The organism is Aeribacillus sp. FSL K6-8394 (assembly GCF_038008865.1).
In the GTDB taxonomy this organism is placed as follows: Bacteria; Bacillota; Bacilli; order Bacillales; family Aeribacillaceae; genus Aeribacillus; species Aeribacillus composti.
In genome coordinates this window covers 1,730,146-1,787,816 of record NZ_JBBPAA010000001.1, presented here as the reverse complement: position 1 = coordinate 1,787,816, position 57,671 = coordinate 1,730,146, and the positions used below count along the sequence as shown (strand labels likewise).

At 39.4% G+C, this 57,671-nt stretch carries 56 protein-coding genes, 1 tRNA gene and 2 other annotated features (2 of these 59 only partly in view); of the genes, 51 read left to right on the top strand and 6 right to left on the bottom strand.

Going from position 1 to position 57,671, the window contains the following annotated elements; genetic code table 11:
* The 3 genes in view from infC to rplT are tightly spaced (at most 34 nt apart) and all read left to right on the top strand, a layout consistent with a single transcriptional unit that may run on beyond the window.
* Nucleotides 1-384, top strand: the 3' portion of a protein-coding gene (gene infC / locus NSR00_RS08475; RefSeq protein ID WP_222422773.1) for a translation initiation factor IF-3. Its footprint begins 138 nt before the window's first position; 384 of the gene's 522 nt are visible here — the last part of the coding sequence; the start codon falls outside the window, past its left edge; the stop codon is at nucleotides 382-384.
* Nucleotides 385-399: 15 nt separating this feature from the next.
* Nucleotides 400-600 carry a 50S ribosomal protein L35 gene (gene rpmI, locus NSR00_RS08470; RefSeq protein WP_063387419.1) on the top strand — a complete coding sequence of 67 codons (201 nt, stop codon included), beginning with the start codon at nucleotides 400-402 and terminating at the stop codon, nucleotides 598-600.
* 34 nt (nucleotides 601-634) lie between these two features.
* Nucleotides 635-994, top strand: a complete 360-nt coding sequence (gene rplT / locus NSR00_RS08465) for a 50S ribosomal protein L20 (RefSeq protein ID WP_063387420.1) — start codon at nucleotides 635-637, stop codon at nucleotides 992-994.
* A gap of 618 nt (nucleotides 995-1,612) precedes the next feature.
* Here the strand turns inward: rplT and NSR00_RS08460 are convergent.
* The gene (locus tag NSR00_RS08460) at nucleotides 1,613-2,023 is read right to left on the bottom strand and encodes a hypothetical protein (RefSeq protein ID WP_063387422.1); all 411 of its coding nucleotides are present in this window, start codon (nucleotides 2,021-2,023) and stop codon (nucleotides 1,613-1,615) included.
* Between the two features lie 122 nt (nucleotides 2,024-2,145).
* Here NSR00_RS08460 and NSR00_RS08455 point away from each other — a divergent pair, with 122 nt between their 5' ends.
* Both NSR00_RS08455 and NSR00_RS08450 read left to right on the top strand, forming a co-directional pair.
* Entirely contained in the window at nucleotides 2,146-2,634 is a 489-nt protein-coding gene (locus NSR00_RS08455) for a dUTP diphosphatase (RefSeq protein ID WP_063387423.1), read from the top strand.
* Nucleotides 2,635-2,683: 49 nt separating this feature from the next.
* Nucleotides 2,684-3,769, top strand: coding sequence for a M42 family metallopeptidase (locus NSR00_RS08450; protein ID WP_063387424.1), 1,086 nt, complete (start codon nucleotides 2,684-2,686; stop codon nucleotides 3,767-3,769).
* 14 nt (nucleotides 3,770-3,783) lie between these two features.
* On the opposite strand, the gene sspI is transcribed toward NSR00_RS08450, so the two are convergent.
* Entirely contained in the window at nucleotides 3,784-4,008 is a 225-nt protein-coding gene (gene sspI, locus NSR00_RS08445) for a small acid-soluble spore protein SspI (protein WP_063387425.1), read from the bottom strand.
* 97 nt (nucleotides 4,009-4,105) lie between these two features.
* Between sspI and NSR00_RS08440 the strand changes: the two genes are divergently transcribed.
* The 3 genes from NSR00_RS08440 (at nucleotide 4,106) to pheT (ending at nucleotide 8,645) form a co-directional block, all read left to right on the top strand.
* Nucleotides 4,106-4,858, top strand: a complete 753-nt coding sequence (locus NSR00_RS08440; RefSeq protein WP_340788105.1) for a TrmH family RNA methyltransferase — start codon at nucleotides 4,106-4,108, stop codon at nucleotides 4,856-4,858.
* A gap of 49 nt (nucleotides 4,859-4,907) precedes the next feature.
* Nucleotides 4,908-5,138, top strand: a binding site (T-box leader).
* Between the two features lie 46 nt (nucleotides 5,139-5,184).
* Entirely contained in the window at nucleotides 5,185-6,219 is a 1,035-nt protein-coding gene (pheS, locus tag NSR00_RS08435) for a phenylalanine--tRNA ligase subunit alpha (RefSeq protein ID WP_063387428.1), read from the top strand.
* A gap of 14 nt (nucleotides 6,220-6,233) precedes the next feature.
* Nucleotides 6,234-8,645, top strand: a complete 2,412-nt coding sequence (gene pheT / locus NSR00_RS08430) for a phenylalanine--tRNA ligase subunit beta (RefSeq protein ID WP_340788103.1) — start codon at nucleotides 6,234-6,236, stop codon at nucleotides 8,643-8,645.
* A gap of 127 nt (nucleotides 8,646-8,772) precedes the next feature.
* Here the strand turns inward: pheT and rnhC are convergent, their stop codons facing one another.
* A complete protein-coding gene (gene rnhC, locus NSR00_RS08425; protein ID WP_327856508.1) occupies nucleotides 8,773-9,681 on the bottom strand; it encodes a ribonuclease HIII in 909 nt (302 codons plus the stop codon).
* A gap of 151 nt (nucleotides 9,682-9,832) precedes the next feature.
* On the opposite strand from rnhC, the gene zapA reads away from it, so the two are divergent.
* The 11 genes from zapA (at nucleotide 9,833) to uvrC (ending at nucleotide 22,129) form a co-directional block, all read left to right on the top strand.
* A complete protein-coding gene (zapA, locus tag NSR00_RS08420; RefSeq protein ID WP_063387431.1) occupies nucleotides 9,833-10,090 on the top strand; it encodes a cell division protein ZapA in 258 nt (85 codons plus the stop codon).
* 8 nt (nucleotides 10,091-10,098) lie between these two features.
* On the top strand, nucleotides 10,099-10,647 hold the full coding sequence (locus NSR00_RS08415) for a CvpA family protein (RefSeq protein WP_063387432.1): 549 nt from the start codon (nucleotides 10,099-10,101) through the stop codon (nucleotides 10,645-10,647).
* A gap of 120 nt (nucleotides 10,648-10,767) precedes the next feature.
* Nucleotides 10,768-12,486 (top strand): DNA polymerase/3'-5' exonuclease PolX, encoded by a 1,719-nt coding sequence (polX, locus tag NSR00_RS08410; protein WP_340788100.1) that lies wholly within the window; start codon nucleotides 10,768-10,770, stop codon nucleotides 12,484-12,486.
* Nucleotides 12,487-12,515: 29 nt separating this feature from the next.
* Entirely contained in the window at nucleotides 12,516-14,876 is a 2,361-nt protein-coding gene (locus tag NSR00_RS08405; RefSeq protein WP_066247785.1) for an endonuclease MutS2, read from the top strand.
* Nucleotides 14,877-14,899: 23 nt separating this feature from the next.
* Nucleotides 14,900-15,310 carry a DUF350 domain-containing protein gene (locus tag NSR00_RS08400; protein WP_063387435.1) on the top strand — a complete coding sequence of 137 codons (411 nt, stop codon included), beginning with the start codon at nucleotides 14,900-14,902 and terminating at the stop codon, nucleotides 15,308-15,310.
* A gap of 221 nt (nucleotides 15,311-15,531) precedes the next feature.
* Complete coding sequence (locus tag NSR00_RS08395) at nucleotides 15,532-17,208, top strand: long-chain-fatty-acid--CoA ligase (protein WP_094246314.1); 1,677 nt, start codon at nucleotides 15,532-15,534, stop codon at nucleotides 17,206-17,208.
* 120 nt (nucleotides 17,209-17,328) lie between these two features.
* Nucleotides 17,329-17,919, top strand: coding sequence for a TetR/AcrR family transcriptional regulator (locus NSR00_RS08390; RefSeq protein WP_063387437.1), 591 nt, complete (start codon nucleotides 17,329-17,331; stop codon nucleotides 17,917-17,919).
* Between the two features lie 38 nt (nucleotides 17,920-17,957).
* Nucleotides 17,958-18,731, top strand: coding sequence for an electron transfer flavoprotein subunit beta/FixA family protein (locus tag NSR00_RS08385; protein WP_340788097.1), 774 nt, complete (start codon nucleotides 17,958-17,960; stop codon nucleotides 18,729-18,731).
* Nucleotides 18,732-18,761: 30 nt separating this feature from the next.
* Nucleotides 18,762-19,742 carry an electron transfer flavoprotein subunit alpha/FixB family protein gene (locus NSR00_RS08380; protein ID WP_340788095.1) on the top strand — a complete coding sequence of 327 codons (981 nt, stop codon included), beginning with the start codon at nucleotides 18,762-18,764 and terminating at the stop codon, nucleotides 19,740-19,742.
* A 182-nt stretch (nucleotides 19,743-19,924) separates the two neighbouring features.
* Nucleotides 19,925-20,239 (top strand): thioredoxin, encoded by a 315-nt coding sequence (gene trxA / locus NSR00_RS08375; protein WP_063387440.1) that lies wholly within the window; start codon nucleotides 19,925-19,927, stop codon nucleotides 20,237-20,239.
* A gap of 117 nt (nucleotides 20,240-20,356) precedes the next feature.
* Complete coding sequence (gene uvrC, locus NSR00_RS08370; RefSeq protein ID WP_094246311.1) at nucleotides 20,357-22,129, top strand: excinuclease ABC subunit UvrC; 1,773 nt, start codon at nucleotides 20,357-20,359, stop codon at nucleotides 22,127-22,129.
* A gap of 59 nt (nucleotides 22,130-22,188) precedes the next feature.
* On the opposite strand, the gene NSR00_RS08365 is transcribed toward uvrC, so the two are convergent.
* Nucleotides 22,189-22,638, bottom strand: coding sequence for a YslB family protein (locus NSR00_RS08365; protein WP_232515579.1), 450 nt, complete (start codon nucleotides 22,636-22,638; stop codon nucleotides 22,189-22,191).
* Nucleotides 22,639-22,938: 300 nt separating this feature from the next.
* Between NSR00_RS08365 and NSR00_RS08360 the strand changes: the two genes are divergently transcribed.
* From NSR00_RS08360 to NSR00_RS08295, 14 genes are all read left to right on the top strand, one after another.
* A complete protein-coding gene (locus tag NSR00_RS08360; protein WP_094246310.1) occupies nucleotides 22,939-23,547 on the top strand; it encodes a succinate dehydrogenase cytochrome b558 subunit in 609 nt (202 codons plus the stop codon).
* A gap of 36 nt (nucleotides 23,548-23,583) precedes the next feature.
* On the top strand, nucleotides 23,584-25,335 hold the full coding sequence (gene sdhA, locus NSR00_RS08355) for a succinate dehydrogenase flavoprotein subunit (protein WP_066247775.1): 1,752 nt from the start codon (nucleotides 23,584-23,586) through the stop codon (nucleotides 25,333-25,335).
* A 29-nt stretch (nucleotides 25,336-25,364) separates the two neighbouring features.
* The gene (gene sdhB / locus NSR00_RS08350; RefSeq protein ID WP_063387445.1) at nucleotides 25,365-26,129 is read left to right on the top strand and encodes a succinate dehydrogenase iron-sulfur subunit; all 765 of its coding nucleotides are present in this window, start codon (nucleotides 25,365-25,367) and stop codon (nucleotides 26,127-26,129) included.
* 187 nt (nucleotides 26,130-26,316) lie between these two features.
* Complete coding sequence (gene tnpA / locus NSR00_RS08345) at nucleotides 26,317-26,733, top strand: IS200/IS605 family transposase (protein WP_094246129.1); 417 nt, start codon at nucleotides 26,317-26,319, stop codon at nucleotides 26,731-26,733.
* Nucleotides 26,734-28,014 carry an RNA-guided endonuclease InsQ/TnpB family protein gene (locus tag NSR00_RS08340; protein WP_094246128.1) on the top strand — a complete coding sequence of 427 codons (1,281 nt, stop codon included), beginning with the start codon at nucleotides 26,734-26,736 and terminating at the stop codon, nucleotides 28,012-28,014. It begins immediately after the preceding gene.
* 231 nt (nucleotides 28,015-28,245) lie between these two features.
* The gene (locus NSR00_RS08335) at nucleotides 28,246-28,470 is read left to right on the top strand and encodes a helix-turn-helix domain-containing protein (RefSeq protein ID WP_063387446.1); all 225 of its coding nucleotides are present in this window, start codon (nucleotides 28,246-28,248) and stop codon (nucleotides 28,468-28,470) included.
* Between the two features lie 237 nt (nucleotides 28,471-28,707).
* Nucleotides 28,708-29,142 (top strand): MarR family winged helix-turn-helix transcriptional regulator, encoded by a 435-nt coding sequence (locus NSR00_RS08330; RefSeq protein WP_339193195.1) that lies wholly within the window; start codon nucleotides 28,708-28,710, stop codon nucleotides 29,140-29,142.
* Nucleotides 29,143-29,152: 10 nt separating this feature from the next.
* The gene (gene racE / locus NSR00_RS08325; protein ID WP_066252185.1) at nucleotides 29,153-29,971 is read left to right on the top strand and encodes a glutamate racemase; all 819 of its coding nucleotides are present in this window, start codon (nucleotides 29,153-29,155) and stop codon (nucleotides 29,969-29,971) included.
* A 101-nt stretch (nucleotides 29,972-30,072) separates the two neighbouring features.
* Complete coding sequence (locus NSR00_RS08320; protein WP_130156112.1) at nucleotides 30,073-31,155, top strand: GerMN domain-containing protein; 1,083 nt, start codon at nucleotides 30,073-30,075, stop codon at nucleotides 31,153-31,155.
* Between the two features lie 104 nt (nucleotides 31,156-31,259).
* Nucleotides 31,260-32,030 (top strand): ribonuclease PH, encoded by a 771-nt coding sequence (gene rph, locus NSR00_RS08315; protein WP_063387450.1) that lies wholly within the window; start codon nucleotides 31,260-31,262, stop codon nucleotides 32,028-32,030.
* Nucleotides 32,027-32,644: an XTP/dITP diphosphatase gene (locus NSR00_RS08310; RefSeq protein WP_066252188.1), complete on the top strand. Its 618-nt coding sequence runs from the start codon at nucleotides 32,027-32,029 to the stop codon at nucleotides 32,642-32,644. The genes rph and NSR00_RS08310 overlap by 4 nt, the downstream gene beginning before the upstream one ends.
* Nucleotides 32,622-33,134 carry a metallophosphoesterase family protein gene (locus NSR00_RS08305; protein ID WP_130156110.1) on the top strand — a complete coding sequence of 171 codons (513 nt, stop codon included), beginning with the start codon at nucleotides 32,622-32,624 and terminating at the stop codon, nucleotides 33,132-33,134. Before NSR00_RS08310 ends, NSR00_RS08305 begins: the two co-directional genes overlap by 23 nt.
* 125 nt (nucleotides 33,135-33,259) lie before the next feature.
* A tRNA-Arg gene (locus NSR00_RS08300) sits at nucleotides 33,260-33,333 on the top strand.
* A gap of 107 nt (nucleotides 33,334-33,440) precedes the next feature.
* Complete coding sequence (locus NSR00_RS08295) at nucleotides 33,441-33,953, top strand: DUF2283 domain-containing protein (protein ID WP_445659561.1); 513 nt, start codon at nucleotides 33,441-33,443, stop codon at nucleotides 33,951-33,953.
* A gap of 252 nt (nucleotides 33,954-34,205) precedes the next feature.
* Here the strand turns inward: NSR00_RS08295 and NSR00_RS08290 are convergent, their stop codons facing one another.
* Nucleotides 34,206-34,565 carry an MmcQ/YjbR family DNA-binding protein gene (locus NSR00_RS08290; protein WP_340789191.1) on the bottom strand — a complete coding sequence of 120 codons (360 nt, stop codon included), beginning with the start codon at nucleotides 34,563-34,565 and terminating at the stop codon, nucleotides 34,206-34,208.
* Between the two features lie 538 nt (nucleotides 34,566-35,103).
* Nucleotides 35,104-35,355: a binding site (T-box leader), on the top strand.
* Nucleotides 35,356-35,442: 87 nt separating this feature from the next.
* Here NSR00_RS08290 and ilvB point away from each other — a divergent pair.
* The 13 genes from ilvB to yihA all read left to right on the top strand — a co-directional run bounded on the left by ilvB (nucleotide 35,443) and on the right by yihA (nucleotide 52,586).
* Nucleotides 35,443-37,167 (top strand): acetolactate synthase large subunit, encoded by a 1,725-nt coding sequence (gene ilvB, locus NSR00_RS08285; protein WP_340788089.1) that lies wholly within the window; start codon nucleotides 35,443-35,445, stop codon nucleotides 37,165-37,167.
* On the top strand, nucleotides 37,164-37,682 hold the full coding sequence (ilvN, locus tag NSR00_RS08280; protein WP_063387454.1) for an acetolactate synthase small subunit: 519 nt from the start codon (nucleotides 37,164-37,166) through the stop codon (nucleotides 37,680-37,682). The genes ilvB and ilvN overlap by 4 nt, the downstream gene beginning before the upstream one ends.
* A 13-nt stretch (nucleotides 37,683-37,695) precedes the next feature.
* Nucleotides 37,696-38,754, top strand: coding sequence for a ketol-acid reductoisomerase (ilvC, locus tag NSR00_RS08275; RefSeq protein WP_261308771.1), 1,059 nt, complete (start codon nucleotides 37,696-37,698; stop codon nucleotides 38,752-38,754).
* A complete protein-coding gene (locus NSR00_RS08270; RefSeq protein ID WP_340788086.1) occupies nucleotides 38,741-40,285 on the top strand; it encodes a 2-isopropylmalate synthase in 1,545 nt (514 codons plus the stop codon). The genes ilvC and NSR00_RS08270 overlap by 14 nt, the downstream gene beginning before the upstream one ends.
* A 23-nt stretch (nucleotides 40,286-40,308) precedes the next feature.
* On the top strand, nucleotides 40,309-41,421 hold the full coding sequence (gene leuB, locus NSR00_RS08265; protein WP_063387457.1) for a 3-isopropylmalate dehydrogenase: 1,113 nt from the start codon (nucleotides 40,309-40,311) through the stop codon (nucleotides 41,419-41,421).
* Between the two features lie 84 nt (nucleotides 41,422-41,505).
* Nucleotides 41,506-42,921, top strand: coding sequence for a 3-isopropylmalate dehydratase large subunit (gene leuC / locus NSR00_RS08260; RefSeq protein ID WP_063387458.1), 1,416 nt, complete (start codon nucleotides 41,506-41,508; stop codon nucleotides 42,919-42,921).
* Nucleotides 42,922-42,937: 16 nt separating this feature from the next.
* Entirely contained in the window at nucleotides 42,938-43,531 is a 594-nt protein-coding gene (gene leuD / locus NSR00_RS08255; protein WP_063387459.1) for a 3-isopropylmalate dehydratase small subunit, read from the top strand.
* A gap of 90 nt (nucleotides 43,532-43,621) precedes the next feature.
* Nucleotides 43,622-44,602, top strand: coding sequence for a tetratricopeptide repeat protein (locus NSR00_RS08250; protein ID WP_066249775.1), 981 nt, complete (start codon nucleotides 43,622-43,624; stop codon nucleotides 44,600-44,602).
* Nucleotides 44,603-44,806: 204 nt separating this feature from the next.
* Nucleotides 44,807-46,093 (top strand): trigger factor, encoded by a 1,287-nt coding sequence (gene tig / locus NSR00_RS08245; protein ID WP_340788080.1) that lies wholly within the window; start codon nucleotides 44,807-44,809, stop codon nucleotides 46,091-46,093.
* A gap of 274 nt (nucleotides 46,094-46,367) precedes the next feature.
* On the top strand, nucleotides 46,368-47,633 hold the full coding sequence (clpX, locus tag NSR00_RS08240; RefSeq protein WP_340788078.1) for an ATP-dependent protease ATP-binding subunit ClpX: 1,266 nt from the start codon (nucleotides 46,368-46,370) through the stop codon (nucleotides 47,631-47,633).
* Nucleotides 47,634-47,834: 201 nt separating this feature from the next.
* On the top strand, nucleotides 47,835-49,493 hold the full coding sequence (lonB, locus tag NSR00_RS08235) for an ATP-dependent protease LonB (RefSeq protein ID WP_063387463.1): 1,659 nt from the start codon (nucleotides 47,835-47,837) through the stop codon (nucleotides 49,491-49,493).
* Nucleotides 49,494-49,680: 187 nt separating this feature from the next.
* Nucleotides 49,681-52,005: an endopeptidase La gene (lon, locus tag NSR00_RS08230; protein WP_066249767.1), complete on the top strand. Its 2,325-nt coding sequence runs from the start codon at nucleotides 49,681-49,683 to the stop codon at nucleotides 52,003-52,005.
* Nucleotides 52,002-52,586: a ribosome biogenesis GTP-binding protein YihA/YsxC gene (yihA, locus tag NSR00_RS08225; protein WP_063387465.1), complete on the top strand. Its 585-nt coding sequence runs from the start codon at nucleotides 52,002-52,004 to the stop codon at nucleotides 52,584-52,586. Before lon ends, yihA begins: the two co-directional genes overlap by 4 nt.
* A gap of 70 nt (nucleotides 52,587-52,656) precedes the next feature.
* On the opposite strand, the gene NSR00_RS08220 is transcribed toward yihA, so the two are convergent.
* The gene (locus NSR00_RS08220) at nucleotides 52,657-53,130 is read right to left on the bottom strand and encodes a hypothetical protein (RefSeq protein ID WP_063387466.1); all 474 of its coding nucleotides are present in this window, start codon (nucleotides 53,128-53,130) and stop codon (nucleotides 52,657-52,659) included.
* A gap of 195 nt (nucleotides 53,131-53,325) precedes the next feature.
* Here NSR00_RS08220 and hemA point away from each other — a divergent pair, with 195 nt between their 5' ends.
* The 5 genes in view from hemA to hemB are tightly spaced (at most 23 nt apart) and all read left to right on the top strand, a layout consistent with a single transcriptional unit that may run on beyond the window.
* Complete coding sequence (gene hemA, locus NSR00_RS08215) at nucleotides 53,326-54,663, top strand: glutamyl-tRNA reductase (protein WP_094246302.1); 1,338 nt, start codon at nucleotides 53,326-53,328, stop codon at nucleotides 54,661-54,663.
* 20 nt (nucleotides 54,664-54,683) lie between these two features.
* Nucleotides 54,684-55,505 carry a cytochrome c biogenesis protein gene (locus NSR00_RS08210; RefSeq protein WP_063387468.1) on the top strand — a complete coding sequence of 274 codons (822 nt, stop codon included), beginning with the start codon at nucleotides 54,684-54,686 and terminating at the stop codon, nucleotides 55,503-55,505.
* Between the two features lie 23 nt (nucleotides 55,506-55,528).
* A complete protein-coding gene (gene hemC, locus NSR00_RS08205; RefSeq protein ID WP_063387469.1) occupies nucleotides 55,529-56,470 on the top strand; it encodes a hydroxymethylbilane synthase in 942 nt (313 codons plus the stop codon).
* Complete coding sequence (locus tag NSR00_RS08200; RefSeq protein WP_340788073.1) at nucleotides 56,467-57,264, top strand: uroporphyrinogen-III synthase; 798 nt, start codon at nucleotides 56,467-56,469, stop codon at nucleotides 57,262-57,264. Before hemC ends, NSR00_RS08200 begins: the two co-directional genes overlap by 4 nt.
* A 3-nt stretch (nucleotides 57,265-57,267) precedes the next feature.
* Nucleotides 57,268-57,671: the 5' portion of a porphobilinogen synthase gene (gene hemB, locus NSR00_RS08195; protein WP_144597681.1), read on the top strand. Its footprint extends 580 nt past the window's final position; 404 of the gene's 984 nt are visible here — the first part of the coding sequence; it begins with the start codon at nucleotides 57,268-57,270; the stop codon falls past the right edge of the window.

Below are 57,671 nucleotides of genomic sequence, written 5' to 3'. Positions count from 1 at the left end.
GTTCTTGTTGCTCCGAATGCAAAACCGCCGGTTGCTCGCATCATGGATTACGGAAAATACCGCTTCGAGCAGCAAAAGAAAGAAAAAGAGGCGCGTAAAAAGCAGAAAGTTATTAATGTGAAGGAAGTCCGCCTAAGCCCAACAATTGAAGAGCATGACTTTAATACAAAGCTTCGCAATGCTCGGAAATTTTTGGAGAAGGGTGACAAGGTGAAAGCATCGATCCGCTTTAAAGGAAGAGCGATTACCCATAAAGAAATCGGCCAACGAGTTCTAGAAAGATTTTCTGAAGCATGCGCTGACATCAGTTCTGTTGAAACGAAGCCGAAAATGGATGGGCGCAGCATGTTTCTAGTGCTAGCACCGAAAAACGAAAAGAAATAGAAGGAGGATCCTTTTATGCCTAAAATGAAAACTCACCGCGGCTCTGCGAAAAGATTTAAAAAAACTGGGAACGGAAATTTGAAACGGTCTCATGCATTTACTAGTCATTTATTCGCTAACAAAACTCAAAAGCAAAAACGCAAACTTCGTAAACCAGCATTAGTAAGCAAAGGTGACTTTAAACGTATTCATCAAATGCTTGACAATATAAAATAATTTTTAACTTCGATTTTTTAGGAGGGAATGCATTATGGCACGTGTTAAAGGCGGTACAGTGACACGCAGACGCCGCAAAAAAATTATTAAGCTTGCAAAAGGTTATTACGGTTCGAAGCATCGTTTATATAAAGTTGCTAACCAGCAAGTAATGAAATCTTTAATGTATGCATACCGTGACCGTCGCCAAAGAAAACGCGATTTCCGTAAGCTTTGGATTACGAGAATCAATGCTGCTGCGCGCATTCACGGTCTTTCCTACAACCGGTTCATGCACGGTTTAAAGCTTGCTGGCATTGAAGTAAACAGAAAAATGCTTGCTGACTTAGCAGTAAATGATGAAAAAGGATTTGCACAACTCGCCGAAACAGCTAAAGCTGAATTAAATAAGTAATCGAAAAAGCAAGCCACCTATAAACGTACATTGCCCTTTGGGCTGGACATAATTGAACAGCACATTATTGATCCCCTTTAAGTAGACGTGTAAAAAATCTGCGCAATGACTCGCGGATGCTGCACTTCTATTTGGAGGGGATTTTTATATGGCTGAAAAGGTAAACGATTATGGCTTTACGTTTCTCAACAGTGAAAAAAGTCAAAAGTTCAAGGGTTTTTTTAGGCCGATGCAAAAAATTTAGGTTCTATACTAAATGTTGGGATCAAGAATATCACCAAAATGAAAAAAGCATTTACGAAGCACTCTGTTTTATAATGAAAGTGACCAAACCCAATTAAAAAGGAGACTTCGAAAAATTATAATCAATTACCGAGCTGTTTTACAAAATTTCATAGAGGAAGAGAAAAGGTAATGGGATAAAAATAGAAATGGAAGCTAACAGCAGCTCCCGCAATGGGAACTGCCTTCAGAATGCTTATTTTCTTTTTAAATCAGAAATGTTGCATAGATTGATCAAAAAAGCGACACCATGATCGTCCAGTCATGAACCGCATAGTCTTTTAACGCTGTCAATTTTGAACGGGAATGTCAAGCTGCTCTTTCTTTTTTGCCGTCTTAAGATAGTGTCGGGAATTCCGATTCGTTCCGATTCAAAAACTCTTTAATTGGACTTTTCCAGTCGATTTTGGCGTAAGGATATGCTTCTTTTATTTTCGATTCTATAAATTGAAAATCTTCTTTTGTAAACCCCCTTAACTTATTTGGAGTAGATGTCCAAATAAAAACGGAGATAACTTCAAAAGAAGTTTCAGTCGTGCCTAAATATTTTTCCCCTTCAAATAAAACTCCTTTATGCGTTAACAAAAAATTTTTGTGGACATTTTCTTTATCATCAAGAAAGAAAAATTTTTTTTGCTCATGAGCCAATTCTAACTTTCGCTTCGGGTTCAATAAATATTTAATGAATGAATAAATTAGGAAAATAATCGCAGCAATTATGAAAAGACGAAGAAGGATGACAATCATTTACTTTAAACCTCCCCGAAGGTCATATTCATACATATACATTACGAAAAAGGAATTGAAGGGGTTTCATTAATGATCACTTTTGCTATAATTTTTTTAGATATATTTTAGGGGTTGAGAAAATGGATTTTGAACAGTTATATAAAATGCAAAAAGAATTGGATGAAAAAATTGAAAAGAAACACGGTTTGGAGGAAGAAAGGCTGATCGAGAGAAAAGTTTTAGCCTTGCTTGTTGAAATTGGCGAATTGGCTAATGAAACGCGCTGCTTTAAATTTTGGAGCGTTAAGCCGCCTTCCGACAGAGAGGTTATTTTGGAAGAGTATGTAGACGGCCTTCATTTTTTATTGTCGATCGGCCATGAATTGTATATTGAAAAACTGCCGGAAATGAAAGCAAGAAAAATCGATAAAAGCCTGACCGATCTTTTTTTAAACGTTTATCAAAAAACGGCAAAATTCAGTGAATATTTGTCTGTCCAAGCGTATATCGATTTATTTAACGACTATGTTACACTCGGCTCTGCGCTGGGCTTTTCAGAGGAAGATATTATTTCAGCATACATGGCGAAAAATGAAGTCAATCATGCTAGACAAAATCAAGGATATTAACAATTCCGTTTGGAAAAAATGAAGAATATAAATTAAAGGAGGTTTCAGTGTGGAGAAATGGGATGAAACATTGAAAATGTTAAAAGATTTAACAGACGCGAAAGGCATCGCCGGCAATGAACGGGAAGTCAGAGAAGTAATGAGAGGGTACATAAAAGATTATGCGGATGATATCCAAACGGATGGACTCGGCAGTTTAATTGCCAAAAAAGAAGGAGAATCAGGCGGACCCAAAATTATGATCGCGGGCCATCTTGATGAGGTCGGCTTTATGGTTACGCAAATTGATGATAAAGGGTTCATTCGCTTTCAGCCTGTTGGTGGCTGGTGGAATCAAGTTATGCTCGCACAAAGAGTGACGATTGTCACCCAAAAAGGAGATGTGACCGGCATCATCGGTTCCAAGCCGCCGCATATTTTGCCGGCAGAAGCACGAAAAAAGCCTGTAGAGATCAAAGACATGTTTATTGATATTGGCGCCAGCAGCCGAGAAGAAGCGATGGAATTTGGTGTTCGTCCCGGCGACCAAATTGTGCCTTATTTTGAGTTCACCGTCATGAAAAATGATAAAATCCTTTTGGCGAAAGCTTGGGATAACCGCATCGGTTGTGCAATAGCGATCGAAGTTTTGAAAAAGCTGAAAGGGGTAAACCATCCGAACGTCGTTTACGGTGTAGGAACCGTTCAGGAGGAAGTGGGATTAAGAGGAGCCCGCACATCAGCCCATTATATTGAGCCTGATATTGCTTTCGGCGTAGACGTCGGAATAGCCGGCGACACTCCAGGCATTTCCGAAAAAGAAGCGATGGGAAAAATGGGGAAAGGTCCGCAAATTATTTTATATGATGCTTCTATGGTCTCCCATAAAGGGCTTCGCGATTTTGTCGTAGGGGTCGCTGAAGAATGCGGCATTCCATATCAGTATGATGCTATGCCGGGAGGCGGTACAGACTCCGGATCGATTCATTTAACAGGAAATGGTGTTCCAACGCTTTCCATTACGATTGCAACGCGCTACATTCATACACACGCTGCGATGATTCATCGCGAAGACTTTGAACATACGGTTCAATTATTGACAGAAGTCATTAAACGCCTCGACAAAAAAACGGTTGAAAACATTACATACAACTAAAAAGCAGGAGCTGGTTATTTCCCAGCTCCAGTCTCTTTTAATCCTTGTTCAAGTGTTTCAACCATTTCCTGTTGATCACGCTGACTTGAATGGTTCCAGATAATTTCAAATAACACGCCTAACCCTGGAAGCATTTTTTCTTCCTTGCTATTGATGGCATCAACGATCGTTTCTCTCAGCTCGTCTTTTGAATTTTGCGATATGTTGGCAATGACTGCATTGCGCAAATCAAAATTCATATCCTTCACCTCGTTTTTCTTCATTCTTCTTTATTTTTTCTTTTGTTTTCTATAATATGTATATGAAATGAACTATCAGTTGAAGGAGACACCATCATTGAAACGGATTGCGTCAACTAAAAATGAAAGAGTAAAAGAATGGAAAAAGCTGCAATCAAGAAAAAAACGGGAAGAGCGCGGGCTGTTTTTAATTGAAGGCTTGCATTTAATCGAGGAAGCTCTCAAATACAAATCAATTGTTCAAGAGTTAATTGTTTTAGAAGGAGCGAAGCTGCCAAATCATTTTTTCGAAGGTACAATTCCGACAACGATTGTTTCCAAAGAGGTGTTTTCGCTTCTGTCTGAAACGGATTCCCCGCAAGGTGTCATGGCTGTTTGTAAGCAGCTTAGGTGGGAAATCGATTTGAACGCCAAAAAATGGCTGTTAATAGATGCGGTTCAAGATCCAGGAAATCTCGGTACGATCATTCGTACTGCAGATGCGGCTGGAATGGATGTTGTGATTTTAGGTGAAGGGACGGTTGATTTGTACAATAGTAAAACGATCCGGGCGACTCAAGGATCAATTTTTCATTTGCCTGTGATCAATTCGTCATTAAAACAGATTATAAGTAAGTTGAAGGAAGAGAAAATTCCTGTATTTGGAACTTCAATAAAAAATGCTGTTTTCTATAAAGAGATCCCTCCTTCTGAAACATTTGCCCTCCTTGTAGGAAATGAGGGAAATGGGGTCTCAAAAGATCTGCTGGATATGACAGATCAAAATTTACACATTCCGATTTATGGAAAAGCGGAGTCATTAAATGTTGCCGTTGCTTCAGCTATTTTCATGTACCATCTTCGCAAATAGTGTTGCGCCTTTAATTTCTTTTTTTTATAATTAAAAGCAATTGAATAAAGGAATAACGATGACGGAGAAGAGTAGTTTGCAGGTCGCCATTTAGGGAGAAAATGCCGTAGACTGGAAGCATTTTTATGGTAGAGGCAAACGAATTCACCTCCAGAGTTGACGCCAGGACCATGCGGAAGCATGTAAAGGCGCTCCGGCTGTGCCGTTATGATAATGAAGTGAACAAAGATTCTTTCTTTGTTAATAAGGGTGGTACCGCGAAATTCAACTCGTCCCTTTTTTGGGATGGGTTTTTTTATTTATTTTAAAAAAAAGGAGGAATTTACATGCAGGAAGAATTAACAAAGCTTCGCGATGAAGCGTTGCAAAAGGTACGGGAAGCAACGGATTTAAAACAATTGCAAAATATTCGCGTTCAATATCTTGGAAAAAAAGGACCGATTACCGAAGTTCTTCGCGGAATGGGAAAGCTTTCGAAAGAAGAACGGCCGAAAATAGGTGCGTTAGCAAATGAAATTCGGGAAGTGATTGCCGGGGAAATAACAAGTAAGCAAGAACAACTCGAAAAAGCAGAAATCGAGAAAAAATTACAGCAAGAAACGATTGACGTTACCCTTCCAGGCAGACCGGTTCGAACAGGAAACCATCATCCTCTCCAAGCGGTCATTGAAGAAATTGAAGATTTGTTTATCGGCATGGGATACACAGTAGAGGAAGGTCCAGAAGTTGAAACAGATTATTACAATTTTGAAGCGCTCAATTTGCCGAAAGGCCATCCGGCAAGGGATATGCAAGATTCCTTTTACATAACTGATGAAATTTTGCTGCGCACACACACATCTCCAGTTCAGGCGAGAACGCTAGAAAAATATAAAGGGAAAGGTCCTGTAAAAATCATTTGTCCAGGGAAAGTATACAGACGTGATACAGATGATGCAACGCACTCCCATCAATTTACGCAAATTGAAGGGCTCGTTGTGGATGAAAACATTCGCATGAGCGATTTAAAAGGAACGCTCGAAGTGTTTGCGAAAAAACTGTTCGGTGAAGACAGGCAAATTCGTCTGCGTCCGAGCTTTTTCCCGTTTACTGAACCGTCGGTGGAAGTCGATGTATCCTGTTTTAAATGCTCCATGAAAGGCTGTCATGTATGCAAAGGAACAGGCTGGATTGAAATTTTAGGAGCAGGGATGGTTCATCCAAACGTTTTGGAAATGGCGGGATTCGATTCGAAAAAATACCGTGGTTTTGCATTTGGAATGGGACCGGAACGGATTGCCATGTTGAAATATGGAATTGATGATATTCGTCATTTTTATACAAACGATGTGCGTTTTTTGAAACAGTTTAAACAAGCTTAAAAGGAGGTTTTCTCATGTTCGTTTCATACAAATGGCTCTCTGAATATGTTGATCTAGACATTTCCCCTGAGGAGCTGGCTGAAAAAATAACGAAGAGCGGCATTGAAGTTGAAAATGTTCAAGCTGTTAATGAAGGAATAAAAGATGTTGTAGTTGGACAGGTGCTTGAAAAAGAACAGCATCCAAATGCAGAAAAATTAAGCAAATGTTTAGTTGACATCGGTGAAGGAGAACCAGTGCAAATTATATGCGGCGCCCAAAACGTTGAAAAAGGTCAAAAAGTGCCGGTAGCCAAAGTTGGTGCGGTTTTGCCGGGCAATTTCAAAATTAAACGGGCAAAGCTGCGCGGTGAAGAATCTAACGGTATGATTTGTTCTTTGCAAGAGCTGGGCATTGAAGGAAAGCTTGTCCCAAAAGAGTTTTCTGACGGCATTTTTGTTTTCCCTAGTGATGCTGAAGTTGGAAAAAATGCGATGGAACAGCTGTTTATGGACGATTATGTACTTGAATTAGGTCTTACACCAAACCGTTCTGACTGTTTAAGCATGATCGGTGTTGCCTATGAAGTTGCAGCAATTTTAAAGAAAGAGGTTCGAAAGCCGGAAGTTCATTATGAGGCTGCCGAAGAAAAAGCAACTGATTATATTACTGTGAATGTTGAAGCAAAAGAAGATAATCCATTCTATGTAGCCAAAATTATTAAAAATGTCAAAATTGCCCCTTCCCCTTTATGGATGCAAATGCGCTTAATAAAAGCCGGAATCAGACCGCATAACAACGTCGTCGATATTACAAACTATTGTTTATTAGAATACGGCCAGCCGCTTCATGCGTTTGACTATGACCGGTTCGGATCAAAGGAAATACTCGTTCGCCGCGCACATGACGGAGAGACGATCGTGACCCTTGATGATCAAGAACGAAAGCTTACAAGCGATCACCTTGTGATCACAAATGGCAAAGTACCTGTTGCATTAGCTGGTGTAATGGGAGGGGCCGATTCTGAAGTAAGAGACGATACGACGACCGTTTTGCTTGAAGCCGCCTATTTTAAAGGCAGTGTTGTCCGAAAAGCGTCGAAGGATTTCGGACTTAGAAGTGAAGCGAGCTTGAGATTTGAAAAGGGAGTTGACCCGAACAGGGTAAAAGCTGCAGCAGAGCGGGCAGCACAATTGATCGCAAAATACGCCTCCGGAACTGTTTTAGAAGGTGAAGCAGAATTTCATGATTTTTCAATCGAGAAAAAAGTGATCACCATTTCCGCTGAGAAAATTAATAACGTTTTAGGGACAAACATTGCAGTAGATGAAATAAAAGAAATTTTTGACCGCTTGCAATTTGAAACCGTTGAAGAAAACGGTCTTTTTACAGTAACCGTTCCGACAAGAAGAGGCGATATTGCGATTGAAGAAGATTTAATTGAAGAAGTAGCCCGCCTTTACGGATATGACTATATTCCGTCAACATTGCCTGAAGGATCTTCAACATCCGGAGCATTAACAGACTATCAATTGAAAAGAAGAAAAGTGCGAAGATTTTTGGAAGGCGCCGGGCTTTATCAAGCGATCACATATTCGTTAACGAGCAAAGAAAAGGCGGGACAATTTACGCTGGAGACGTCAAGCTTTACTCAATTAGCATTGCCGATGAGTGAAGAGCGGAGTGTTTTGCGTTTAAGCCTGCTTCCTCATTTGCTTGAGTCTGTAAAATATAACAAAGCGCGGCAAATCGATGATATTCATCTTTATGAAATTAGTTCTGTTTTCATTTCGGACGATGCTTTAGAAAAGCCTTTGGAAAAAGAACGTTTATCAGGCGTCATGACGGGTCACTACGTTTATCACCCATGGCAAGGGGAAAAAACAAAAGTTGATTTTTATGTTGTGAAAGGAATTTTAGACGGTTTATTTGATCTGCTTGGACTGTTGGATGAAATTGAGTATAAACAGGCAAAACGTGAAGGGCTGCATCCCGGCAGAACGGCAGATATTTATTTAAACGGATCATTCATCGGATTTGTCGGCGAATTAAATCCGGAAGTTGAAAAAGAGTATGATTTAGATGAAACATATGTTTTTGAGCTGAAGCTAGCCGATCTCATTCAATATGAAGCTAAGCCAGTCATATATACGCCGATTCCAAGGTTCCCATCCATTACAAGGGATATCGCCTTAGTCGTTGATCAGCATGTGCATGCTGGCGAGCTTCAAGAAACGATCCGGGAAGCGGGCGGAAAACTGTTAAAAGAGATTTCCATTTTTGATGTGTATGAAGGAGAACGTTTGGGAGCAGGGAAAAAATCGATCGCATTTTCACTCCGCTACTACGATCCTGAACGAACATTGACGGATGAGGAAGCAGCAAAAGCTCATGAAAAAGTAATTAAGGCGGTAGAGGAAAAATTTTCAGCAGTTCTTCGCAGCTAACGCAGGACGATAAATCCCTAAAATAATTCCAGCTAACAAATGAAGGTGCAGATAGCACCTTCATTTTTATTGAAATCATAAATTGGTCCTGCTAACCTCAGAAAATAAGATTTCCGGATTCGTCATTTCAATTCAATAGATTCAAAGCTTTTTCGGTGTTGGCAAAATGAAGCTTTGCCATTTTGCCAAGTGTGTTTTTCCCTTTTTCCTTTATTAATTTGGCAGCAGCTTCATCGACAGTATGGCTGGCTCCTTTTGGCAAATAAAATCCGGCTGCGTTGGATAAGCTGTTTAATTCTTTTAAAAAAGCATATCTTGCGATAATGGATGCTGCAGCGACAGATATGTGTATATGCTCCGCCTTCGGTTTAAAGATGGTTATGTCTTTAAACGGAACATCCCGGTCTTTAAGATATTGAAAGTAAACATCCGGCTCTGCAAACTGATCGATCAACACAGCTTCTGGTTTATCAGGAGAAATTTTCTTGAGTAAATGATGAATCGCTTGATTATGAAGGATAGCTTTCAATTTCCCTTGGTTCATTCCAGATTTCTGCAATTGATTGTATTTTTCATTGCGCAAAATTAAGAGGCTGTACGGAACTGTCTCTATTAAAGTGTTGGCGATTGAAAAAACTTGTTTGTCTGTCAAAGCCTTTGAATCTTTTACTCCAAGCTGCTGAACCAGTTTTCTTTTTTCTTTAGGGACAAATACTGCAGCAACCGTGATCGGTCCAAAATAATCCCCCGTTCCTGCTTCATCAGAGCCGATGACTGACATCTGTTGAAGCTGTTGAAGCTCATCCTCTGTTTGAGAAGGGGCTGTTTTTGCTGTTTTTTCCCATCTGTTTGCTTCCTGCTGAGCGGCAGATCCTTGAAAAAGCACTTTTCCCGACTTGTAAGCAGTGATCGTACAGTTTGTCAATTTGGCAGAAAAGACGGCACCTGGAGGGGTTCTGTCTATAATGAAAGGATTATAAAAATCTTTCAAAGTTTGAATTCCCCCATGATCAACTTTTATGACGATATTGGACAATAAAAAACGCCTCGCTTTCCTAAAATGGATGCTATATTATTGTACCCTTTCTTTTGTTCTTCTTTCCATCTTTTCGACAAACATGTTATGATTATGATTAGGATTTTGAATCATTTTGCGATATTTTTTCATAGAGGATGGAGGATTCGCTTTGTCTGATCAACCTAAAAATAAAGCGACTGTTTATATATATGGACAGCAGTATTCGATTGTTGGAAATGAGAGCGTAAATCATATGAAGCTTGTCGCTTCAATTGTTGACGAAAAAATGCGGGAAATCAGTCAAAAAAACCCATCTCTAGATTTAAACAAGCTGGCAGTACTAACTGCGGTTAATGCTGTTCATGATTATCTCAAATTAAAGGAGAAATTTGAAGAACTAGAAAAGCAACTTCAAGAAAAGGATTGAAATTTAAAATGCTTGACTTGATCATTTTATTTTTCTTAGTATTCGGATTGCTCACTGGCCTTAAAAGGGGATTTATTCTCCAAGTAGTTTATTTATCAAGTGTTATAGTGTCTTTCATAATTGCCAGAACATATTTTGACGATCTTGCTCCTAAACTGGAATTATGGGTACCGTATCCAAATATAGGAGATTCAAATGCTGCTCTATCTATATTGACAGGGGGCCATTTGGAGGAAGCTTACTATCGCGGAGTTGCATTCGTGCTTTTGTTTATCGGATCAAAAATAGCGCTTCACATCATCGGATCTATGTTTGATTTTGTTGCGATGCTTCCAATACTTAAGCAAATCAACCGCTTGCTGGGTGCGGTTTTAGGTTTTGCGGAAACTTACCTCATTTTATTCATTCTGCTTTTTTTGGCAGCGCTCATTCCAGCCGAGCAAATTCAAAATCTTATCGATAAATCGCTGCTGGCTGATTTAATTGTCAATCATACCCCTGTCTTATCTGATAAAATTCACGATCTTTGGATCGGCTATTTCGGTAAAGGAAGTTAGACGTAAAGGGACGATGGAAACATCTTTATTTAGACCCCCATCGTCCTTCTCTGTTTCTATTAAATAGTTCAATAGCAGGTGATTTTTATATTGTTTAAGATTCAAGAGGTGACGTAAAACATGACGGTTCACAAAAAGGATGTTGTCAGCCTGTTAAAGAAAATTGCGGTATATATGGAGTTAAAAGGCGAAAACCCTTTTAAAATCTCCGCGTTTTATAAAGCTGCCAATGCCCTTGAAAGGGATGCGAGAAGCCTATCAGACATCCACGATTTTACTTTAATCAGTGGGATTGGGAAAGGAACGAGTGCAGTCATCGAAGAATTCATAAAAACCGGCGAGTCAAAAACGCTGCAAACCTTGCAAAAGGAAGTTCCTGAAGGGTTAATCCCTCTTCTTCAATTGCCAGGGCTGGGCGGAAAGAAGATTGCAAAATTGTACAAGGATTTAGGTGTTGTGGACATCGATTCTTTAAAAAAAGCTTGTGAAGAACATAAAGTGCAAAGTTTACAAGGTTTTGGAAAAGTAACGGAAGAAAAAATATTGGCTGCGATCGATGAAATGAATAAAAAACCGGGCCGACTGCCTCTTGCTTATATGCTGCCGATTGCAGAAAAAATAGAGAAATTTTTAGAAAAAGGACAGAAAAACGGAATAGTTCGCTTTTCTCGCGCAGGAAGCTTAAGAAGAATGAAAGAAACGATAAAAGACCTTGACTTTATTATTGCGGCGGAAAATAAAGAAGCTGTGCGAGATTACATTTTAACAATGCCGAATATAACTGAAATCATTGCGAAAGGCGATACGAAAATATCGATTGAACTCAAGTTTGATGTCAAGGTTCAGGTCGATTTTCGCATCGTGCACCCAAAGGAATTCATTTCGGCTTTGCACCATTTTACAGGCTCAAAAGAGCATAATGTAAAAATGCGCCAGCTAGCGAAGGAAAGAGGAGAAAAAATAAGCGAATACGGCGTAGAAATAATAGAAACCGGAGAAGTGCTCACATTTGAGTCAGAAAAAGAGCTGTATGCACACTTTCAGCTTCCCTACATTCCGCCAGAGGTTCGGGAAGATGGGGAGGAAGTGGAAAAATACAAAGGAAATCTTATTTCGCTCGAGGAAATAAAGGGAGATCTCCATATGCATTCAACATGGAGCGACGGCGCTCATTCAATCAAGGAAATGGCTGAGGCTGCTAAAAGAAAAGGCTACAAGTACATCGCGATTACAGATCACTCGCAATTTTTAAAAGTAGCCAACGGCTTGACTCCTGAGCAGCTGAAAGAACAAAAAGAAGAAATTGACATGTTGAATGAACAATATTCTGATTTTACGATTTTCAGAGGAATCGAGATGGATATTTTGCCGGACGGTACACTTGATTATGACGACGATAGTCTAAAAGAGCTAGATATAGTTATTGCATCGATCCATTCGAACTTTTCCCAGCCGCAGAGTGTAATGATGAAAAGGCTGAAAGCAGCCCTATATAATTACCATGTTGATATTATCGCTCATCCGACTGGAAGGTTAATTGGGCGAAGAGAAGGATACGATGTTGATATAGAAATGCTTTTAGAACTTGCAAAGGAAACAGATACTATTTTAGAATTGAACGCAAATCCGAACAGGCTTGACTTATGTGTAGAACATTTGAAGAAAGCGAAGGAATACGGTGTAAAGGTTGTGATTAATACAGATGCCCACAGCATAAACATGCTAGAACATATGGAGATAGGGGTTGCGTATGCGCGAAAAGCTTTCATTCAGCCGGATGACGTTGTGAATACGTGGGATGTTGAACAATTAAAGCAATTTTTAAAAAGGAAAGACTGACCATTCAACTGTCAGGAGGTTTTGAGAAGTTGCAGGAACGAGTGTTACATGTTTTGGAATTTAATAAAATAAGGGAACAGCTGAAAGAGCATGCTTCTTCTTCTTTAGGAAAAGAGAAAGCGTTAAAGCTTATGCCGTCAGGAGACATCAACGAAGTACTGAAGAGGCAGGAGCAGACAGATGAAGCACTAACAGTGCTCCGATTGAAAGGCTCTGCCCCTTTCGGAGGATTAAGCGACATACGGCCGAGTGTAAAGCGTGCGCAAATAGGCGGAACTTTAGGTCCGCAAGAGCTTGTGGCTGTTTCTGCCGTGTTATATGCTTCAAGACAAATGAAGCAATTTATTGAAAAGTTGACTCAAGAAGAGGAGGTTTCACTTCCTCATTTAGAACAATTGGTCAGCGAAATCGGAATTTATTTAAAAGAAGAAAAAGAAATTCAACGTTGCATACGCGATGACGGGGAAATTGTTGATGATGCGAGCGATAAATTAAAAGCGATAAGAGGTCAAATCCGTACACTGGAGGCTCGTATTCGCGAAAAGCTGGAATCGATCATTCGCTCCCCATCTGCACAAAAAAATCTTTCGGATGCCATTATTACGATTCGAAATGACCGCTATTGCATTCCTGTCAAACAAGAATATAGAGGAGTTTACGGAGGAATCGTCCATGATCAATCTTCCTCAGGAGCAACTCTGTTTATTGAGCCGCAGGCTATCGTAGAAGCGAACAACTCTTTAAATGAAGCGCGGATTAAGGAAAGGCGCGAAATTGAACGGATCTTAACGGAATTGTCGAAAATGGTTGCTGACATAAGCAAGGGAATCATTCATAATATCACTGTAATGGGTGAAATCGATTTTATGTTTGCCAAGGCATTGTATGCTAAAAAATTAAAGGCTACAAAACCAAATATAAATGATCGTGGCATTATGAAGCTGTATAAAGCCCGCCATCCTCTTATTGACCCTGAAACCGTTGTGCCAAATACAATTGAACTTGGGGAAGATTTTCAATCGATTGTCATTACCGGTCCAAACACCGGCGGTAAGACGGTGACGCTGAAGACAATTGGACTGCTCGCACTAATGGCGCAATCAGGTCTGCAAATCCCTGCTGAAGAAGGATCTACAATGCCGGTATTTGAGGCAGTTTACGCAGATATTGGGGATGAACAGTCAATTGAACAAAATTTGAGTACATTTTCTTCTCATATGGTGAACATCGTCAAAATTTTACAGGAACTTAATGATCGCTCACTCGTACTATTTGATGAACTTGGGGCAGGTACAGATCCTGGAGAAGGTGCTGCTCTAGCCATTGCAATTTTGGATGAAGCTTTAAACAGAGGAGCGCAAGTTGTTGCAACCACCCACTATCCCGAATTGAAAGCATACGGATTTAACCGTAAGGGCGTGATCAATGCAAGCGTTGAGTTTGATGTCGACACATTATCGCCGACGTATAAATTGTTGATCGGTGTACCTGGCCGAAGCAATGCGTTTGAAATATCAAAAAGGCTTGGATTGAGTAAAGAAATTATTGAGCGCGCCAAATCGTTCATGAGCGCTGACAGATCCAAAACGGATGCAATGATTGCCTCCCTTGAGGAAAGCAAAAAACGTGCTGAAGAGGATTGGATGGAAGCTGAAAAAACGCTGAAAGAAGCAGAAAAACTTCATAAAGAACTACAAGAACAAATCATTGAATTTAATAAGCAGAAAGACCGCCTATATCAAGAAGCTGAGGAAATGGTGAAAAAAAGGCTGGAAGAAGCGCAAAAAGAAGCAGATCAGATTATTCAAAAATTGAAAAACATGCAAAAAGAGCACAGTTCAGCTATTAAAGAGCATGAATTAATAGAAGCAAAAAAGCGGCTTGAATATGCAGCGCCTGAATTTATAAATACTGAACAAAAATCTGAAAAACAAAAAAGCAAAAAGCAGCTGCGCCCCGGCGATGAGGTAAAAGTGATCAACTTAAATCAAAAAGGACATCTGCTTGAAAAAGCAAATGAAAGTGAATGGCTTGTACAAATTGGAATATTGAAAATGAAAGTAAAAGAAGAAGATCTTGAATATATTGGCAGCCCGAAACAAGAGGGAGAAAAAACGCTCGCAACAGTAAAAGGGAAGGATTTTCATGTTTCATTAGAACTTGATTTGCGGGGAGAGCGATATGAAGATGCGCTCATCCGTCTTGAAAAATATATTGACGATTGTCTTCTCGCAGGATATCCGCGGGCGCACATTATTCATGGCAAAGGGACGGGCGCTTTAAGAAAAGGGGTGCGGGAATTTTTGCAAAACCACCGCGCTGTTAAAAACGTCCGTTTCGGTGAAGCAAATGAAGGCGGAACAGGTGTTACGATTGTGGAGTTCAAATAAACTTTTCTTTAAGGAGAGTAAACATGAATCTGTTTTGGGAAAACGTATATGTTCAAACTGCTGCTAATTATAGTGTTGTCATATTGTGCGGGGTTTTATTTTTAGTCATTTTTGAATTGGTGACGAAATATAAAAACTGGGAAGAAATCCAAAAAGGCAATGTGGCTGTTGCAATGGCAACAGGCGGCAAAATTTTCGGGATTTCAAACGTTTTCCGCTTCTCAATTGAACAGCATGACGGTCTTTTTGAAATGATTGGCTGGGGCTTTTACGGATTTGCCTTGCTCTTAATCGGATATTTTATTTTTGAATTTCTGACTCCTAAATTTAATATTGATGATGAAATTCAAAAGGATAACCGTGCAGTTGGCTTTATCTCAATGGTCATATCCATAGGCTTGTCCTTTGTAATCGGAGCAGGAATTACAAATTAGGAGAGGGGAACATGGAAACGCTGGCTAAAATTTTATTTGGTTTGTGCGGTCTGTTTATTGCGATCGGTATTATTTATATGGTGTTTTTTGCTTGAAAAAGCGGAGAAAAGAAAAGGTCTCCGCTTTTTCCTGTTTAAAATTCTAAAAATAATTATATTTCTGAATTTTATTTTGATATAATGAAATAAAATCATCATTATTTTTCAAAGGAGAGGAGATAAATGGAATGTCAAAAACCTTGGCTCAATTTTTATCCCTCGGAAATTCCGCATAATATCTCTTGGGAGAATAAGCCGCTTTCCAAATATTTTCAAGATACGGCTAATCAGTTTCCGAATCATACAGCCGTTTCATTTCTTGGAAAGAACATTACGTACCGCAAGCTATACGAACAGATGCTTCAATTGGCTAATTATTTGGAGCAAACAGGGTTTGAAAAAGGGGATCGGGCAGCGATTATGCTTCCAAACTGTCCACAGGCAGTTATTGCTTATTATGCAGTTCTGGAGGCAGGCGGAATAGTCGTTCAATTGAACCCTCTTTATACAGAATCAGAGCTGGAGTACCAGTTGAATGACAGCAGTGCTACACATCTCATTACATTAGATCTTTTCTATCCAAAAGCCTCGAAATTGAAATCTCTCACAAATATCAAACATATCATAATAACAAAGATCCAAGAGTATTTGCCTTTCCCAAAAAATCTTCTATACCCGCTCATTCAAAAGAAGGAGCAAAATCTTTTAATAAAGGTAAACGCAGCAAATGGTGTTCATGTATGGACAGAGATCTTAAAAACATCGCCTGCTAAAGAATTGACAGTAAATATTGATCCGAAAGAAGATATTGCCCTTTTGCAATATACAGGAGGGACGACAGGGACGCCTAAAGGGGTGATGTTGACGCATGAAAACTTAATTTCCAATACGAAAATGTGTGCTGCCTGGATGTATAAATGCAGGAAAGGAGAAGAGTCCATACTAGGAGTTTTGCCTTTTTTTCACGTATATGGCATGACGACTGTAATGAATTTATCGATCATGGAAGGTTTTAAAATGATTTTAATCCCTAAATTTGATTCAACCGAAATTTTGAAAGCGATTGAAAAAGAAAAGCCAACGCTTTTTCCAGGAGTGCCAACGATTTATGTTGCTCTTTTAAATCATAAAGATTTGCGAAAATACGACTTGTCCTCGGTTAAATATTGTATCAGCGGTTCGGCTCCTCTTCCGGTAGAAATTCAGGAGCGCTTTGAAAAAGAAACAGGCGGGAAGCTTGTTGAAGGATATGGGCTCTCGGAAGCTTCTCCCGTTACGCATGCAAACTTATTTTATTCAGATGTCAAGAAAAAGGGAAGCATTGGCATCCCTTGGCCCAATACGCATGCAGCCATTTATTCGGCTGAAAAAGAAGGATTTGCAGATGTCAACGAATTCGGTGAGCTTATTGTAAAAGGACCGCAGGTGATGAAAGGCTACTGGAACAACCGAGAGGAAACGGAAGCGGTTTTCAAAGACGGATGGCTTTTTACAGGAGATATCGGCTATATGGATGAAGACGGATTCTTTTATATTGTCGATCGTAAAAAAGATATGATTATTGCTGGCGGGTACAATATTTATCCCCGCGAGATAGAAGAAGTGTTGTATGCTAATGAAAAGGTTAAAGAGGTTGTCGTTGCAGGTGTTCCGGATCCTTACAGAGGCGAGACCGTGAAAGCTTATGTTGTACCAAAGGGAGGAGCACAGCTTACGGAGCAAGAGCTTGACCAATTCGCCCGAAAACATCTTGCCCCGTACAAAGTGCCGAAAAAATACGAATTTCGCGACGAGCTTCCGAAAACAGCAGTAGGAAAAATTTTAAGAAGAAAACTAGTAGAGGAAGAAAGAAAAATATAAAACGGACATCTATCGGTTTTGAACGAGAATAAAAACTTCCCTCAATGCTTGACAAAAAGGCTTAATCTAAATATCATATAAATGAATGACCATTCATTCATTTTGAAGGGAAGATACACGTTGAAAGAAAAAAAGGCAAAATATAAACAAATCATTGATGCAGCTATTGTCGTCATTGCGGAGAACGGCTATCATTCCGCTCAGGTTTCGAAAATTGCCAAACAGGCGGGCGTAGCAGATGGAACGATTTATTTGTATTTTAAAAACAAGGAGGATATTTTAATCTCCCTTTTTCGAGAAAGATTGATGAATCATATCGCTGAAGTGAAAAAAAGCATTGATGCAAAGCAGACTGCTGCAGAAAAATTGTTTGCGCTGATCGAAAAGCATTTTCAAATGCTAGTTCATGATCGGAATTTGGCAGTGGTTCTTCAATTGGAATTGCGGCAAGTAAACAAAGAATTGCGCCGGCGCATAAATGAAATTTTTAAAGAATATTTGAAAGTAATAGACGAAGTGATCGAATTCGGAAAAAAAACGGGAGAGTTTCGACAAGATTTGGATTTAAGGCTGGCAAGACAAATGATTTTTGGGACGATGGACGAAACGGCGACAACGTGGGTAATGAAAGATCAAAAATACGATCTCCTCGCAATTGCAGAAAAAATTCCTGAGCTGTTAATCAACGGATTTAAAAGCAATCATTCATAAAAAGAGAATGATCAATTTTTAAAAAGGGGATGGGTAAGGTGAATATTTTTGTCCTTATAAAAAGAACTTTTGACACAGAAGAAAAAATTTTAATTGAAAACGGATCAATCTCCGAGGATGATGCAGAATTCATCATAAACCCTTATGATGAATATGCCATTGAAGAAGCGCTGCAGCTTAAGGAGGCTCATGGCGGAGAAGTAACTGTTGTTACAGTAGGATCAGAAGAAAGCGAAAAAGAGCTGAGAACGGCTCTTGCGATGGGATGCGATAAAGCTGTCTTAATAAATATTGAGGAAGATTTGGAAGATGGAGATCAGTTTACAACAGCAAAAATTCTATATGAATTTTTGAAGGATAAAGAAGCGGACATTATATTAGCTGGAAACGTTGCCATTGACGGAGGATCTGGCCAAGTAGGCCCCCGTTTGGCGGAGCTTCTTGACATTCCGTATGTCACAACGATCACAAATATTGAAATAGATGGAAAAAACGTGAAAATTGTGAGAGATGTTGAAGGGGATTCGGAAATCATTGAAACAACACTCCCTCTTTTAGTAACTGCCCAACAAGGTTTAAACGAACCGAGATACCCGTCTTTGCCGGGAATTATGAAGGCAAAGAAAAAACCGCTTGAAGAGTTGGAGCTCGATGATTTAGATCTTGAAGAAGAAGATGTCATACCGAAAACAAAAACGTTAGAAATTTATTTGCCGCCTAAAAAAGAAGCAGGAAAAATATTGCAAGGGGAACTGCAGGATCAAGTGAAGGAACTTGTTTCTTTATTGAGATCAGAAGCAAAAGTTATTTAGTGGAGACGAATATAGCAGGGGGATGAAAAAATGGCTCGAAAAGTGTTCGTATTGGGAGAAATAAGGGATCAATTTTTAAGGAACGTATCATTTGAAGCGCTTGCAGCCGGCAAGATAATATCCGAAGGCGGAGAGGTGGTCGCCGGATTAATTGGAGAGAACGTTGGAACGCTTGCAAATGACATGATTTATTATGGAGCGGATAGGGTTGTCATCGTGGAAGATGAAAAATTGAAATATTATAGTCCGGACGGGTATTCACAAGCTGTCATGGCGATCATTGACAGTGAAAAGCCTGACGCTATTATTTTCGGACATACGGCATTAGGCAAAGATTTATCTCCAAAAATAGCGGCTAAATTAAACGCAGGTCTTATTTCTGATGCTACCGCTGTAGAAATAGTGGGCGGTAACGTTGTTTTCACAAGACCGATCTATTCAGGAAAAGCTTTTGAGAAAAAAATCATTACGGATGGGATTATTTTTGCGACCGTTCGTCCGAACAATATTCCACCTCTCGAAAAAAATGAATCAAGGAGCGGAGAAGTTGCTTCCATATCGGTAGAAATAAAAGATCTGCGCACGATCGTGCGTGAGGTTGTCCAAAATGCAGCGGAAGGCGTTGACTTATCTGAAGCAAAGGTGATCGTTGCCGGAGGGAGAGGGGTAAAAAGTGCAGAAGGGTTTGAACCGCTAAAAGAATTGGCATCTGTGCTCGGAGGAGCAGTAGGGGCGTCACGCGGTGCCTGTGATGCAAACTATTGTGACTACTCGCTGCAAATCGGACAAACGGGAAAAGTCGTTACACCGGATTTATATATTGCCTGCGGAATTTCTGGAGCCATTCAGCATTTAGCGGGAATGTCGAATTCTAAAGTAATTGTTGCAATCAATAAAGATCCGGAAGCGAACATTTTCAACGTCGCAGACTACGGTATTGTCGGAGATTTATTTGAAGTTGTGCCAATGCTTACGGAAGAATTTAAAAAATTAAAAATCCATTCCTCTTAACGTGTCCTGAATGGACACGTATTTTTTTGAACAAATCCATTCCTCCTAGTATAAGTGGAGACGGGTCACGACGTACATAAAATACAAAAAATATGAAAAAATAGTTGCAGATCAAAACATTCGCTTCAAGCGAAAGAACATGGTATACTTCACATAGAAAAAGTGAATTAGGAGGAATTAAGATGGCAATTGTAAACGTTACTGACCAGAATTTTTCCCAAGAAACAAGCGAGGGTGTAGTATTGGCAGATTTCTGGGCGCCTTGGTGCGGTCCATGTAAAATGATTGCCCCAGTCCTTGAAGAATTGGATCAAGAACTTGGTGACAAAGTAAAAATTGTTAAGCTTAACGTGGATGAAAATCAAGAAACTGCCGGTCAATACGGAGTCATGAGCATTCCGACGTTAATCGTCTTTAAAAATGGTGAAGCAGTGGATAAAGCGATCGGTTACCAGCCGAAAGAAGCTTTAGCGCAATTGCTTAACAAACATTTGTAATATAAAATATAAAAAGAGGCGCTCACGAAAGTTACCTTTTGGAGCGCCTTCTTGCTTTTAAATGAAAACGGCTGAATAAATCCAGCACAGATTAGAATAAGTTGGAGTGTTTTACCGATGTATGAGCATTTAAAAGAAAAACTTTCGCTTCTTCCGAATAAGCCTGGCTGTTATTTAATGAAGGACAAAAACGGAACCGTCATTTATGTTGGAAAGGCAAAAGTATTGAAAAACCGGGTTCGTTCCTACTTTACTGGATCACATGACGGAAAAACGTTAAGACTCGTTCAAGAAATTGCCGATTTTGAATATATCGTAACATCCTCGAATATTGAGGCGCTTCTATTAGAAATGAATTTAATTAAAAAACATGAACCGAAATACAATGTCAATCTAAAAGATGATAAAAGCTATCCGTATATTAAAATTACTTCCGAGCGCCATCCGCGGCTGATCGTCACACGAAAAGTAAAAAAAGATAAGGGAAAATACTTTGGACCGTATGCAAACGTCCAAGCTGCGAGAGAGACAAAAAAGCTGCTTGACCGCATGTATCCTTTGAGAAAATGCAATTCGCTTCCAGACCGGGTTTGCATCTATTATCATATGGGCCAGTGTCTTGCGCCTTGTGTTCACGAAGTTTCCGAAGAAACGAACAAACAAATGGTGGAAAGCATCATCCGTTTTTTAAATGGTGGATATAAGGAGATCAAAAAAGAATTAACAGAAAAAATGCTGAAATGTGCAGAAAATCTTGAATTTGAAAGGGCAAAAGAATATCGGGACCAAATCGCGCATATCGAAGCAACAATGGAAAAGCAAAAAATGGTTCTCAATGATTTTATTGATCGCGATGTATTTGCTTATTATTACGATAAAGGATGGATGTGCGTCCAAGTATTTTTTATCAGGCAAGGAAAACTGATAGAACGGGATGTGTCCATTTTCCCTCTGTACCAAGAGCCAGAGGAGGAATTTTTAACATTTATTGGTCAATTTTACGCAAAGAACGACCATTTTCTTCCGAAAGAAATAGTCATTCCGGAAGATGTCAATGAGGAAATGGTTCGAGCTTTAGTACAAGTACAGGTCAGCAAACCAAAGAAAGGAAAAAAGAAAGATCTCGTACAGCTAGCTTATCAAAATGCAAAAATTTCGTTAAAAGAGAAGTTTTCACTCATTGAACGAGATGAAGAAAGGACGATCAAAGCAATTGAAAATTTAGGAAAGCAGTTGAATATTCCTACACCACATCGGATTGAAGCTTTTGACAATTCCAATATTCAAGGCGCGGACGCTGTTTCGGCTATGGTTGTTTTCATAGATGGAAAACCTGCGAGAAAAGAGTATCGAAAGTTTAAAATAAAAACAGTCAGCGGGCCTGATGATTATGAATCGATGAGGGAAGTAATTCGCAGGCGATATACTAGAGTGCTGAAGGAGGAGCTGCCGTTGCCGGACCTTATTATTGTTGATGGAGGAAAAGGACAGGTACAAGCAGCTATGGATGTATTAGAAAACGAACTGGGACTTGACGTTCCTGTTGCCGGGCTTGTGAAAGATGACAAGCACAAAACGAGCGATTTGCTTCTCGGCAACCGGGAAGCTGCTGTTCAATTGTCAAGAAGCAGCCAAGAATTTTATTTGCTTCAGCGCATTCAAGATGAAGTGCACCGCTTTGCCATTACGTTTCATCGACAAGTCCGCCAAAAGAATACGTTTAAGTCTGTATTAGATGAAATCCCCGGCATAGGGCCTAAGCGTAAAAAACAACTGTTAAAATCGTTCGGTTCCGTTGAAAATATTAAAAAGGCATCGCTTGAAGAGCTAAAACAGGCAGGAATGCCTGAAAAAACAGCACAAAACATTTTACAATATTTCAGCGAATAGCGATGTAATAAAACAAATAGGAGGAAGCTTTTAAATCCTCCTACTGCCCTTTCATTCTGTTAAATTTTATCTTTTTCATCCCATTTTACAATGAAAATAACTTTGTTTAAGCGTTTGTTTATCTGTTCATACGCTTCTGTGACGACACCGTTCATACATTCGATTTGCTGCGCGATAAATCCTGCTTCTAGTTGGAAGGATAAATCTTTGAAAAGCTTCATCCTTTTTTCGATCAATTGGCCTGTTAATTCAAATTCCATTTCGTTTTTTTTCTGGCGAATAATATGAAGATCGCCCCATCCGGCTGATGAAAAAAAAGATATAAGTTCTTCTAACGTAGATAATTGAATTTTTCGAGCTAGCTGTTTGCCTGCCCAATACAAAATGGAATGATGCTCTTTTCCTAGAAGTTCAGGAAGTAAATAGTCGCGAAGCAGCAAAACGCTAAAAGGATGTAAGGTTATTTCTTCTAATTCTTTTAATTGATCGTGATATGACAGTTCTTTCAATCGTTTCCCCTCTTTCTAGCGAACAATTATATTATATCAGCTTTCACATAAGATGAAAGAGTTTATAAAATCAATTTCGGATACGGGAAATATTCTATTTTCCGATCAGAAAAAATGATATTACTGAATAATACTTTGTAGACGTTTTCTTGACGGTACTACTTTATGGGAGTACAATGAATTTGTCCTATTATTTTAAGATTTCGTCATATTTTGTCGGCGGATTTTTACATGCCAAGCAGGGGGAGCAGGAGATTTTAAGAAATCTTTCAATTTATTAAGATTAGGGGGTAAACGCATATGTCTGGAAACAGAGAATTTGCAAACCGCAGACTACATTCACTTTTAGGTGTTGTACCGATTGGCGTATTTTTAATTCAACACCTGACTGTCAACCATTTCGCCACAAGGGGCGAAGAAGCATTTAACAACGCAGCACATTTTATGGAAAATTTACCATTCCGCTATTTTCTGGAAATTTTCGTTATTTTCCTTCCTCTGTTATACCACGCCATTTATGGGATTTATATTGCTTTCACAGCAAAAAACAATGTGGGCCGCTTTGGCTATTTCCGCAATTGGATGTTCCTGCTTCAACGTGTAACTGGTATTATTACCCTTGTTTTTATTGCATGGCATGTATGGGAAACTCGTATTGCCGCGATGTTTGGGGCTGAAGTTAATTTTGATATGATGGAATCCATTTTAAGCAATCCTGTTAGTTTAGTGTTTTACATAGTAGGCGTTCTTTCAGCGATTTTCCATTTTTCCAACGGTCTATGGTCTTTTGCAGTCAGCTGGGGAATTACGGTTACTCCAAAATCTCAGCTAGTCTCAACTTATGTGACAATAGGTATTTTTGTGTTGCTTTCAATCGTAGGTCTTCGTGCCATTTTTGCGTTTGTCTAATCTAACTAAATTGCGTTCAAGGGAGTGGGCGAAAAAATGAGTAAAGGAAAATTAATTGTTGTCGGCGGAGGCTTGGCTGGCTTAATGGCAACTATAAAGGCTGCGGAAGCCGGGGTGTCTGTTGACTTATTCTCGTTAGTACCTGTAAAACGTTCCCATTCAGTATGTGCTCAAGGAGGGATCAACGGGGCGGTAAATACGAAAGGAGAAGGAGACTCTCCGTGGATCCATTTTGATGATACGATTTATGGCGGAGACTTTTTGGCTAACCAGCCACCGGTTAAAGCGATGTGTGAAGCAGCACCGGGAATTATTAACCTTTTAGATCGCATGGGTGTTATGTTTAACCGTACACCAGAAGGATTGTTGGATTTCCGTCGTTTTGGAGGAACACAGCATCACCGGACAGCGTTTGCCGGAGCAACAACTGGACAACAGCTTTTATATGCATTGGACGAGCAAGTTCGACGTCACGAAGTAGCAGGTCTTGTGACGAAATATGAAGGCTGGGAGTTTTTAGGAATCATACAAGATGATGAAGGACGCTGCCGCGGCATCGTTGCTCAAGATTTAAAATCAATGGAGATTCAAGCTTTCCGTTCGAATGCCGTAATAATGGCGACAGGAGGACCTGGAATTATCTTTGGTAAATCAACAAACTCTGTGATTAATACGGGATCGGCTGCTTCTATCGTTTATCAGCAAGGAGCTTATTATGCAAACGGGGAATTTATACAAATTCATCCGACAGCCATCCCTGGAGATGACAAGCTTCGATTAATGAGCGAGTCTGCACGCGGTGAAGGCGGAAGAATTTGGACATATAAAGACGGAAAACCATGGTATTTCCTTGAAGAAAAATATCCGGCATATGGAAACCTTGTTCCTCGTGATATTGCAACGAGAGAAATATTCCATGTATGTGTAGACTTGAAATTAGGCATTAATGGCGAAAACATGGTATATCTTGATCTTTCTCATAAAGATCCAAAAGAGCTTGATATTAAACTAGGCGGTATTATCGAAATTTATGAAAAATTCATGGGTGAAGATCCAAGAAAAGTGCCGATGAAAATTTTCCCTGCCGTCCATTATTCAATGGGAGGTCTATGGATCGATTACGATCAAATGACAAACATCCCTGGTTTGTTTGCAGCTGGTGAATGCGATTACTCTCAGCATGGTGCGAACCGGCTTGGAGCAAACTCATTGCTTTCTGCAATTTACGGTGGTATGGTTGCAGGACCAAAAGCTGTTGAATATATGAATGGATTGGAAAAATCAGCTGACGATTTACCATCCACATTATATGATGCACGCGTAAAAGAAGAACAAAGCAAATGGGACGAAATCCTGAAAATGGATGGAAACGAAAATGCTTACGTTCTTCATAAAGAGCTTGGTGAATGGATGACGGATAATGTTACAGTCGTACGCTACAATGATAAACTTCTAAAAACAGATGAAAAAATTCAAGAGCTTATGGAACGTTGGGAAAGAATTAATATTAACGATACTGCGAAATGGAGCAACCAAGGCGCAAGCTTTACTCGCCAGTTGAGAAACATGCTTGTGTTGGCTCGGGTTATTACGCTTGGGGCTTATAACCGTAATGAAAGCCGAGGTGCTCACTATAAACCAGAATTTCCGGAACGAAATGATGAAGAGTGGCTCAAAACAACTATGGCAACGTTTGCCGGCTTGAAGGAAGCTCCTAAATTCCACTACGAAGATGTTGATGTATCACTCATTAAGCCTCGTGTGCGTGACTATACGAAGAAACATTAAAAAAGCTGGGAGAAAAGGGGGAGTAAACAATGAGTGAAAAAAAAGTGCGGTTTATTATCACTAGACAGGATCGACCAGACACGGAACCATATCAAGAAGAATTTGAAGTGCCATATCGTCCGAATATGAACGTTATTTCGGCCTTAATGGAAATTCGCCGTAATCCTGTTAATGCCAAAGGCGAAAAAACAACGCCTGTTACATGGGATATGAACTGTTTAGAGGAAGTATGCGGTGCTTGTTCAATGGTCATTAACGGGAAGCCCCGCCAATCATGTACAGCGCTTATTGATCAGCTGGAACAGCCTATTCGTCTCGAGCCGATGCGCACATTCCCGGTTATTCGCGATCTTCAAGTAGACCGCAGCCGCATGTTTGACTCTTTGAAAAAAGTAAAAGCATGGATACCAATTGACGGTACGTATGACTTAGGACCAGGACCAAGAATGCCTGAGAAAAAACGCCAATGGGCATATGAGCTTTCAAAATGTATGACGTGCGGCGTATGCCTTGAAGCTTGTCCAAACGTAAACAGCAAATCGAACTTCATCGGTCCAGCGCCATTATCACAAGTTCGTTTGTTTAACGCTCATCCGACAGGCGCGATGCATAAATCAGAACGCTTGGAAGCTATTATGGGCGACGGCGGACTTGCGAACTGCGGAAATTCCCAAAACTGCGTTCAATCCTGTCCAAAAGGAATTCCGCTTACAACATCGATTGCAGCATTAAATAGAGAAACAACTGTTCACGCATTTCGTAAAATGTTCGGAAGCGACTATATTGACAGCTGATGTATATTGTGAAAAAGGAACACCTTGCTATGTCAAGGTGTTCCTAATTTTAGGATAGACAAGCGAGAATCCTCCCCTTTTTAAAGGGGAGATTGAATCGCTTTTTTTATATTTTATAAAGACTATATGTGGTTTATTAAAGATTGAAATAATTGGTTTTTTTGTATATTTTTGATATACTATATGTATGAAGAAAACAAATTTAATTCACGCAAGAACTTGTGTTTATAATGTTAATTATCATATTGTATGGTCTGTGAAATATCGAAAGAAGGTTTTGACACAAGAGGTTGAGTTATATCTCAAGAAAATTTTTAAAGAGATTGCAGAAGAAAAAGGTTTTCTGTTGCAGATGGTAGAGGTGGGTGAACAAGATCATATTCATGTATTTGTATCAGCTCATCCAAAAATAGCACCTTCTTATATTGTCAAAATGTTAAAAGGGATTTCAGGGAGAAAAATTTTTCTGCAATTTCCTGAAATCAAACAAAAATTATGGAAAGGAGTATTATGGAACTCTAGTTATTATATTGAAACCGTTGGCTCTATTAGTGAGGATGTCATAAAACGCTATATTGCTAACCAAAAGAAAGGTGGTGACTAAATGAAAAAGGTATCGTATTTCACCTATAAAGCGAATCGAACCAATCAAATCATCTTATATCACTTGTGTTATGCCAGTCGTAAGTTATGGAATGTGGGGAACTATGAAAAACGGAATTGGTCGAAAGAACAAGGTGTACCGTTCCCGAATTGGTATGAACAGAAAAAACGATTAAAAACACATTTTTGGTATAAACAATTACCTGCTCAATCAGCACAAGAGGTCTTAAAAGTCTTGCAAGAAGCGTGGGTGTCTTTTTTCAAACTAAAGGAAAGCAATGGAATAGATAATCCACAACCACCACGATTCAAACATCAAAACTTTAATGTCCGTTTTCTAAATAACAGTTTCAAATTGGTGGAGAACAATACCAAAATTCGTTTACCCATTCCAAAGGCTCAAAAAGCCTTTTTAAAAGAAACGTATGGATTGGAAGAAAGTTATCTTTATATCCCGATTCCGAAACATATCGAAATCGAAAAGATAAAACTGATTGAAGTGAAACCCATCAGTCGAAAAGAATATACGATTTATCTGATTCAAGAATACAAAGATGTACCATTGAAACAAAAGAATAGCACGAAATTTTTATCGATTGACTTAGGGATTGCCAATGCGATGACTTGTTATGATTATCAAGGAAAAGCACACATCATTTCAGGAAGGCAATGGCTATCCGTTGAACGCTACTTTCATAAACAAATCGCCCATTTTCAAGCGATTGGTTTCGCTCAACAATGTGCTAAAGGAATACAATACCCGAAACCTTCCAGACGTGTGTTACAACTTTATCAAAAGAAAAGAAAACAAGTGCATCACATGTTGCATTGTATGACAAGAAAAGTGATTGATATTGCTCTGCAACAAGGAGTCGAAACGATTGTGATTGGTGACATTACAGGTATACGAGAACAAGCGAAATTCAACAAGAAAACGAATCAAAAATTGCATGGTTTTCCGTATGCGAAAATCATTCAAATGATACGGTATAAAGCGCAGGAGCAAGGAATAGATGTTCGTTTATTAACCGAAGAATACACCTCTCAAGCATGTTCAGTATGCCAAATGTTCCCTTGTGAAGAAAACGCAAAGCCGAGTAATCGGATTCATCGAGGGTTATATGTATGTAACGACTGTCATACAACCATCAATGCGGATGTGAATGGTGCTATCAATATCAGCAAAAAGTATCTGAAAGAGATTAAGGCTTTATCTCAATCAGTAGTGGTGTTGGACACGCCGACTGTGTATACGTTTAACGGACAACAGTTCGTTGCGTAGAACAGGAAGCTCGTCATTTCAATGACGAGTAGTTCACAAACGGTTGAATCTTTCTTGAACATTTCCTCCTTCAAACGAGTCCCTTTAACGTAAAAAAGCTTCTTTTCGCCTAAAATGCACCTTTCTTTTATGAATCTTGTCACGGTCATCTTTTTGCGATCATACTATATGGTGACAATTTTTAAATCCATCCTGTCGACTGGCTCTCATCTGCAAGGAGGGTTACAATACTTGAATGAGAAGGATTTTCAGCCAAAGCCGCTGCTAACAAAGAGAGAGAGAGAAGTATTTGAGTTATTAGTGCAAGATAAGACTACAAGAGAAATAGCCAGTGAACTTTTCATAAGCGAAAAGACGGTGCGGAACCATATTTCAAATGCTATGCAAAAATTAGGTGTGAAAGGGCGCTCACAAGCAGTCGTAGAACTTCTTCGTATGGGAGAACTAAAGCTTTAAACAGAAGAGGCAGCCTTAGTGGAACTTCGCCGTCGGCTGCCTTTTTTAGATTGATAAGGAAAGAGTTTGTTTTACTCTTTTTCTATGAATCATTGGCTTCTTAAAAAGGCTTGTGACTTTTTGAAAAAATTCGTCTTTCCACATTTTGAAAGTACGGCTATGCTTGAAATTTTACATAAAAAAATGGAAAATAGATTTGATCTTATCTGTTAATCTTGAAAGAAAGGGTTCCCCGTTATGACGTACGTTTTCAATACTGTTGAAGAAATAGAAAAATCCCTCCGCTGCATAGCTGCGATCTTAAAAAAGAAGGGCCGTGATATTTTAAGCAACTACTCGATTACTCCTCCGCAATTTGACGCGCTTCTGTTATTGAATGAATCAGGAAACATGACAATTGGAGAACTTTCAAATAAAATGTATCTTGCATGCAGCACGATCACGGATTTAATGGATCGAATGGAAAAAAACAACCTTGTTAAACGGGTGAAAGACGAAAAGGATCGTCGATTAGTCAGGATTCAATTGCTTGAAAATGGACAACGCGTTATCGAGGCTGCATTAGCGAAGCGGCAAGAATATTTAAGAGAAGTTTTGAAAAACTTCTCGGATCAAGAAATTGTTCAATTGGAAAAGCTATTAGCAAAATTGCAACAAGAAATGAAAGAATAGAGGCGATTTTTTGAATAGACCAATTGGAGTTATTGATTCAGGTGTTGGTGGATTAACTGTTGTTAAAGAGTTGATGAGGCAGCTTCCAAAAGAAGAATTAATTTATTTGGGTGATACCGCTCGATGTCCGTACGGCCCGAGGCCGAAAACGGAAATTCGACAATTTACATGGGAGCTGACCAACTATTTAATTTCAAACTTTCATATCAAAATGCTTGTCATTGCTTGTAATACTGCAACAGCAGTTGTATTAAAAGAAATTCAAGAACAACTTGATATCCCTGTGATTGGTGTAATTCAACCAGGGGCAAGAGCTGCCATAAATGCTACACGCTCAGGACATATTGGTGTAATCGGAACAAAAGGAACTATATCGAGCGGCGCGTACGTTCGTGCGCTCAAAACGATTAATAGTTCCGTCATTGTGGAGAGTCTCGCTTGCCCTGAGTTTGTGCCGTTAGTAGAAAGCGGCGAATTTGAAGGTGAACGGGCGGAATATATTGTTGCAGAATCTTTGCTTCCTTTTAAAGGAAAGAGAATTGATACGCTTATTTTAGGATGCACACATTATCCTCTATTACGGCCTTTAATTCAAAAATATATCGGGAAAGACGTAAAAATAATCACCTCGGGAGATGAAACAGCCCGGGAAGTGAGCGCTATTTTATCCTTTCATCATTGTTTAAACCAAGAGGATGGCAATAAAAACCACAAATTTTTAACTACTGGGTCGAAACAAATGTTCCAAAAGATTGCTTCAAAATGGTTCGGTCATCACATTGATCATGTAGAAAGTATAACTTTAACGAAAACAGTTTGCTCTAAATGAGCAAGCTGTTTTTTTGTCCATTGAATTTTTGGTTGGAGCTGGTCTATTTTTTGTCAATGCTCGTATACATAGTAGTACAAACTGCCTTAGGAGGGATTGTTATGCCAAAAAACAGATGGGTGAATGTGACAGCAGCAGTTTTGGCTACTTTTGTTTTGCTTTCAGGGTGTTCTTCATTTGGAAGCAAGAGTTCAAAACAAGAAATAGATCCGCCGCAGGATATTACCTATTTGGAGGACGGGGATCAGCTAGATCAGCAATTAGACTCAGCGAAATCAGCGTCCGACAAAGAGGAATCCTCAAAGGAAACGGTGAAAAGAGTTCTGTATTTAATTGACAAAAACGGAATGGTCGTTCCACAAACATTGGAGCTGCCTAACACGAAGGAAGTAGCCAAACAAGCCGTTGAATATTTAGTGGCTGGAGGGCCCGTTTCAAACATTCTCCCGAACGGGTTCCGTGCGGTATTGCCGGAAGATACAGTTGTTAAAGGAGTAGATATTAAAGACGGAACGGCTATTGTAGATTTCTCAAATGAATTTACTAACTACAAGCCGGAAGATGAAGAAAAAATTTTGCAGGCAATTACATGGACATTAACCCAATTTAAAAATATTAATAAAGTAAAGCTCTGGGTGAACGGCCATGAACTGAAAGAAATGCCAGTAAACGGAACCCCAATCGGCGAAGGAACGACTAGAAAAGACGGCATCAATATTGATACGAGCGATGCTGTTGATATTACGGATACTCATCCTCTAACCGTGTATTATATTGGGGAGGAAGGGGATAACGTATATTATGTTCCCGTGACAAAGAGGATCAGCAATGAAGAAAAAGACGAAGTCGTAGCTGCTGTTAACGCATTAGTTGAAGGTCCAGACCGTTCAAGCGGATTATTAAGCGAGTTTCAGTCTGAAGTGAAGCTGATTGAAAAGCCAAAATATGAAGACGGTCAAGTCACTTTAAACTTCAACGAAGCGATTTATGGAAGCTATGATGAGGAGAAAAAGATCGTTTCCAATCATGTTATAAACTCCCTTGTTCTTACATTGACGGAGCAGGAAGGAATAGAAAAAGTAGCACTAAAAGTGAACGGCAAGCAAGACCTTGTGAATGAAGATGGAAAAAGTTTGTCAGAGCCAGTGTCAAGACCTGAAAATGTAAACACAGGTAGTTTTTAAACATCTATTTTTGATATACTATAAGAATGAGACTTTAGAGGCGAGCATGATAGCTGCCTCTTCTTTCATGTTTTCGTACATTGCAGTTGGTAGGAGGGAAAACAATGCGCCTTGATGGCAGAAATCAAGATGAGTTAAGAGAAGTCACAATAGTAACGGATTATTTGAAGCATCCGGAAGGGTCTGTTTTAATAACGGTTGGAGATACAAAAGTGATATGCAGCGCAAGTGTAGAAGACCGTGTCCCTCCTTTTATGAGAGGTGAAGGGAAAGGATGGATTACCGCAGAATATTCCATGCTTCCGCGTGCAACGGCTCAAAGAACGGTCCGGGAGGCATCAAAAGGAAAAATCTCCGGAAGGACAATGGAAATTCAACGGCTGATTGGAAGAAGCTTGCGTGCAGTAGTTGATTTGGAGAAACTGGGTGAAAGAACATTATGGATTGATTGCGATGTAATTCAAGCGGACGGGGGAACGAGAACGGCTTCCATAACAGGTTCTTATGTTGCAATAAATCTCGCTCTCGGTAAATTATTCAATGACGGTGTACTAGATACATATCCAGTAACAGATTTTTTAGCAGCTACGTCTGTAGGGATCGTTCCTGAACACGGAGTCATTTTAGATTTGAATTATGAAGAGGACTCAGCGGCAAAAGTTGATATGAATGTTGTTATGACATCAAGTCGCCATTTTGTTGAATTGCAGGGAACTGGGGAAGAATCCACGTTTTCAAAAGAAGAGCTGAACTTACTGTTGGAATATGCTGAAAAAGGAATTTTGGAACTAATCGAAAAACAAAAAGCGGCATTAGGGGAATGGACTGCAAAAATTATCAATAACAGGGATCAGCGGGAAGAGGGATGCTCATGAAAGAATTGGTGATCGCCACCAAAAACAAAGGGAAAATCGAAGAATTTCGCGCGATGTTAGAAAAAAAAGGAATACAGGTCAAGTCACTGTTGGATTATCCGAATTTGCCAGATGTTGAAGAAACCGGCCAAACTTTTTATGAAAATGCTGTTCTAAAAGCGGAGACAATCAGCCAATTGCTTAATAAACCCGTTGTTGCAGATGATTCCGGGCTTTCGATTGATGCTTTAAATGGCGAACCGGGGGTTTATTCGGCCCGATATGCAGGAAATGAAAAAGATGATCAAAAAAATATTCAAAAGGTTTTAAAAAAAATGGAAGGCGTTGAAAATCGAAAAGCAAGGTTCATATGTGTTTTGGCGTTTGCTGCTCCAGACCTTGAAACGATGACGGTGGAAGGTGTGTGTGAAGGACAAATTACAACTGAACCTCGCGGTGACAATGGCTTTGGATATGATCCTATTTTTCTTGTGGACGGCAAAGAAAAAACGATGGCTCAACTAGAGCAGTTCGAAAAAAACGAAATCAGCCATCGTGCAAAAGCTTTGAAGAAACTAGAAAAATTAATAGGCGATTGGGGAGAGGCTAATCGTGAAAGTTTTAATTATAAGTGATAGTCACGGTCTTACGGATGAGCTTGTGGAAATTAAGAAAAGGCATATAAACGAAGTAGAAGCAATCATCCATTGCGGTGATTCAGAGCTGAATGATGGAGCGGAACAAATTCAAGATATGTTGATCGTGAAAGGAAATTGCGATTTCCTTGGAAACTTCCCGAATGAAATCATTGAAACAATTGGAACCTATCGCTTTTTTATCACCCATGGCCATTTATATTCTGTCAAAACGACTTTAATGAAATTAAAATATCGTGCAGAGGAAGCGCAAGCGAACATTGTTTGTTTCGGCCATTCGCATATAGCAGGAGCCGAGCTTGTAGACGGGAAATTGTTTATTAATCCAGGAAGTATTTTCCTTCCGAGGATGAGAAATGAAAAAACTTATGCTATACTAGAATTGATGAATGGCCAAGCAATTGTAGATTTTTACAATCTTCATGGAGAGAAAATTTCAAACTTGTCCACTAAATTCCAATTTGCTTAACCACTCTTCCTTGAGGGAGAATTTTTCTCCCTCAAAAAATTTTTTTAAAAAAGTAGTTGACATACTTTTAGCATGAAATTATAATAAACATTGTCTTTCGAAAAAATAATAAAAAATTATCCGATGTCCCAGTAGCTCAGCTGGATAGAGCAGCGGCCTTCTAAGCCGTCGGTCGGGAGTTCGAATCTCTCCTGGGACGCTACGAAAAAGGGCGATGAAGCCCGTTATATCAACCTTCTTTGAACGGTAGGTAGTCGAACTGTGAACCGAACATCGTACGGATTGGACAGGTTCGGCAGACCACGTTTGAAGGAGGTTGATTTTTATTATGACGAAGAAAAAAGATGTTATAATGTTATTAAGAAAAATTATAGTTTGAATGTTGGCCTCTTGTTCATGAAAAAAGATAACGAGGTAAAAGATAAAATGGAACCTAGAATAACTTATGACAGTGAAGCTAAATTAGCCTATTTATATATTTTCCCTGCAGATTTTCCATATGATATTGAATGTACCGAGGAATTAGAAGTTAACGAATTTTTAGTGCTCGATATTGATCATCATGATAGGATTGTGGGGATTGAATTTTTTGGACCTGCAGCCCAGCAATTATCTAAATTAGCTGGGGCAGAGAAAATATATAAGAAAAATGGTAATACCTTTTCGTTTCGTCTGTCAGAACAAGAAGTAAAAAATAAATTCCAATATAAAGGAATTGATTTTTGCTTTTCTGATAAAGAGTTTGAACATTTTATCGGGTTTGATATTGTAGATCTTAATAAATACAATGAACATGCTTTAGAACAATTAGTAATTTAAAAAAATAATTAATACAGTTTATTAGACAGAGTAAGGATTTAGCTTGCCCTGCTTTTTATCGTTTCAATGTTTAAAAATTTATTGCTGCAGGCCTATGGTTTCTATGCATAAAAGACTAGCATGTGTATAAGCGAAATCCGTGGATGCAAATCCAATTCTAAGCTCCACTTAAAAAGATTTGAGGCTTTTCACCGAGGAGGAGTTCACATCTAATAAGTGACGCCCAAAACAGCAATGTCATTATTTCCTAAGTTATTGCAGTTTTATTTGCTTTTGCATTTTCTTCGGCAATTTTTGAAAAACAAGTTCGTAGGAACGAAAAATCAGGTTTTCCAAAATTTCCTCCGGGATGTTCGTGTTAAAATATATTGAGATCCAATGATTTTTGTTCATATAGTAGCCTGGAATGACGCCGTCGTAATTTTCTCTTAATTGTTCAGAATGATGCGGATCACATTTTAATGTGATGATTGGCTTTCCTTCAGAATCACATCCTATAATCGCAAATATTTTGTCTCCCACTTTATATCGGTCTGCTTCCCAATCAATTTGGTAATCATGAACAGAACCGGGAAGTTTGAGACAGAAACATTCAAGCTTTTGTTTGTTCATCATATAATCTCCTCCACCATATATTGTTCCAAATATTTTTTATACAACATACTTTGTCTTTTTTCCTTCTTCCGAAATTGCTCGTTTCAAGTGAAGGGTTTTTATTTAAAATCGAATAACGTTCAAGGTTTTAGAACATACATATGCTGCATTACTGTTTAAAACAGATTACAGCCCTCTTCTGAAGTGTTCGGGTTGCCGAGCCTTTAAGAAAAACTGGTGTAATTTCGAATAAAATGGATGTTTTTTCTTTTGCCGCATTTGTTGAAAACGTTGGCTATTCAAATTAATTTAAATAAAATATTACGCACATTTTGCCTAATGGCTTGGAATCGATATTTATTTCAATTTAGAGCATAAAAAATTTTCATTGTATTATAAAATGTTGAAATAATGAGTTTGTAAACGTTACCAAAAAACTGTTTCATAAAAATAATCAAATAATTCATAAAAATGGTGTTGACACTTTTGAAAAATCAGCGTATTATAAGGCTCAAACATAAATTTTCGTATAAGAATTGAATGTAAAAATTTATAGATGAAAACGATGAAGAGGATTAGTAATCTTTGGTTAAGATAACTCCAGAGAGCCGGGGGAGCTGAAAACCGGTGTTATCACCAAGGATGAACTCGCCTCCGAGTGCCTTTTCGAAAGCGGACAGCGAGTAGGATTGGCCGGGTGCATCCCAATGCACTCGTTAGGAAAAGAACGGATATTCCGTTCATGAGGTGATCGATTTGATCACGAAGAAGGGTGGTACCGCGGGAATTCAACCTTCTCGCCCCTTTGGCCTGCTATAAGTGGGTTTCATAGGGGCGGGAAGGTTTTTCATTATCTAAAAATTCTATCACATCTGTTTAAAAGGAGGATATATTCATGACTGCGAATGTACAGTTGGATGAGTTGAAAACCAAATGTACAACAACAACCATGACGGGGTCGGAAATGCTCATCGAAGCCTTAAAAAGGGAAAATGTAGAAGTCATTTTCGGCTATCCCGGTGGAGCCGTTTTGCCAATATATGATAAGCTATATAATTCTGGAGTCTTTCACGTCTTAACAAGACACGAGCAAGGAGGAATCCATGCTGCTGAAGGATATGCACGTATATCCGGAAAACCGGGTGTCGTCATTGCCACTTCAGGACCTGGTGCAACCAACTTAGTGACAGGGCTTGCGGATGCATTAATTGATTCTTTGCCGCTCGTCGTCTTTACAGGGCAAGTAGCAACAACTGTGATCGGTTCTGATGCTTTCCAAGAAGCAGATGTGATCGGAATTACCATGCCCGTTACAAAACATAATTATCAAGTTCGGGATATAAATGATTTACCGAGAATTGTTAAAGAAGCGTTTCATATCGCAACAACTGGAAGACCAGGACCTGTATTGATCGATATTCCAAAAGATATTTCACAGGCGGAAGGCAATTTCGAATATGATATGGAATTGTCATTGCCTGGCTACCAGCCGAAATTAGAGCCGAATTACTTGCAAATCCGCAGGCTGGTGGAATCGGTCAGCAGTGCAAAAAAACCGGTGATTTTAGCTGGTGCCGGCGTTCTCCATGCCAATGCTGCGAATGAACTGAGAGAATATGTTGAGCAGCAGCAAATTCCGATCACAAACACTCTACTTGGATTAGGAAGTTTCCCAGCGGATCATCCTCTATTTTTAGGAATGGCAGGAATGCATGGAACATACGCGGCTAACATGGCTCTTTATGAATGCGACTTATTGATTAGCATCGGAGCCCGCTTTGATGACAGAGTAACAGGAAATCTTAAACATTTTGCGCCTAATGCAACTGTAGCACATATTGACATTGATCCTGCCGAAATTGGTAAAAATGTTCCCACACAAATTCCGATTGTCGGCGACGCGAAGCAAGTATTGAAGCTTTTGATCGAGCAGGAAGGAAATAAAGGCGATCATCAAGAGTGGATTCAGCATCTTGCTGAATATAAAAAAGAATATCCATTATGGTATGAAAAATCTGAAAATGAAATCAAACCTCAAGAAGTGATCGAAGAAATTTATAAACAAACAAAAGGAGAAGCAATTGTTACAACAGATGTAGGCCAGCATCAAATGTGGGCTGCGCAATATTATCGCTTTAATTCGCCAAACAGATGGGTGACATCGGGCGGACTTGGAACGATGGGCTTTGGACTCCCTTCAGCTATCGGCGCGCAGTTTGCTGACCGCAACAGAACGGTTGTCGCGATATTGGGTGATGGAGGGTTCCAAATGACCTTCCAAGAGCTTGCGGTAATCAAAGAGCACAATTTGCCAATCAAAGTAATCGTTCTGAACAACAATTCGCTCGGTATGGTTCGCCAATGGCAAGAACTCTTTTATGAAAAACGTTATTCTCATTCCGTCTTTCAAACGCAGCCTGATTTTATTAAATTGGCAGAAGCGTTTGGAATAAAAGGAGTAAGAATCCAAAATCATCAAAATCTTACGAAAGTGTTGGAAAGCAGCTTTGCAAACAGAGAGCCGGAGCTGATTGAAATCGTCGTAGCACCGGAAGAAAACGTATATCCAATGATTGCTCCTGGCAAAGGACTGAATGAAATGGTGGGGATAAAGAAATGAAGCGAATCATTACGCTGACTGTCATGAATAGATCAGGAGTTTTAAACCGAATTACTGGCCTGTTTACGAAAAGACACTATAATATCGAAAGCATTTCTGTCGGCCATTCGGAAATAGAAGGCGTTTCGCGAATTACATTTGTTGTAAATGTTAAAGAAGAAAAAGAAGTTGAACAAATTACAAAGCAATTAAATAAGCAAATTGATGTGTTGAAAGTGATGGATATCACAAATCAATCAATTGTTGCAAGAGAACTAGCATTAATTAAAGTTGTTGCAAATCCATCGACAAGAATGGAAATATACGGTGTGATCGAACCGTTTCGCGCATCGATCATTGATGTTAGCAGAGACAGCGTTGTCGTACAGGTAACAGGTGAGCCGAACAAAATTGAAGCGCTGATTGACTTATTGAAACCGTACGGCATCAAGGAAATAGCCAGAACAGGACTGACAGCTTTTCCTCGCGGTACACAAAAGCTGCAGCAGTCCGAAAAAACTTTTTCAATCGTCTAATACATTTTTAAATATAGTAAAACATTTAAGAAAGGGAGATGTACAAATGACAAAAGTATACTATAACGGAGATATTAACGGAGCTGTATTAGAAGGGAAGAAAGTAGCGATTTTAGGATATGGTTCTCAAGGTCACGCGCATGCTTTAAATTTAAAAGAAAGCGGCGTAGATGTAGTAGTTGGCGTTAGAAAAGGTAAATCATTAGAAAAAGCTCAAGAGGATGGATTGGAAGTTAAAACAGTTCGTGAAGCTGTTGAAGAAGCAGACATTATCATGGTGCTTGTTCCGGATGAAAAGCAAAGAGAGCTTTATGAAAATGAAGTGAAGCCGGGACTAAAAGCAGGAAATGCTCTCGTATTTGCCCATGGATTTAACGTTCATTTCAATCAAATTGTTCCGCCAAGCGATGTGGATGTATTTTTAGTTGCACCTAAAGGCCCAGGTCATCTTGTGCGAAGAACTTACACTGAAGGAGCTGGGGTTCCGGCATTGATTGCTGTTGAACAAAATGTAACAGGTCAAGCGAAAGAATTGGCTTTAGCATATGCAAAAGCAATCGGATCCGCACGTGCCGGCGTTCTTGAAACAACGTTTAAAGAAGAAACAGAAACGGATCTTTTCGGTGAGCAAGCAGTTCTTTGCGGCGGGTTAACATCCCTTGTAAAAGCTGGATTTGAAACGCTTGTTGAAGCAGGTTACAAGCCTGAAGTTGCATATTTTGAATGTTTGCACGAACTAAAATTAATTGTGGATTTACTGTATGAAGGCGGGCTTTCCAACATGAGATACTCCATTTCCGATACAGCTCAATGGGGTGATTTTGTATCTGGACCGCGCGTAATCGATGCGCATGTAAAAGAAAACATGAAAGCTGTATTGAATGATATTCAAACTGGAAAATTTGCAAAAGAATGGATTTTGGAAAACCAAGTAGGAAGACCGCAGTTTAACGCGATCAACAATCGTGAAAATGAGCATCAAATTGAACAGGTCGGAAGAGTGTTAAGAGACATGATGCCGTTTGTAAAGCCTAAAAATAAGGAAGCGGTGGTAACTGGTGCGAAAAATTAACTTTTTTGACACAACCTTAAGAGATGGCGAGCAATCCGCTGGAGTAAACCTAAACTTAAAAGAAAAATTAGAAATCGCAAAACAGCTGGAACGAGTTGGAATGGACATTATTGAGGCAGGCTTTCCTGCCTCCTCTCCAGGAGATTTTCGCTCAGTACAGGAAATTGCCAGAACAATCAAAAATTCTTCTGTTACAGGATTGGCGAGATCTGTTAAAGGAGATATCGATGCGGCGTGGGAAGCATTGAAAGACGGGGCGGAGCCAAGACTTCATACGTTTATTGCAACATCGCCTGTTCATCGGGAATATAAATTGAAAATGACGAAGGAGCAAGTGATCGAGCGTGCAGTAGAATCCGTCAAATATGCAGCGAAATTTTTTCCTATTATACAATGGTCTGCAGAGGATGCCTGCCGCACTGAACTCGATTTTTTGGCGGAAATTGTTGAAAAAGTGATTGAAGCCGGCGCGAAAGTCATCAATATTCCTGATACTGTAGGCTATATCACTCCGATTGAATATGGCGAAATATTTGAATATTTAAAACAAAATGTGAAAAACATTGATCAAGTCATTTTGTCCGCTCATTGCCACGACGATTTAGGAATGGCAGTAGCGAACGCTCTCAGCGCTGTAGAACATGGAGCAGGACAAATTGAAGGTACGATTAACGGAATTGGAGAGCGTGCGGGCAATTCAGCTTTAGAGGAAGTGGCTGTCGCTCTGTACATTCGAAAAGACTATTACAAAGTTGAAACAAACATCCGCTTAAATGAAATTAAGAGAACAAGTGATTTAGTGAGCAAATTGACAGGAATGATAGTTCCGCCAAACAAAGCGATCGTCGGGAAAAACGCTTTTGCCCATGAATCTGGCATACATCAAGACGGTGTGCTGAAAGAAAAAACAACATATGAGATCATATCTCCTGAACTTGTTGGGGTACAGTCCAACAGTTTAGTATTAGGAAAACATTCTGGTCGTCACGCATTTCGGGTAAAGCTCAAGGAATTAGGCTTTACAATGGATGAAGAAGCGACAAATCGTTTATTCACTGCTTTTAAGGAACTTTCTGAAAAGAAAAAAGAATTGACGGAAGATGATCTTGTAGCTCTTGTATTAGAAGAACAATTAACAGGTGAAGAAGGAACATATGAACTTGCGGCGCTGCAGGTAACATATGGTACGACTGGAGTCCCGTCTGCCACTGTGACGCTGAAAACGAAAGAAAACGAGGAAATTCAAGAGGCTGCGACAGGAAATGGAAGCGTAGAAGCTATTTACAATACGTTAGAACGCTGTTTGAAGCAGTCCGTCACTTTGCTGGACTACCGAATCCAATCTAATTCAGGAGGACGCGATGCGTTAGCGCAAGTATATGTAAAAGTTAACGTGGACGGAATTGAAATGGGAGGACGCGGCATTGCCCAGGATGTGCTTGAAGCATCTGCCAAAGCCTATCTAAATGCTGTCAACAGGGCGATATTACTCAAACATACAGCGAAGGAAAAACATCAGGCGACTGTATAAAATCATGAAAGGGGTGGAACGTGATGAAGAAAAAAATCGCTGTTTTGCCGGGAGACGGCATTGGAAAAGAAGTAGCGAACGGAGCTATTGAGGTTTTAAAGGCTATTGGACAATATTACAAACATGATTTTGAATTTGAATTCGGCTTAATTGGCGGAGAAGCGATAGATAAGTGCGGGACACCTCTTCCTGAAGAAACGATTGAATTATGTCGTTCAAGCGATGCGGTTTTATTAGGAGCTGTAGGCGGTCCGAAATGGGATAAAAATCTTCCTGAACTCCGTCCGGAAAAAGGATTGCTAGGCATTCGAAAAGAGTTGGACTTATTTGCAAATATCCGCCCTGTTCAAACTTATAAAGCCCTTCAAGAAATATCTCCGTTAAAGGGAGAAAAAATAGAAGATGTTGACTTGGTGATTGTACGCGAATTGACAAGCGGACTTTATTTCGGGAAACCGAGTGAAAGAATCGTTTCAGACGGAGAAGAAGCAGCGGTTGACACGCTTTTTTATAAACGGAAAGAAATTGAACGCATTTTAGAAACAGCTTTTCAAATGGCGCAAAAACGCCGAGGAAAAGTAACGTCTGTTGATAAGGCAAACGTGCTTACAACTAGCAAGCTTTGGCGTGAAATTGCTGAAGAATTGGCTTCAAAATACCCTGATGTCACATTGGAGCATATGCTTGTTGATAATGCGGCCATGCAATTGATCCGCATGCCAAGCCAGTTTGATGTGATTGTGACGGAAAATATGTTCGGTGACATTTTAAGCGATGAAGCATCCATGATCACTGGATCGTTGGGCATGCTTCCTTCAGCAAGCTTATCAAACAGTGGATTGCACTTATATGAACCAGTGCATGGATCAGCTCCTGACATTGCCGGCCAAAACCTGGCAAACCCTGTCGGAATGATCTTATCTGGTGCGCTCATGCTCCGCTATTCCTTTGATCTTCATGAAGAAGCTAGAGCCATTGAAAAAGCGGTTAAACACGTGTTGGATTCCGGAAAGTGCACGAGAGATTTAACAAATAATGAAGGTGCATTTATTCATACAACTGAAATGGTGGAAGAAATCAAAGAAGTGCTTGCGAACGATTATGCACTATTAAATATTATCGATTCCTACGAATAAAATGGGGGGGTGTGGGCTTTTCCGGGAGGAGAAGCTCACCGTTTTCTTAATAGATACAAAACAGGAAATAGGGGGAAAAAGAAAATGAAGCCTCGAAACATAATAGAAAAAATCTGGGATGATCATGTGGTCGTAAGGGAAGAGGGAAAACCGGATCTGCTTTATATTGACCTTCATCTCATACATGAAGTTACATCACCGCAAGCTTTTGAAGGATTGAGACAAAACGGACGGAAAGTGAGACGTCCTGATCTCACCTTTGCCACAATGGATCATAATATCCCAACCGTGAACCGCTTTGTCATTGAAGATGATGTAGCTAAAAACCAAATAAGTGCTTTAGAAAGAAACTGCCAAGAATTTGGAATTACTCTGGCAGGATTAGACAGCGATGATCAAGGAATTGTCCATGTTATCGGTCCGGAATTAGGGCTTACTCTTCCAGGAAAGACTATTGTATGCGGAGACAGCCATACATCGACACACGGCGCTTTTGGGGCGCTGGCATTTGGAATCGGAACAAGTGAAGTAGAACACGTTTTGGCCACTCAAACATTATGGCAGCACCGTCCGAAAACTTTGCAAGTGAAAGTGACAGGATCTTTGTCGGAAGGAGTCACGGCCAAAGACGTCATCCTTTACATTATTGGAAAATTTGGTGTTGATTTCGGTACAGGCTATGTTATTGAATATTCGGGTGAAGTAATTGAAAGCTTATCAATGGATGAACGGATGACTATTTGCAATATGTCAATCGAAGCAGGTGCCCGCGCCGGTTTAATAGCTCCGGATGAAACAACCTTTAATTATATAAAAGGAAGAAAATATGCTCCGAAAGGGGAAGAGTTCGAAAAAGCAGTTGCTTACTGGAAATCTTTAAGATCTGATCCAGGAGCTACATTTGATAAAACGATTGAAATCCGCGGGGAAGACATCGCACCGATGGTTACCTGGGGTACAAATCCAAGCATGGTGCTGCCTGTTGACCATTCGATTCCGACACTTGAGGATGCACGCAATGAAAATGAAGCAGCTTCCTTCAAACGGGCGTATGAGTACATGGGACTTGAACCGGGAACGAACATTCAAGACATTGAAATCGATTATGTATTCATTGGATCATGTACAAACTCAAGACTAACTGATTTGCGTGCAGCGGCGAATGTAATTAAAGGACGAAAGGTTGCTCCAAATGTGAAAGCGATCGTAGTTCCAGGCTCCCAAAAAGTAAAACAAGCAGCAGAACAAGAAGGATTGCATGAAATTTTCATCAATGCTGGTTTTGAATGGAGAGATTCTGGATGCAGCATGTGTTTAAGCATGAATAACGATGTCGTGCCTCCTGGAAAACGATGTGCGTCTACTTCCAACCGCAACTTTGAAGGACGTCAAGGGAAAGGGGCAAGAACTCACTTAGTGAGTCCTGCAATGGCAGCAGTGGCAGCAATTTATGGTAAGTTTGTTGATATTCGGACAGAGAAGCTTGAAGCAGTAAAATGAGGAGGGAAGAAGCAGCATGCAGCCTTTTACAACATTAACTAGCCATATTGCAGTATTAAATAGAACAAATGTGGATACGGACCAAATCATTCCGAAACAATTTTTAAAACGAATTGAACGGACAGGTTATGGAAGATTTGCTTTTTTTGATTGGAGATATTTAGATAATGGTGAGGAAAATCCACAATTCGAGTTAAATCAGCCAGTCTACAAAGGCGCACAAATTTTGCTGGCTGGCGAAAATTTCGGTTGCGGTTCATCAAGAGAGCATGCTCCATGGGCTTTAGCAGACTTTGGTTTCCGCGCAATTATCGCGCCTAGCTTCGCAGATATTTTTTATCAAAACTGTTTAAAAAACGGAATCCTGCCGATACGGGTCAATGAAGAAGTGTTTGAAACATTGCTCAAAAAAGCGGAAGGAAATGTGTACGAATGCACGATTGATTTAGAGCAGCAAAAAGTATTTGATCAAGAAGGATTTGAGTTTCATTTTGACATTAATGAGCATTGGAAGGAAATGCTTTTAAATGGACGCGACGAAATAGGATTTACATTATTATATGAAGAGCAGATCAGCCAATTTGAACAAAAGGCAAAAGCGTGGGGATGATGATTGCATCCTCCGCTTTTTCTTTTGATTCTTGTTTTCTCGTTGCCCAGCTGGTAAACTTGTAGCAAAATCATAAAGAGGTTTTCTACAATGAAAAAAGCGAATGGAAAAATCATTCCCTTTCCCCGACTTAAAGAACGATTGATTGAAGAAGGAATGAATGCGTTACATAATAAACAATTTGAACAAGCGCTCGACCTTTTTTTAGAGGCGAGATCTTGGAATTCAAATCACCCTGATATTGAAATAGGAATTGCTTTATGCTTAATGGAGCTTGGAGAATATCAGGAAGCAAAACAAATTTGTAAAAAAATGCTTCACGAAGCAAAAGGAAATTATTTTGAAATATTGCAGATGTATTTAACGATTTTAGTACAGCTTGGACAATATGATGAGGTAAAAACGACGATTGAAGCGGTTTTGGAAGAAAATAAACTTCCGGCAGCACATGCAGAACAGTTTTACAAGCTGCTTCATTTTAGCCGGAGGATGAGCGAAGAGCAAATCAGTCCAGAACCGAATGACGATGATCTTTTCAGCAGGCTGGACAAGCAAATTTCCTACATACATTCGATCAAAAATAATAATAATGTTAAAAAAAATTTACATACGATTGAAGAGATGCTTCAGTCAAAAACGGTCCATCCGGTTGTGAAAACAATGCTGCTGCAAATATTGCGAGATCATGAAATAGCACGAATAATGACCGTTGAGAAATTCGGGGAAACTACCGCTGTAAATCCTATCCATCTTCAAGATTTATTAGAAATGACGTTTGCCAAAAAAGTGCTCAATCTTTTGGACGATTTTTTAGGAAATGAAAATCCAACCCTTTTCGAAGCTGTAAAAGATATATGGATTCGTCATTTATATGTCATGTATCCTTTTCATCCTAAACCGGAAAATGCAAATATTTGGGCAGCAGCGCTTCATTACGTTGGCTACGAAATTTTTGGGATCGTCATCAAGCTGACGGAAGTTGAGCGGATTTACAACATAAAAAGTGCTGAGTTTATTTCAGTTTGCGATAAAATTAGACAAATTGAAGAAATTTCAAACATTAGATGGTAGAGTCCTATTGAAAGGATTGTATCCTATGGTATAATAAAATGGTTGTAAAATGTATATTTTTTGTATGCACCTTTCTTGCTATTGGTGCCGATTACCCTTTTTTGACATATTTATTTTATGGCTTGTTTCTTTACGGACAAGGCATATAAAAAATTTTTATCGTGTACTCACGAATAATATTTATAGATTGTTGGAGGGAAACAAATGTCAGTTAAATGGGAAAAATTAGAGAAAAACGAAGGAGTCTTAACCGTTGAAGTAGATGCACAAACATTTAAAGAAGCGCTGGATCGAGCATTTAAAAAAGTTGTAAAAAATGTAGCCGTTCCAGGATTCCGCAAAGGAAGAGTGCCGCGCCCTATTTTTGAAAAGAGATTCGGTGTTGAGGCGCTATATCAAGATGCGCTTGATATTTTGCTTCCAGAAGTTTATCCAAAAGCGGTTGAAGAAGCTGGAATTGAACCGGTAGACCGTCCTGAAATTGATATTGAACAAATTGAAAAAGATAAACCGCTTATTTTTACGGCTAAAGTAACGGTCAAACCAGAAGTGAAACTTGGCGAATATAAAGGTTTGGATGTCCAAAAAGAAGATACAACCGTTACGGATGAAGATGTGGAAAACGAATTAAAACAGCTTCAAGAACGGCATGCTGAATTGGTTGTGAAAGAAGAAGGAAAAGTGGAAGAGGGAGATACAGTCGTCCTCGACTTCGAAGGTTTTGTTGACGGCGTAGCGTTTGAAGGCGGAAAAGCTGAGAATTATTCTTTGGAAGTCGGCTCCGGCACATTTATCCCTGGTTTTGAAGATCAGTTGATCGGGCTTGAAGCAGGCGAAGAAAAGGATGTAGAAGTAACGTTCCCTGAAGAATATCATGAGGAAAAGCTTGCTGGAAAACCGGCTGTCTTTAAAGTGAAAATTCATGAAATCAAAACGAAAGAACTCCCTGCATTGGATGATGAATTTGCAAAAGATGTAAACGATGAGGTTGAAACACTTGAAGAATTAAAGGCGAAAATTAGAGAGCGTTTAGAAGAGCAAAAGAACACACAAGCTGAAAATAAACTTCGTGATGAACTTGTTGAAAAAGCTGCAGAAAATGTTGAAGTGGACATTCCGCAAGTGATGATTGACAATGAACTTGAAAGAATGATGAATGAATTTCAACAACGCTTGCTATTGCAAGGCTTGAACTTAGAACTGTATTACCAATTCTCTGGCCAAAGCGAAGAAGAATTGCGTGAACAAATGAGAAAAGACGCTGAAAAGCGCGTGAAATATAACTTAACATTAGAAGCAATTGCGAAAGCTGAAAACATTGATGTGACAGAAGAAGAAGTAAATGAAGAACTGCAAAAAATGGCTGACATGTACAATATGCCAGTTGAAAGCGTTAAGAGAGCACTCGGTTCAACAGAAGGAATAAAAGAAGATTTAAAAATTAAAAAAGCGGTCGATTTTCTTGTAGAAAATAGAAAAGATGTTGCATAATATAGTTACAGGAACATCATGATCTTTGATAAAGTTGATAACAAGGCGCGATTTGATCGTGCCTTGTTTTATAAAATGAAAAGCGTTAAATCGTTCGAAACTGTACATAATAATTGTCACATAACTATACATACTTTTCATTACCGCTTTTCTTTTGTTTTATGATAAAATGCGATACATACTTTTCTTTTGTTTGAAAAGCATTGTTCCCCGATTCATGCGTGCGGTTTATATATGGGTGGGGAGGCAATGAAGGAAATTAAGGGGTGATATCATGTTTAAGTTTAACGATGAAAAGGGACAGTTAAAATGTTCGTTTTGCGGAAAAACTCAAGATCAAGTGAGAAAGCTGGTTGCTGGTCCTGGCGTCTATATATGTGATGAATGTATTGAACTTTGCACAGAAATTGTAGAAGAGGAGCTTGGCACGGAAGAAGAGGCTGAATTTAAGGATGTTCCGAAACCGAAAGAAATTCTCAGCATCCTAGATGAATATGTAATCGGGCAGGAGCAGGCAAAAAAATCTTTGGCGGTTGCAGTTTACAACCATTATAAGCGGATTAATTCAAACAATAAAATTGATGATGTTGAGCTGTCCAAAAGTAATATTGTGTTAATCGGGCCGACAGGAAGCGGAAAAACGCTGCTTGCACAAACGCTTGCACGCATTTTGAATGTTCCATTTGCAATTGCTGACGCAACGTCGCTAACGGAAGCTGGATACGTTGGGGAAGATGTTGAAAATATTTTGCTGAAGCTAATCCAAGCTGCTGATTACGATGTGGAAAAAGCGGAAAAAGGAATTATTTACATCGATGAGATTGACAAAATTGCTAGAAAATCAGAAAATCCATCCATTACAAGAGATGTGTCTGGTGAAGGTGTCCAACAAGCACTTCTGAAAATTTTGGAAGGAACTGTAGCAAGTGTTCCTCCACAAGGCGGAAGAAAACATCCGCATCAAGAATTTATCCAAATCGATACGACTAATATATTATTTATTTGCGGCGGAGCATTTGACGGCATAGAGCAAATCATCAAGCGCAGATTAGGGCAAAAGGTCATTGGATTTGGAGCAGATAGCCGAAACAAAGAGCTTGATCAAAAGCAGCTGCTTTCAAAGGTGCTACCTGAGGATTTATTAAAATTCGGGTTAATTCCGGAATTTATCGGGCGTTTGCCTGTCATTGCCAGCCTTGAACCGCTTGATGAAGCAGCACTTATCGAAATATTAACAAAACCGAAAAACGCGCTTGTTAAACAATATCAAAAAATGCTCGAGCTAGATGGCGTTGAGCTGGAATTTGAAGAAGAAGCATTATCAGAAATTGCGAAAAAAGCAATTGAACGAAAAACAGGTGCGCGCGGCCTTCGTTCTATCATTGAAGGCATTATGCTTGATGTGATGTTTGAATTGCCGTCTCGTGATGATATTACAAAATGTGTCATCACGGCAAACACTGTAAGAGAAAAAATTCCTCCGAAGCTGATTGCAAATGATGGAACCATTATAAATGAAGATAAGAAAACTTCCGCATAAGACACGTTTTGACGGGCTTTTTAGTCTGAATTTGCAGCAGTTTGGTTTTGTAAAAGGATAGTTGTTCTCATAAAAATAAGAAGGATCGAGTTCATACAACTCGATCCTTCTTTTCATGAAAATCCGTCCTCAACATATGTTTAATCCGTATATGCAAAGGAGATAATAGGGGATAAACATTTGTTGAGGAGGAAACTCAGGATGAACTGGACAGGGATTGCCCTTTTCATACAATTAATTTTCGGAGTCATTGTCGGTCTTTATTTTTGGAATTTATTGCGGAATCAGCGGACGCAAAAAATTTCCATTGACCGCGAGTCGAAAAAAGAAATGGAACAATTGAGAAAAATGAGAGCTATCCAATTATCAAAGCCGCTTTCAGAACGAATTCGTCCAAAAAGCTTTTCTGACATCGTCGGACAGGAGGATGGCATCAAAGCATTAAAAGCAGCTTTATGCGGGCCGAATCCCCAGCATGTTATTATTTACGGACCTCCTGGTGTAGGAAAAACGGCTGCTGCAAGGCTCGTTCTTGAAGAAGCGAAAAGAAATAAAAAGTCTCCTTTTCAACATAATGCTGTTTTTGTTGAATTGGATGCAACAACAGCGAGATTTGATGAACGGGGAATAGCTGATCCTTTAATAGGTTCTGTTCATGATCCCATTTATCAAGGTGCTGGGGCGATGGGACAAGCCGGAATTCCACAGCCGAAACAAGGAGCAGTGACTCATGCACACGGCGGCGTGTTGTTTATTGATGAAATTGGCGAACTCCATCCCATTCAAATGAATAAACTGTTAAAAGTACTTGAAGACCGAAAAGTTTTTTTAGAAAGCGCCTATTATAGTGAAGAAAATTCTCAAATTCCAAGTCATATTCATGATATTTTCCAAAACGGTCTCCCGGCTGATTTTCGCTTGATCGGGGCAACTACAAGAACACCATCTGAAATACCGCCCGCCATTCGCTCGCGCTGCCTTGAAGTATTTTTTAGAGATTTAACGGCCGATGAACTCGCGGTCGTTGCTCGGAAAGCGGCTGAAAAAGTAAATGTAAAAATTTCAGAAAAAGGAATATCCATTTTAACTTCTTATGCCCGCAATGGAAGAGAAATTGCCAATATGATGCAAATTGCTGCTGGAATTGCTATCACCGAGGACCGAAATGAAGTGAAAGTCGAAGATATTGAATGGATTGTCCATTCCAGCCAGCTTACACCAAAATATGAAAAGAAAATTGGAAATGAACCTAAAGTTGGACTGGTGAACGGTCTTGCTGTTTACGGACCAAACAGCGGCTCTTTATTAGAGGTGGAAGTGACGGTTATTCCGGCAAAAGAAAAAGGAACGATCAACATTACAGGTATTGTAGAAGAAGAAAACATTGGCGACCGCGGAAAATCCATCAAAAGAAAAAGCATGGCCAAAGGCTCCGTTGAAAATGTCATAACAGTGTTACGATCAATGGGAGTTAATGCCCATGATTATGATATTCATGTAAACTTTCCCGGCGGGGTACCTGTTGATGGACCGAGTGCAGGAATAGCGATGGCAACCGGCATTTTTTCTGCCATCCACAAAATTCCTGTTGATAATACCGTTGCGATGACTGGAGAGATCAGCATTCATGGGAATGTAAAACCGATTGGCGGAATTATTCCAAAAATAAAAGCTGCCAAGATGGCAGGTGCCAAAAAAGTGATCATACCAGAGGAGAATATGCAGTCAATTTTAAAAACGATTGAAGACATTGAAATTATTCCTGTTCGAAGCTTTCAGGAAGTGTTAGATTGTGCGCTCATCAATCCTCCAACGGAGCAAATTTATCCAGAGACAATCATAGAGAAAAAATCGGTTTAAACTAGCGTCTTCATTCCAAATGCCTAACAGGGTTCAGGCCGTGGCACTGAACCTTTATTTTTGTTGAGGCAGTTATTTATTCCTTTCAATAAAGATAAGTTTGAAAATAGACAGTGCAGAAAGAATAGGATAGAATTGAACAAGGACGCTGTATAATCTATTTTTCACATGATGGAGGTGTAAAAATATGGCGAAAAAAGAGAATAGAATCGTCCCCCTCCTACCGCTTCGAGGTTTGTTAGTTTATCCATCGATGGTGCTACATTTAGATGTAGGACGCGATAAATCTGTACAGGCGCTTGAGAAGGCGATGATGGATGATCATATGATATTTTTAACAACACAAAAGGAAGTTTCAATAGATGATCCAAAAGAGGATGATTTATACCATATTGGAACGCTGACGAAAATTAAGCAAATGCTCAAACTGCCGAACGGCACCATTCGCGTGCTTGTCGAGGGACAAAAAAGAGGCGAAATCAAAAGTTTTGAAAGCAAGGAACCATATATTTCTGTACAAGTTGATACTTATGAAGAACCGCTTCAAAAAGATGTTGAAGAAGAAGCTTTGATGCGAACTGCGCTTGAATATTTTGAGCAATACATAAAAATGTCTAAAAAAATTTCAAGTGAGACGTTTGCAACCGTTTTGGATATAGATGAACCGGGAAGATTAGCCGATATTATTGCTTCCCACTTGCCGATCAAGCTGAAAGATAAGCAAGAAATATTAGAAACATTTGATGTGAAAGAAAGATTAAATAAAATTATTCAAATGCTCCATAATGAGAAGGAAGTCCTACAGCTTGAAAAGAAAATAGGCCAGCGGGTCCGTCAATCAATGGAACGGACGCAAAAAGAATATTATTTGCGCGAACAAATGAAGGCCATTCAAAAAGAGCTCGGAGAAAAGGAAGGGAAAACGGGCGAAATAGAAGATTTGACTGAAAAAATCGAAAAATCGGGAATGCCGGAACATGTTTATAAAACGGCTATGAAAGAGCTCAGCCGATATGAAAAAATCCCTTCAACATCCGCTGAAAGTGCGGTGATCCGCAATTATTTAGACTGGCTCATTTCCTTGCCGTGGAACAAGGCAACAGAGGACAGACTGGATATAAAGCTGGCGGAAGTGATCTTAAATGAAGAGCATTACGGACTAGATAAAGTAAAGGAACGGGTGCTTGAATATTTAGCAGTGCAAAAATTAACAAATTCGCTTAAAGGCCCTATTTTATGTTTAGTGGGACCGCCTGGCGTTGGGAAAACATCTCTTGCCCGTTCTGTTGCAAAATCATTAAATAGAAAGTTCGTTCGAATTTCTCTTGGCGGCGTTCGGGATGAATCGGAAATAAGAGGCCATAGAAGAACATATGTCGGTGCGATGCCGGGTCGGATCATTCAAGGGATGAAAAAAGCGGGAACCATTAATCCGGTATTTTTGCTGGATGAAATCGATAAAATGTCCAGCGATTTTCGCGGTGATCCTTCAGCTGCTCTTCTTGAAGTGCTGGATCCGGAGCAAAACCATAATTTCAGCGATCATTATATTGAAGAGCCGTATGATTTATCAAAAGTCATGTTTATTGCGACAGCCAATAATTTAGCAACTATTCCAGGTCCGCTGCGCGACAGAATGGAAATTATCACAATTGCCGGTTATACCGAATTAGAAAAAGTTCATATCGCCAAAGATCATCTTCTTCCAAAACAATTAAAAGAGCATGGACTGAAAAAAGGTCACTTGCAAATAAGAGAAGAAGCAATTTTAAATATAATTCGTTATTATACGCGCGAAGCAGGGGTAAGAGGGTTAGAACGCCAAATCGCAGCAATATGTCGAAAAGCAGCGAAAACGATTGTAACAGGTGAAAGAAAAAGAATTGTTGTAACCGCTAAAACTCTTGAAGACTTTTTGGGCAAAAAATTGTTTCGATACGGTCAGGCAGAATTGCAGGATCAAATCGGTGTGGCGACCGGTCTCGCATATACGACGGTCGGCGGCGATACGCTGTCCATTGAAGTGTCCATCTCTCCGGGGAAAGGCAAGTTGATTTTAACCGGAAAGCTCGGAGATGTCATGAAGGAATCGGCTCAAGCCGCTTTCAGCTATATTCGATCTAGAACAAAAGAACTAAAGATAGATCCAGATTTCCACGAACAATATGATATCCATATTCATGTGCCTGAAGGAGCTGTTCCAAAAGATGGACCGTCTGCAGGCATTACGATGGCAACGGCGCTTATTTCAGCATTAACTGGAAGACCGGTTCGAAAAGAAGTCGGAATGACAGGTGAAATTACTTTAAGAGGCCGCGTTCTGCCGATAGGCGGTTTAAAAGAAAAAACATTAAGCGCCCATCGTGCCGGTTTAAAGAAAATTATTTTGCCGAAGGAAAATGAAAAGGATTTAGATGATATACCAGAAAGCGTGAGAAAAGAATTGACTTTTGTTCTTGTCTCACATATGGATGAAGTATTAAAACATGCATTGGCAGGAGAAAAAGAATGAAGGTAACAAAAGCAGAAATTGTCATAAGTGCGGTTAAATCTGATCAATATCCATCAACCGATTTTCCAGAAATCGCTCTGGCAGGAAGGTCTAACGTCGGGAAATCTTCGTTTATTAATAAAATGATCAATAGAAAAAATTTGGCGAGAACCTCTTCAAAGCCTGGGAAAACGCAAACGTTAAACTTTTATTTAATTAACGATCAATTTTATTTCGTTGATGTTCCCGGATATGGATTTGCCAAAGTGTCGAAAAGGGAGCGGGAAAAATGGGGGAAAATGATCGAAGCGTATTTGCTCAAAAGAGAACAGCTTAAAGCATGTATTCTTATCATAGACATCCGCCATGCACCTACATCTGATGATGTCATGATGTACGAATTTTTAAAATATCATGGAATTCCTGCTGTAATTGTCGCCACAAAGGCGGATAAAATTCCTAAAGGAAAATGGCAAAAACACTTAAAAGTAGTGAAAGAAACGCTAAAAATGGAAAAAAATGATCCGCTTATTCTTTTTTCAGCAGAAACTGGTTACGGAAAAGAGGATGCATGGTCAGCCATTTATCCATTCCTATCATAAAATGAAATTGCTTTAGGCTGGATACAGAAGGAAAAGCTCGAGAAGCTTAACCGCTTCGAGCTGTTTCCTTTTATTTTTTTCTGAAAAACAATAAATACAAACCTGCAATAACAAAAAGAATCGGCCAAAAGGCTTGCCAATTGGAAACGCTCTTTTGAATAAAAGATGTCAAAGCGGAAGGAAAATAGTAAAGGAAACTTCCGATCAAAAGAAGGATAAATCCTTGTGCAAACCCGCTTTTTGCTTGAGCAGACCGAATAATGAAAGCAAGGGCAATGATCCAGATCATTGCGGTTAAATCATCAGGCCAGAACGGGAATGATTTTCCCCATAAAAAATGGATGCCAAGGCCAAGCAGCAGAACGGCAGGAACGATTGCTTGGTCATCCTTTTCCGCTTTTGCCTGAACCATAAAGGCGATGCCAAACATGATAAAAAAGAAAGGCAAAGTGTTCATGTTCATATTGAAAAAGAGATCGAAATTTTTCAACAAGAAATAAAGCCCGATCTCCAGCATAATCATAGCAACAAACGTCCAACGCACTTAACGATCACCTCTGTTTTGATGACTTGATTCCGGCTCTCTTTTTTGATAATATTTTTAATGTAATAATTAATATAATTTATATCTGTTTCTTACTTTATCATCATATCATACAGTTTCATATACTGTTCACATTTTTTTGTCGATATTTTGTTATAATAAAGTCAGTATGTATTTGCTTTTGGGGGGTCGGAGATGCATATTTTAGCTGTTGGGTTAAATTATAAAACAGCCCCTGTTGAAATTCGCGAAAGGTTGAGTTTTAGCAGCAATGATTTAGCTTCTGCAATGAAACGGTTGAAGAATGAAAAAAGCATTTTGGAAAACGTGATCGTTTCCACCTGCAACCGGACAGAAATCTATGCAGTTGTTGATCAGCTTCATACAGGGCGTTATTATATAAAAGCATTTTTAGCTGAATGGTTCAATATGGACATTGAGGAGTTCGATTCGTATCTAAAATACTTTGAAAATGAACAGGCTGTTCAGCACTTGTTTCGGGTGGCATGCGGCCTGGATTCTATGATTTTAGGCGAAACGCAAATTTTAGGACAAGTCCGTTCAAGCTTTTTATTAGCTCAAGAACATAACACGATCGGAACGATTTTTAATCAACTGTTTAAACAGGCAGTAACATTGGCTAAAGAAGCCCATTCGGAAACGGAAATCGGTTCAAATGCTGTTTCCGTCAGCTATGCTGCCGTAGAATTGGCAAAAAAAATTTTCGGCGACCTATCCAGCAAGCATGTGCTTATTTTAGGCGCAGGAAAAATGGGAGAGCTTGCCGTACAAAATTTACATGGCAGCGGAGTCAAACAAATTACGGTTATGAACCGTACATTTGAAAAGGCGAATGAATTGGCGAAGCGTTTTTCCGGACAAGCAAAAATGATGTCTGAGCTTCAGTGTGCGCTTATTGAGGCAGATATTTTAATTAGTTCAACAGGTGCAAAGAGTTTTGTGATTTCGAAAGACATGATGTTAGATGTTGAAAAGTTAAGAAAAGGCCGCCCGTTTCTGATGGTGGATATTGCGGTTCCACGCGATTTAGATCCTGCATTGAGTGAAATAGACAGCATTTTTTTATATGATATTGATGATTTGGAAGGAATTGTCGAAGCGAATTTGCAGGAAAGAAAAGAAGCGGCTGAACAAATTGAAATCATGATCGAGCGAGAGGTCTTGGAGTTTTCGAAATGGCTGAATACATTAGGGGTTGTTCCGGTTATTGCTGCATTGAGGGAAAAAGCTCTTCTTATCCAATCGGAAACAATGAAAAGTATTGAACGGAAGCTGCCGAATTTGACAGAACGCGAAAGAAAAATATTAAATAAACATACGAAAAGCATTGTCAATCAAATGTTGAGAGATCCGATTTTAAAAGTGAAAGAGCTGGCTGCTCTTCCAAATGGCGAACAATCTTTGGAATTATTTAAAGAGATTTTTAATTTAGATTTAGATGAGGAATTAATAGAACAAACTCCTTCCGTTCAATTAAAAACGCATTCAAAAAATGTTTCACTTGAAATGTAAGTGAAAGGAAAAACTAATATATGTTTGATTGGAATATCATTAGATTAAACGAATTGATGATTGTTTTATATGCATTGAGCGTTTTCTTATATTTTATAGATTTTTTGCATCATAACCGGAAGGCAAACAAAATAGCCTTCTGGTTACTTTCTATTGTCTGGGTTTTACAATCCTTTTTTTTATTTTCGCAAATGGCGCAAACGGGCAGATTTCCGGTTTTAAACATAGCGGAAGGTCTTTATTTTTATGCATGGGTATTGGTCACTCTTTCCCTTGTGATCAACCGGCTGCTTCGAGTCGATTTTATTGTCTTCTTTACGAATGTCATTGGTTTTATCATTATGGCCATCCGGACGTTTGCTCCTTCAGAGGCAGTATCGACTGAAGTATCCAGCAGGTTAATTTCAGAACTGTTATTGATCCATATCACGATGGCGATACTATCATACGGAGCGTTTTCGCTTTCATTTGTTTTTTCCATTCTTTATTTGATACAGCACAACTTATTAAAAAAGAAAAAATGGGGGAAAAGGCTTCATCGCATTCAAGATTTGGCAAAACTGGATTATATGACATATGTTTTAAATATGATCGGTGTACCTATATTGCTATTAGCTCTCATTTTAGGAATGATATGGGCTTATTTAAAGGTGCCAAATTTGAACTGGTATGATGCAAAAGTGATCGGCTCATTTTCTGTTTTAGGCATATACAGTTTTTATTTGTATGCCAGAGTAGTAAAAGAGTGGCAATGGAAAAGAATTGCCTTTTTAAACGTTGCCTCATTTTTAGTGCTGTTAGTTAATTTCTTTTTATTTGGAAGCTTATCGAATTTCCATTAATGCATGTGCTCAGGAGGATGTTTATGCGAAAAATTATTGTCGGGTCAAGGCGAAGTCGGTTAGCAATCGCCCAAACAAATTGGGTGATCGAGAGATTAAAAGAGCTTGGAGCCCCATTTGAATTCGAAATAAAAGAAATTGTCACAAAAGGTGATAAAATAGTTGATGTCACTCTTTCAAAAGTAGGCGGGAAAGGCCTTTTTGTAAAAGAAATTGAGCAGGCTATGCTAAACGGTGATATTGATATGGCCGTGCACAGCATGAAGGATGTGCCGTCTGTCTTGCCGAATGGCTTGACGATCGGCTGCATTCCTAAACGAGAAGATTACCGCGATGTTTTGATTTCGAAGGATTGCCAAACTTTAAGAGATTTGAAAGCTGGCGCTGTTGTTGGAACGAGCAGCTTAAGAAGGAGCGCCCAAATTTTAGCCGTCCGCCCCGATGTAACCGTCCGTTGGATTCGCGGAAATATTGATACGCGTCTAAAGAAGCTGCGGGAAGGCAACGATTATGATGCAATCATTTTAGCAGCAGCAGGTCTTAAACGAATGGGCTGGAAAGACGAATTGGAAAAAGCGTACTTTTTACCGCCTGATATGTGCGTTCCTGCAGTCGGTCAGGGAGCTTTGGCGATAGAATGCCGAGAAGATGATCATGAACTGCTTGCAGCTTTAAGAAAACTAAATGACGAACGGACGGAGAAAGCCGTTTTGACAGAGCGGGCTTTTTTGCATGATATGGAAGGAAGCTGTCAAGTGCCTATTGCCGGTTTAGCTCAAGTTGATGAAAATGAAGAAATTGTGTTAACAGCACTTGTTGCATCTCCGAATGGAAAAACGGTATATAAAGAGACGAAAACTGGAAAAGATCCGAATTTACTTGGAAAGGATATGGCAGCACTTCTATCGTCTCAAGGCGCCAAAGAGCTGGTCGAACAAGTGAGAAAGGAGCTAAACCATGAATGAGTGCTGAAAAACCATTGAATGGTTTTAATGTGTTAGTGACGAGAGCGAACAGCCAGGCTGTCGAATTCTCAAAGAAAATTCAAGCGGCGGGAGGCTGTCCTATAGAAGTTCCGTTAATTGCAACGAGGAAAACAGAAACGGATTTCAATGCCCTCCCCGTTTTAAAACAGTTAACATCTAAAGACTGGATTGTTTTTACTAGTGCAAACGGCGTTCAATATTTTTCCGAACATGTAAAAGACTTGTCATTGGAATTAGAAGATCTGAAAAACGTCAACGTTGCTTGTGTCGGTATAAAGACAAAAAAAGCTGCGGAGAAAATAGGATGGAAGGTATCTTTATGTCCTGAAGAGTTTCGTGCCGAAAGCTTAGCGGAAGAATTAATCGATCATGTTCGGCAAGACAGCAAAATAGTAATTGCCCGCGGGAATTTGGCACGCACTTATTTACGTGAAGTATTAACAGAAAAAAAGATTTTTTTCTTTGATTTTGTTGTTTATGAAACAATACAATTGTTGGAAAATGAAAAAGAAGTGTTGCATTTGCTTGAAAATCAAACGATTGATTTTATTACGCTGACGAGTTCTTCCACAGCTTCTGCATTTATGCAAATTGTCAAAAGAAACGGGCTGGAAAACAGGGTTCGGGATATTGTGTTTGTTTGCATCGGACCGATAACAAGAGATAAATTGTTGTCTTATAAAATAAAGTGTACTTGCATTATGCCGGAAAAATATACAATTGATGGAATGCTGGAAAAAATGTGTACATACGCAGAAAAAAGGGAGGAATAGATCATGCTGAATTTTGCACGGCACAGACGATTGCGGCATACAGCTAATCTGCGGGCTATGGTCAGGGAAACCCGCCTTCATAAAGAAGATTTAATATATCCGATTTTTGTTGTCGAAGGAGAAAATCAAAAAAATCCAGTGCAATCGATGCCGGGAGTTTTTCAAGTTTCATTGGACCTGTTAAATGAAGAAATTGAAGAAGTTGTCAAGCTGGGAATTAAATCAGTTATTTTATTCGGCATTCCTCATGAAAAGGATGAAGTCGGTTCAGGAGCATACCATGATCATGGCATCGTGCAGCGGGCTATCGCTCAAATTAAACAGCAGCATTCTGATCTTGTCGTTATCGCAGATACTTGTCTATGCGAATATACTGATCACGGTCATTGCGGAGTTGTGGAAAACGG

Bases quoted from the DNA above. Each gene is read 5' to 3' on its own strand.
- clpX (WP_340788078.1), top strand. From the start codon at position 46,368: ATGTTTAAGTTTAACGATGAAAAGGGACAGTTAAAATGTTCGTTTTGC.
- NSR00_RS08400 (WP_063387435.1), top strand. From the start codon at position 14,900: ATGAATCTGTTTTGGGAAAACGTATATGTTCAAACTGCTGCTAATTAT.
- leuC (WP_063387458.1), top strand. From the start codon at position 41,506: ATGAAGCCTCGAAACATAATAGAAAAAATCTGGGATGATCATGTGGTC.
- rplT (WP_063387420.1), top strand. From the start codon at position 635: ATGGCACGTGTTAAAGGCGGTACAGTGACACGCAGACGCCGCAAAAAA.
- rph (WP_063387450.1), top strand. From the start codon at position 31,260: ATGCGCCTTGATGGCAGAAATCAAGATGAGTTAAGAGAAGTCACAATA.
- lonB (WP_063387463.1), top strand. From the start codon at position 47,835: ATGAACTGGACAGGGATTGCCCTTTTCATACAATTAATTTTCGGAGTC.
- NSR00_RS08210 (WP_063387468.1), top strand. From the start codon at position 54,684: ATGTTTGATTGGAATATCATTAGATTAAACGAATTGATGATTGTTTTA.
- rpmI (WP_063387419.1), top strand. From the start codon at position 400: ATGCCTAAAATGAAAACTCACCGCGGCTCTGCGAAAAGATTTAAAAAA.
- uvrC (WP_094246311.1), top strand. From the start codon at position 20,357: ATGTATGAGCATTTAAAAGAAAAACTTTCGCTTCTTCCGAATAAGCCT.
- NSR00_RS08200 (WP_340788073.1), top strand. From the start codon at position 56,467: ATGAGTGCTGAAAAACCATTGAATGGTTTTAATGTGTTAGTGACGAGA.
- NSR00_RS08290 (WP_340789191.1), bottom strand. From the start codon at position 34,565: ATGAACAAACAAAAGCTTGAATGTTTCTGTCTCAAACTTCCCGGTTCT.
- lon (WP_066249767.1), top strand. From the start codon at position 49,681: ATGGCGAAAAAAGAGAATAGAATCGTCCCCCTCCTACCGCTTCGAGGT.
- tnpA (WP_094246129.1), top strand. From the start codon at position 26,317: ATGAAGAAAACAAATTTAATTCACGCAAGAACTTGTGTTTATAATGTT.
- NSR00_RS08455 (WP_063387423.1), top strand. From the start codon at position 2,146: ATGGATTTTGAACAGTTATATAAAATGCAAAAAGAATTGGATGAAAAA.
- polX (WP_340788100.1), top strand. From the start codon at position 10,768: ATGACGGTTCACAAAAAGGATGTTGTCAGCCTGTTAAAGAAAATTGCG.
- NSR00_RS08340 (WP_094246128.1), top strand. From the start codon at position 26,734: ATGAAAAAGGTATCGTATTTCACCTATAAAGCGAATCGAACCAATCAA.
- tig (WP_340788080.1), top strand. From the start codon at position 44,807: ATGTCAGTTAAATGGGAAAAATTAGAGAAAAACGAAGGAGTCTTAACC.
- ilvN (WP_063387454.1), top strand. From the start codon at position 37,164: ATGAAGCGAATCATTACGCTGACTGTCATGAATAGATCAGGAGTTTTA.
- NSR00_RS08330 (WP_339193195.1), top strand. From the start codon at position 28,708: ATGACGTACGTTTTCAATACTGTTGAAGAAATAGAAAAATCCCTCCGC.
- trxA (WP_063387440.1), top strand. From the start codon at position 19,925: ATGGCAATTGTAAACGTTACTGACCAGAATTTTTCCCAAGAAACAAGC.
- leuB (WP_063387457.1), top strand. From the start codon at position 40,309: ATGAAGAAAAAAATCGCTGTTTTGCCGGGAGACGGCATTGGAAAAGAA.
- pheT (WP_340788103.1), top strand. From the start codon at position 6,234: ATGTTCGTTTCATACAAATGGCTCTCTGAATATGTTGATCTAGACATT.
- pheS (WP_063387428.1), top strand. From the start codon at position 5,185: ATGCAGGAAGAATTAACAAAGCTTCGCGATGAAGCGTTGCAAAAGGTA.
- sdhB (WP_063387445.1), top strand. From the start codon at position 25,365: ATGAGTGAAAAAAAAGTGCGGTTTATTATCACTAGACAGGATCGACCA.
- sspI (WP_063387425.1), bottom strand. From the start codon at position 4,008: ATGAATTTTGATTTGCGCAATGCAGTCATTGCCAACATATCGCAAAAT.
- NSR00_RS08360 (WP_094246310.1), top strand. From the start codon at position 22,939: ATGTCTGGAAACAGAGAATTTGCAAACCGCAGACTACATTCACTTTTA.
- NSR00_RS08460 (WP_063387422.1), bottom strand. From the start codon at position 2,023: ATGATTGTCATCCTTCTTCGTCTTTTCATAATTGCTGCGATTATTTTC.
- NSR00_RS08395 (WP_094246314.1), top strand. From the start codon at position 15,532: ATGGAATGTCAAAAACCTTGGCTCAATTTTTATCCCTCGGAAATTCCG.
- NSR00_RS08250 (WP_066249775.1), top strand. From the start codon at position 43,622: ATGAAAAAAGCGAATGGAAAAATCATTCCCTTTCCCCGACTTAAAGAA.
- hemA (WP_094246302.1), top strand. From the start codon at position 53,326: ATGCATATTTTAGCTGTTGGGTTAAATTATAAAACAGCCCCTGTTGAA.
- NSR00_RS08380 (WP_340788095.1), top strand. From the start codon at position 18,762: ATGGCTCGAAAAGTGTTCGTATTGGGAGAAATAAGGGATCAATTTTTA.
- hemC (WP_063387469.1), top strand. From the start codon at position 55,529: ATGCGAAAAATTATTGTCGGGTCAAGGCGAAGTCGGTTAGCAATCGCC.
- yihA (WP_063387465.1), top strand. From the start codon at position 52,002: ATGAAGGTAACAAAAGCAGAAATTGTCATAAGTGCGGTTAAATCTGAT.
- NSR00_RS08415 (WP_063387432.1), top strand. From the start codon at position 10,099: ATGCTTGACTTGATCATTTTATTTTTCTTAGTATTCGGATTGCTCACT.
- NSR00_RS08320 (WP_130156112.1), top strand. From the start codon at position 30,073: ATGCCAAAAAACAGATGGGTGAATGTGACAGCAGCAGTTTTGGCTACT.
- NSR00_RS08310 (WP_066252188.1), top strand. From the start codon at position 32,027: ATGAAAGAATTGGTGATCGCCACCAAAAACAAAGGGAAAATCGAAGAA.
- ilvB (WP_340788089.1), top strand. From the start codon at position 35,443: ATGACTGCGAATGTACAGTTGGATGAGTTGAAAACCAAATGTACAACA.
- sdhA (WP_066247775.1), top strand. From the start codon at position 23,584: ATGAGTAAAGGAAAATTAATTGTTGTCGGCGGAGGCTTGGCTGGCTTA.
- leuD (WP_063387459.1), top strand. From the start codon at position 42,938: ATGCAGCCTTTTACAACATTAACTAGCCATATTGCAGTATTAAATAGA.